This window comes from Synergistaceae bacterium DZ-S4 (assembly GCA_025943965.1).
In the GTDB taxonomy this organism is placed as follows: Bacteria; Synergistota; Synergistia; order Synergistales; family Synergistaceae; genus Caenicola; species Caenicola nitritireducens.
The window spans coordinates 1-57,671 of sequence record JAPCWD010000006.1; the positions used below are offsets into that span (position 1 = coordinate 1).

Below are 57,671 nucleotides of genomic sequence, written 5' to 3' on the forward strand. Positions count from 1 at the left end.
GTTACTCACCCGTCCGCCACTAAAGTATCTCTAAAGCAAGCTTCTTCAATACTCCCGTTCGACTTGCATGTGTTAAGCACGCCGCCAGCGTTCGTCCTGAGCCAGGATCAAACTCTCCGTTTGATTCTGGGTGTGCTTTTCGAATATCTTCCCATTTAAGGTCCAATATCCGTCTCAGTCGCTGACTTCTTTGCTCTTTATCTTCCTCGCCTCTCAAAAAATATCCGAATTAATTCGAATACTCCCTCAAGACTATATACATGATACGTTAACCATATATATCCTTTTGCTTTTCCCTGTATTCAACTGTCATGGTGCGTCCTCGACCGGCCTGCGCCGGAGAGTGCAAGAGGTATTCTATAGATGATTGGTGTGACTGTCAATAAATACAATTAGACTCTTATGTGCGCTAAAGATATCTGAAGGTATTTAAAATCATACTTATAATGTTATATTACAATTATTGTCTTATACGTACCTTACAAATATTTCACATTAAAATAAATCTGGGTGTACCGTTATTCTCGGTACACCCAGATTTATAATGACAGATTATTTTTTCAGTGAATGTACTTAGTAGTCAAGCAAACGGTAATCATTGATACTTTCGTTTATTCGTCCTCCGCAATGTCGAGCTTCAAGACTCCCTCTTCTAGCAGAGCTTCCACGGAATCCTCAACGCTGCCGGGAACGGGTTCATCTTCATCTGCGGCAGGCTCGGTCAGGAGACCTAGGCCCTCTGCTACCTTATGGAGGACATCCTTTGTTATCTCTTCCATAAGTTCCGGATGCTCATCCATATATGCGGCGACTCCCTCTTTGCCCTGTCCAAGGGTCTCGCCTTTGTAGGCAAGCCATGACCCCTTCCTCTTCACGACCTCCCTGTCGATTGCCATGTCAAGGACTGACATTGCCTTGGGAACACCTTTGCCATATATCAGTGTGGTGTGTGCAGTGCGGAAAGGCGGAGCCTGTTTGTTTTTAACGACCTTTATCCAAAGTTCGTGGCCTATAACGTTTTCTCCCTGGGTGACCTGTTTTCCCCTCTTTACCTCGATCCTGACAGAGCTGTAAAACTTCAGTGCGCGTCCTCCGGTGGTAGTTTCGGTGGGTCCCGCGCCGTAGCCTGCGCTTATCTGCGCACGCAGCTGGTTAATAAATATGACTGTCGTGTTGCTCTTTGAGATCGCGGCTGTCAGCCTTCTCAGTGCATAGGACATCAACCTCGCGTGGAGACCCATCTGGTTGCTTCCCTCACCCATCTTGCCGTCTATCTCAGCCTGAGGAGTCAATGCTGCAACGGAGTCGACCACTACGACGTCAAATGCGCCGCTCCTGACCAGGGTGTCGAGTATGTAGAAAGCCTGTTCTCCGCTGTCAGGCTGTGACATGTAAAGGTTTGCCGTGTCCACCCCCACCGAAGCCGCAAGACGCGGGTCAAGGGCATGTTCCGCATCTATAAATGCGGCAAGCCCTCCCTTTCTCTGAGCCTCAGCGAGAACATGAAGAGCTATCGTAGTCTTTCCGCCGCCTTCGGGGCCAAATATCTCGACTACCCTGCCCCTGGGGATCCCGCCTATTCCAAGCGCGACGTCAAGAGAGAGTATGCCGCTGGGGATAACCTCTGCAACACGCTGGACCTCATCGCCCAGTCGCATTATCGCTCCGTCACCGAACTTGCTTCTTATCTCGATCAACGCCTGTTCAAGTATGTCTTCTCTGGTTACCGAATCTTTTCTCTTGGCCATCCGATTGCCTCCCCGTATCTATTTTGCGCTATTTGATTACAAATACATTATATACAGTATGTCATATTTTGAAAAGACCCAGCGGGGTATACCTCGGACCTGTCAGAGAGAGCTCGCTTCTCATCAGTATGATCTCCGTTACTGTCCATGGCTCTGTGAACGGCTGTGTTCTCTGCATCGGGAGCAGTGCCTCTTGAGTAAGTGCCCGGTCTGAATTTCTGCGACCCAGAGTGATATGCGGCGTGTACTTCTTGTTCTCTCCGGGTATGAACGCCCTGTGTGCAGCTTTTTCAACTTCGTTCCTGATATCAGAGAGGGCCTCTGTATCTCCGCTGACGCCGGCCCAGAGCACTTTCGGCCTTATGAGATCGGGAAATCCGCCTATACCCTTGATATTTATTTCGAAGGGCCCCCTGTTCCTGATGTTTTTCAAATTTTCCAGAAACAGGTCAACTGTTTCAGGCGGCCTTTCCCCGCAGAACTTGATGGTAATGTGCATGGTCTCGGGAGAGGCCCATCTGAACTCATGCGAATCGCGCCTTCTTGCTGAGAGCCAGCCTGAAAGGACCTTCAACTGAGGCTTTGGGATCGAGATACAGACAAATGTCCTCAGGAGAACTCCTGAAAAAGAGGGGATTCACCCTGCCATTTTTACTGCATCCTTTCCAAAAGGGAGACAAGTGCTTCTTTTACCGCCGAGTTCCTTATGTCAGCCCTCTTGCCGCTGAATTTTTTCTTAAAGGTATTGGTCGCTTCTTTGGTGGACATGCCGAACCAGACCGTTCCGACCGGCTTTTCTTCGCTGCCGCCGTCAGGTCCTGCTATTCCGGTCACACTTAATGCCACGTCAGACCCGAATATCCTTCTTGCACCCTCTGCCATTTTCTCTGCGCACAGGGCGCTTACCGCGCCATGCTCTGCTATTGTGCCCGCGTCGACTCCAAGTATTTTGATCTTTGCCTCGTTGCTGTATGTCACCGCGGATCCGAGAAATACTCCGGAAGCTCCGGGAATGTCGGTTAACGAAGAAGCTATCATCCCGCCTGTACATGATTCTGCAAGGGAGACTGTCAGTCCTTTTAAAGATGCTTCAGCAACCAGTTTTTCCGCCAGCTGTTTTAAGTTAGCCTTCATTTTCCCACCAGTCCCAGAATAGTTTCCATGCCTCCGCCGAAGAATAACCACGTCATGGCTCTGAGAAGGAGGTTGGCCATTATGCCCCCGGCTATATCATCGGCCATTATTCCGATGCCCCCGGGCAGCCTTTCCATCTCTCTTACAGGAAACGGTTTTGTTATGTCGATTATCCTGAAGAGAAAGAGGCCAACTATCGCATAAGTGGGTTCAAATCCCCAACATGCGATCCAGCATCCTGCGACCTCATCAATTACCACTTCAGGAGGATCTTCCCTTTCCACAGCCTTTTCGTACTTATCGGCAGCTATGGTCCCGATAACGGCAACTGATGCTATGGCCCAGATCGGCAGTCCTCCGAAAGCTATCCAGACTACGCATGCCGCCATCGATCCCAGGGTCCCGGGCATCTTGCTGAACCTGCCCAGCGTTCCAAGCGTGGATATCATCCCGTACCATGTCTTCATTTCAGGTATAAGTATCATTGAATCAACTCTTCTCCGACCATATCGTGGGGCATCGCCTCCGTCATCCTGACTTTGACGATGTCTCCCTCCTTTATTTTATCGCTTATATTCCTTATCTCTACAAGTCCGTCTACTTCAGGAGCCTCCCGGAAACTCCTTCCTTCAGCAAAAGAGGCCTCCCTGTCCACCCTCTCGACTAGGACATCCATCACTCTGCCCACAAACATTTCCTGGCGTTCCGCGGATATCTCTTCCTGGAGTACCATAAGCTTTTTGAGCCGTTTCTGTTTGACACTGTCAGAAACCCGGCCCTCCATCTTTTCGGCTTCTGTACCCTCCTCCGGATAGAAGGCAAAGGCCCCAATCCTGTCAAAGCGCGTTGCGGAGACAAAAGCAAGCAGATTGTCAAAATGACGCTTTTTTTCGCCCGGGAAGCCTACCATGCAGGTGGTCCTGAGGGCAAAGTCGTCATTTATGCTCCTGGCCGTATTAAATATTGAGGTGAGTTCTTCCGGCGATATCTTCCTGTTCATTGCTGAAAGGATCTCAGGATCAGCGTGCTGTATCGGTATATCAAGATAGGGAAGGATCTGTATCCCTGAGGCGACCCGCTCCAGGAGTGCTGTTGTGATCCTGCTTGGATGAAGGTAGAGAAGCCTAAGCCATATATTTTTAGGAAGGGCCCTTTCCAGTTCGTCCAGGAGAACTGTCAGTGACTCGCGTCCATAGATGTCGGCCCCGTAAACAGTGAGGTCCTGGCCAACGACACAAAGTTCCGATGCGCCCTCTTTAACAAGCTGATCAGCTTCGCAGACAAGAGTATCTATGGAGAGGCTTCTGAGCCCTCCCCTTATTCCCGGTATAGCACAGTATGTGCATTTATTGCCGCACCCCTCGCTGATCTTCAGATATCTGGTTATTTTTGACGATGAGGGAAGTCTCCCCCTGCACCTATTCTTCTCAGGAAGGCCGCCCATGCTCCTGATCACGGAAGCCCAGTCTTCGCTCCTTGCCCAGAAGTCCACCGACGGCATCTCTTTGATCAGATCGTCTGAATACCTGTTTACAAGGCATCCGACGACACCGATCTTTTTTAACCTGCCCTCGTTCTTGAGCTGCTCAAGGTCCAGTATCGCGGCTATGCTTTCTTCAGTCGCGGGCTGTATGAATCCACAGGTATTTACTATTCCGACATCGGCAAACCCTATGTCATCGACAAGCACATGTCCGGCACGCTCAAGCTCTCCGGCCAGGCACTCGCTGTCGACCCTGTTTTTTGCGCATCCGAGGCTCAGACAATATACTTTCATTTATAAAGGAGCTGTGAGTCTTCGCTTACAGGCTGATTAAGCATGTATAGGCTAAGTCCCTGTTCGGTAAGTCCCGCAGCTATTCCTAAGGCCATTTTTATCCTCGCCTGGTAAGGGTTCAGCTTTCCTCCTGACATAACTCCCATCTCCAGCAGTTTCATATAGCATCCCTCGAAGTAGTTGGCCTTCGCCACATGTCCCTGAAAACACCTCGACACGATGGCCACCGGTATCCTTTTCCTTAGAATGTTTCTGATGTGAGGGATCCATGAGGGCGGGACATTGCCGGTGCCGAATCCTGCCAGAACAAGCCCCTGTATCTCTTTATTGGAGGCAAGGGACGAGATGATCCTTTCACCGCCCCCAAGCGAGGCATAGACAAGCTCGACTGCAGCAGGTGCCTCGGGCTTTCTTGCAAGGAAACCGGGCCTTCTGACATTGCGTAAAAATTTGACCTCATCGTTCAGCATTTTACCTACCGAACCTTTTTCAGGAGACTGGAATGCGTTGTCAGTACTGGTGGGATCGACCATGACCGCTTCCGATGCCGCGAAGAGTTCGCCGCTTGAGCATATAAGGACACCTTTCTCCCTTGCCTCTTCTGAAAGGGCAGCAAGAACGGAACACCTCAGATTCATCAGGCCCTCTTTGAGCCCGGCACGTCCCTGTACCATAAGGTTGGCAAATATCACCGGCTCAGGATGTTTCCAGAGGAGATCGGTAAGATATGCCATCTCCTCCATGACCCCGCTTCCGGAAATCACGATTATGCCCGTGTATCCGTCTGAGACGAGTGTATCAAACATCTCCTCCATCTCTGCGGTAAGTTTCATAGAGTAATGGTTACTGGGCTGGCAGCTCCATTCGATCAGTTGGCAACAATCGACGATGTCTTCGGGCAAATAGTTTAAAAGCGTGCACGGATCAGCGTTTTCTTCATCTCCGGAAAAATTGCCGGCGATCACCAAAGCAAGCTTCGTATTCTGTTCCAAATCTATTCCTCCATCCGAATGCCGGGAGACATGCCGATCTCCCACGTGCATTTTATCTCAAAGTCATCCGCCTTACAAACGGAATTATATCCTTATGGACGCCTGACCTGCGGGGAAAATTCTTAGCATACAGCTAGTACATAAAATTCCTGTAGACTTTTGATCTTTTTCAGTTTATCTTACTATGAATGCTGCGGAGCAGACAGACACACATAACCGACGGATGAAATGCATCCGTACGCAAGCGGATGCCATGTATGTATTATTCAATTCAATAACGGGAGGAAATGAAATTTGGAAGCTTTATCCGCACTGTCAGCAATGTTTTCTTCACTTGTAAACTGGCTTGTCGATGTCATCGGACACATGGGGTACCCCGGGATCGTCGGTCTGATGTTCCTTGAATCATCATTTTTCCCTTTTCCCAGCGAGGTCGTAGTCCCTCCCGCAGGGTATCTGGCATGGAAAGGCGAGATGAACCTGCTGCTTGTAATACTGGCCGGAATAGCGGGAAGTATCCTTGGGGGCCTTTTCAATTACTGGATAGCCGTCAAATGGGGAAGACCGATATTTGAGAAGTACGGTAAATATTTCTTTGTTACACATGAATCGCTTGATAAAGCTGAGGTCTTCTTCCTTAAACATGGGCACATAAGTACCTTCACCGGAAGGCTTATCCCGGTGATCAGGCAGTACATCTCGCTTCCTGCAGGACTTGCCAGGATGCCTTTGGGGCAATTCTGCCTCTACACCGCGCTGGGCTCGGGAATATGGGTGGTCGTACTCGCACTTACAGGATACTTTCTTGGCAGCAACCAGGACATCATCCACCAGGAGATAAGAAAGATATCCGTACTGCTGATAGCCGCATGCGGCATTTTGACTGCGGCATACATCTGGAGATACAGAAAAAAAGAAGCGGCAAAAAACAACAAGTCAGACTGATCAAATCCTCCCAAGGAGGTAATGCCGTGTATTATTTGATAGGGAAAAAGCTTGTCAGGATCGAAGAAGGAGGAGTCACGGAACCTTTTGTTGCCGTGCTTACCGCCGATGGATTGGAAAAGGACGCGCTGCCACCGGCATTCGACCGCTATGCTATGCCGCACTACCCGCAACCCCACTTCTGCAAGGCTGAAGTACACGAGGAAATGCTCTCGGGAACTCTCTCCGTTCCTGACAAAAAATACTTTGACAAAGAGATGGCCTTCTCTTACTACATAAACAGTTCAGGAATTATCTTTGTTGACGACTCCGGCCTGGCCGCCAGCCTGATCGAAAAAACAGAAAAGAGCGTTTCATGGCGCGAACCCTCAGTCGGACATTTCTTTTATACCTTTATGGAAACACTTGTTGAAAATGACCTTTTGTATCTGGAGGGCATCGAGGACAGACTTGCAAAACTTGAGGCCTCGGTGCTTTCTGACAAACTAGTAGGCTTTATGCGCTCCATAGTCTCGATCAGAAAAGAGATCCTATCAAGCTCTCATTACTATTCACAGCTCTGTGACGTTGCATTGGTGCTTCTGGAAAACGAAAACGATATATTTGAGGAGTCTGCACTGAGGCTGCTCAAACACTTCTCGGACAGAGTGCACAGACTTCGCCAGGAAACACAGATGCTTAGAGAATACTCACTCCAGATCAGTGAAGCATACCAAACCCAGATAGACATCAGGCAGAATATCGTAATGAAGGTCCTGACAGTAGTGACCGCAATATTCCTCCCGCTATCCTTGATAGCCGGCTGGTACGGCATGAATTTTCAGTACATGCCCGAACTTCACTGGCATTACGGATACCTTTACGTCCTCATATTAAGTATGATTGTTGTCATAGGATGCCTTTGGATCTTTAAGAAAAAAAAGTTCCTCAGGTGACCTGACACAAAAAAATGCGGCAGACATCGCCGCATCCTCTGCAATATAGCGGAGGAAAAGCAAGGAGGCGGCCGGAATGAAAAAGATCGTTGCCGTTATACTGCTGACCGTAATGATCCTTTGGGAGCCCTTTGACATAAAAGGGCCGGCTAATGCTGCACAGAAAACCGCATCCGCTTCCAAAACAAATAAGGAGGACGAAAAAATGGAGATGGACTTTAAAGATGAGACATACAAAAAAGAAGACGGGATAGGTGTCATGTACCTGGCCGGAGGCTGTTTCTGGGGGCTGGAAAAACTGATGCAGAACATACCGGGTGTTATAAGGGGCACAAGCGGATACGCCAACGGGGATCCATCGCTAAGGCCCACATATAAGGAAGTCTGCACTGGCAGGACCGGGTACCGCGAGACGGTGCGGGTGGAATACAGTGAGGACAGGATAAGCCTGGATGCGATACTTTTTACTTTCTTCGCTGCAATAGACCCGACCGTGAGAAACAGGCAGGGCAACGACATAGGAAGCCAGTATCAGACGGGAGTATATTATACGGATGAAAGATCGGGAGCGACTGTTGCCCATGTTGCAGGCGTTGAGAGGGCCCGCCATAAAAACTTCGCAGTAGAGACAGAACCTCTGAAGTCATTTTACGATGCTGAAGAGTACCATCAGGACTATCTCGACAAAAATCCGGGGGGATACTGCCACATAACTCCGGCAGAGATAAAAATGGCGGAGAAAATAATAGTAGATCCCGCAAAATACAGAAGGCCCTCTGACGATGAAGTCAGAAAAAAACTGACAAAAGAACAGTATTACGTAGCGGTCGATTCCGGAACGGAACCCTCTTTCAGGAACGAATTCTGGGATCACAAAGAAAAGGGGATTTACGTCGATATCATAACAGGCGAACCGCTTTTCTCTTCAAAGGACAAGTTTGAGAGTCCATGTGGATGGCCGGCTTTTTCAAAGGCTATAGATCCGAACACAATTGTTTATCTGAAGGATGATTCCTTCGGTATGAGAAGGACAGAGGCAAGAAGCAGGGCAGGAAATTCTCATTTGGGACATGTGTTTTACGGTGACCCCGATTCTCCGAACGGAGTCCGATTCTGTATCAACAGCCTATCACTGAGGTTCATACCCTTCGCGGACATGGAAAGAGAGGGATACGGATACCTCAGGGAATACACTGAGTGATCCCCCGGCAAGCGGTCTGAGGTACAAAAAAAAACGGTCCCCGGAAGAAAAGAATATCTCCGGGGACCCGCTTTTATAAGCTTATTTTACAGCATAAGGGAGCAGCTGCTCTGTTTTTCCGGCCATAAACTCCACAAACTGCCTGGCCGCTCTGCCGGAAAAACCGCCGTGCCTGAGTTCCCACTGAGTGGCCCCCAGTATCAGTTCCTCCTCGGAGGCTTCGACCCCATACTCTTTCGCAAGAGTCATAACTATATTCAGATATTCCTCCTGTTCGGGGGAGAAGTACCTTATCAGAAGGCCGAAGCGGTCTACGAGCGACATCCGCTCCTGCATTGTCTCGGACTCGTGCATATCTTCATACTTGTCATCACGGTCCGCCCAGGTCTCCTTCATCAGGTGGCGTCTGTTTGAAGTGGCATATATGAGGATGTTGTCCGGCCTCTTTTCAAGCCCTCCCTCAATGAAAGCCTTGAGGTACTTATATTCGACCTCGAAATGTTCGAAGGAGAGGTCGTCCATAAAGATGACGAACTTATAGTTCCTGCCCTTAACAAGGTCCACGATCGCCGACAGGTCTTCGATCTGGTGCTTGTAGACCTCCACCATTCTCAATCCCTGCGGGGCAAAGCGGTTAAGAAGCGCCTTCACGGTGGATGATTTGCCGGTACCGCTCTCGCCGTAAAGGAGGACGTTATTGGCAGGCCTGCCTTCCAGGAATGCGAGAGTGTTGTCTGCGAGCACGCTCTTCTGCTCCTCATATCCAACAAGACCCTCGAGGGTGATATCCTCGGTGTTGGTGACGGGGATCAGTTCTACCCTCCTGCCGTCCCACCTGAAGGCTTTGTTCAGCGCGTACTGCCCTGAGCCTCTTATGTAATGAAACCTGAGGATCTCTCCGTAAAATGTCTCTGTATCCGGCGCATTTCTCAGCGAATCAACAAATTCCTGGACCACATGGCCGGCATTCCTTTCCAATGCTCCATTTTCCAGCCGAAGCGGCTCATAGTCACCAAACCTGGCGAACGCATCGACCTCAAGGTCCTCGTCTATAAGCTTAAGATCAAAATTGAAGTAGAAGCGTATTGTCTCAAGGTCATCTTTTACAACTCTGGAAAGCGTGCCATCAAGCTCTTTCCTGCGTTCCTGCGCAAGGGAGAAGGGTGTTTCGGTCTTTGCGAAGAGCATTGCCAGCCATGACTGCCACAAGTTGCCACATATACCCATCATCTCGGCAGCCTCAGCCATCTGGCACACTGAATCACAGTACCAGGATACCGCTTCCTGCTTGTATCCGTCGTCTATCTGACCGGCGCTCTTTATCAGGCCGGATATGCAGGCAAAAACCTCGTCTTTTTCGAACTCCCTTAAGGCCATAAGTTCAGCTTTCACTTATTCGTCCTCTTCTGAATCAACTATTCCTGCCTTGGCTCTGGCTTTTTTGCGTTCATCCGCGTTCAGTATCATCTTGCGTATCCTCACGTTCAAAGGGGTAACTTCGACGAGTTCGTCGTCGCTGATCCATTCCAGCGCGGTGTCTATAGTCATGATCCTCGGCACGTCAAGCACTGTCGTCATGTCCTTCGTCGCCGACCTGTGATTGGTCTGCTGTTTTTTCTTACTGGGGTTGCACGGAAGATCTTTGTTGCGCGAACTCTCCCCGACTACCTGTCCGTTATAGACGGGTTCACCGGGCTTCACGAAAAGAGTTCCCCGCTCCTGCAGGTTGTCAAGCGCATAGCTTGTAGTGGTCCCGCTGTCCATGCTGACAAGCGATCCCCTGCTCCTTGAGGCGATATCTCCCACCCATTCGCCGTAACCGACGAATCTTGAGGCGAGAATTCCAAGTCCCCTGGTGTCGGTGAGGAATTCTCCCCTGTATCCGATCAGCCCTCTTGTCGGGATCCGGAAATTAAGCCTCAGAACACCTGTACCGCCATTTTCCATGTTTTTAAGCTCGCCTTTGCGCTGGGCAAGCTTCTGGATCACTATACCCTGATACTCTTCCGGAACGTCTATGATGACTTCCTCCATTGGCTCGAGTTTTTTGCCCCTGGAGTCGTACTGCACTATTACTTCAGGCCTTGAGACACATATTTCGGAGCCCTCCCTGCGCATCTCCTCGATCAGTATGCCCAGATGGAGCTCGCCCCTGCCCGATACCTTTATCCCGTCAGGGCGGCCAAGATCATCCATGCGGAGTGCCGGGTCCGTTTTGGTCTCCCTCTCTATCCTCGTCCTCAGCTGTCTCAGGGTTATGGCGTTTCCGTCCTGACCGGCAAAGGGGCTGGTGTTGACGAGGAAGAACATAGATACGGTCGGCTCTTCTATGTCAAGTGGGTGGAGCACCTCTCCTGAGATCTCCGGAGCGCTTATCGTATCTCCAAGATCGATGTTTTCGGGTCCTGTGAACCAGACGATATCGCCTGCGCCTACTGCATCTGCCTCTGTTTTGACAAGGCCGTTCGTCACATAAAGGTGCGTGCATGTGGAAGTCTCTGTTGAGACTGTCTCCCAGTCCGTCTGATCGTAGTCCTTCCATCTTGTATGGGTCCTTACTATCCTGTCACCCTTGCGAAAAGTCCCCTGAAGGATCCTTCCGCATCCTATCCTTCCCAGATATTCGCTCCAGGAAAGTGTGCAGACCTGCATAAGGAAGGGCTTGTCCATCTCAGCTTCGGGCGCCGGAACTTTATCAATGATCGTCCTGAAAAGATCATCCATGCCTGCTTTCGTATTATCTTCCCTTTTATTTAGATCGTCGACGAACCACCCCTGGAGGCCGGATCCGTAAAGGACTGTAAAGTCGCACTGTTCTTCCGTGGCACCAAGTTCTATAAAAAGGTCGAAAGTCTTGTCAAGTGCGCCGTCTGGGTCGGCATTGGGCCTGTCTACCTTGTTGACTATTACGATAGGCTTCAGTCCGAGCTTAAGAGCGCGCATCAAAACATATCTCGTCTGGGGCATCGGGCCTTCATTTGCGTCAACGAGAAGCAGGACTGAATCGACCATTGAAAGGACCCTTTCGACCTCTCCTGAAAAGTCGGCATGTCCGGGGGTATCGACTATGTTTATCTTGTACCCGCCCCACTCGACCGTGCAGTGTTTCGCCTTTATCGTTATCCCTCGCTCACGTTCGATGGTTCCTGCGTCCATTACACGCTCTTCCACTACCTGATTATCCCTGAAAAGCCTGGCTGCCTTAAAAATGCCGTCTATCAGGGTGGTCTTGCCGTGGTCGATGTGGGCGATTATGGCAATATTCCTTATTTTTGATGAATCCTGCATTATTTTTGTTCCCTTCACCTGCAGATTACCGCAAATACGGCACAGGTTTTTTAAAAAATTAACATCATAACAACATTCGACAAACGGGAATTATATCACTAAAAGGGAGGACAAGTCAAAAAAATTAAGCCGCCCCTGCGGGCGGCTTAGACCATAATGGATCGGGCTATTTCGGGTCCTCTTCTTTCCTGGCTGACCTAAGGTCTGCGTAAAGGGTATAGCGGCTCCTGCCCATCTCTTTTGCCAGGCTTTCGATCGATCCTTTGAGCTTGAAAAAGCCCAGTCCGTCCATGTACCTTATACACTGTTTCCTCTCTTCGCTGTTTAAAAAACTCAGCGGCTTGCCAAATTTCTTTCTCGCCTTTTCTATCAGTGTCTGGTCTCCTCTGACGCCGCTGAACTTCTCAGTCCGAACATTTTCAAAGGAAAGGGGTATCGTTTTCATCATGAAATCACCCATATCCTTCAGCATGCTCGCCTTTGTCATGTCATAGTTGATGCAGAGGAATCCCACGAGTTTGTCGTCCTCATCCTTTATGAGCGCTACACCGGATCGCATCGGCCTGCCATTGCCCGCTTCGGAGGGGTAGTTAGCAATGTAGTTGACCTCAACCGACATTGGATTGGACATCAGGAACTTTCCGAAATCGGTCATTGGGGCATTTATGTCCCTGCCGGTAAGATTTCCGTTGACCAGGGCCACTATGGAGGTATTTCCGTCAGAGACATCATGAAGAACTATCTCATAGTCGCTCCCGAGCATTTTTCCCAAAAGCTCGACGATCGGTATCATGGGCTGAAGTAATGGATGTACTTTTTTTGACATTTCCTCGCCTCGCAAAAAACGACGGGGGATAGGTATAACTCTTCCCCCGTCAGTATGGTTCGTTTGATTAGAGCTTGATAACTGTTCCTACTCCGGCTTCAGTCGCTTTTTTGACTATTTCAGCCGCGGCCACTATGTCTAGCGTTGCAAATCCCACGGTCTTCAAAATGGTTATTTCGTCCTTTGAGCGTCGTCCTTCAACATTGCCAAGTATCAGTTCTCCGAGCTCTCCCGCTATCGAATCTGAAGAGAAGAGGCCCTCTTTCATCGGGATGATGAAATCTCCTGCCTCTGAAAGGACTGCTTCACGGTTGTCGACAAATATCCTGCCGGCCCTCCGTAAGAGTTCCGCTGGAAGTTCCCTCTTCTCCGGAGTGTAGGAACCGACACCGTTGATGTGGCATCCGGGCTTGATATCGTCGTTCGAGAAGACCGGGGTCGCAGAGGTCGTGACAGTTGTTATCACATCCGCATCTGTAACGGCTTTCTTGGAAGAGGCGGCTTCGATAAGTTTTACGCCGAAGCGGTCCGCAAGCTGTTGCTGCTTTTCCACAAAAGCTGCAGCGCGTCCGGGAAGGGCATCGAATATTCTTATTTCTTCAAGCTTCCTGACTGTCATGAGCGCCTCCAGCTGTGCCGCTGCCTGCCCGCCTGTTCCGAAGAGGGCCGCCACTTTGCTGTCGGGATTAGACAGAAGCTCCGTTGCGGCGCCAGATATTGCGGCCGTCCTTATCTGTGTCAGGGTCGTCCCCTCTACGATAGTGGTCACAAGTCCCGTTGTCCCGTCTATGAGGGGAACGGTCGCCGGCACGACCGGTATGCCTTTCTCGGCATTGGCGGGGAAATAAGATACCAGCTTCACTCCGGCCATGTTTAGCTCTCCTCCGACATAGGCCGGCATGAACATGCACTGACCTTCCTTCGACTCTGTCTCTATGTTTATCCGAAGGGGCACTACAGCCTTCCCTTTCGTGTGCAGGACGAAGGCCCTTTTGTCTGCCTCTATGGCGTCTCTCATTGTAAATACCGAAAGAATGTCTTCTCTTGATAACAGTAACATCTGCTGCACTCCTCTCCCGAGCTTTTAAGTCTTTTCGATCCTGATTTTATTATACTTCATTGAAAAGACCGCAAACCGTAAAAAAACCTGCAATTTAATTTTTATCCTTTGTGAACGCGTTCCGGAGCAGATCAAGGCCGGCGATCAGGATGACTGCCGCGACCACCCACTGGAGCATGCTGGTATCTAGGCTCTTGACGATGAATACCGCGGCAAGGACTCCGAGTATACCGAATATACTGCTGAAAAGCGTTATTTTCCGTCCGTACTGTCCAAGCCTTACGAACTCCATCCCTCCGACCGGGACTGAGAATGTGCAGGCACCCATCATGACAGGGAATGCTATCGCCGGGTTGAGTCCGAGGGCATAGACCGTCGCCATCGTGGGAGCATACGACCCTACTCCTACGTTGTTGAGGGCACCGTATATAAGCAGAAGGACCATGCCGAGAACAAGCTTGCCGCCGGTCAGGCCTGTCGCCTCGCCGCCTGAAGGCAAGAGTCCGAATTTGCCTGCAACGACGAAAAACGCCGCGAGTACCAGTCCGACTCCCATGAACATCCTTATGTGTCTGACAGGCATCTTAACGACGAAACGGGGGCCGAAGTAGGCTCCTGTCATCTGGGAGATTATAAGGAGTATCAGGGTCATCTGGTCCACCTGTATCGATGATATGTATGCAAGGGCCATTACAGCTACGGGGATCGCGCACTGCGTATTCAGGGTGCCGGGGAGCTTGGCATCGTCAATAAGTTTCCTGGCCCGGTAAAGGACCGTTGAAAGGGCAAAGTCTGAAATACCGAATGTTGAGAAGAAGAAGCATACCGCTCCCCAGACAGCCAGCAGGACATTATTCCCGGGTTCGGCCCATGCTTCCTTCTTGTGTTTCATGAAATCCGTGAAGAAACGGAATGCGAACAGCCCATTGACCAACACGATCAGCAAGAGCAGAATTTTTACCATACTTACCAGCCTCCAGTTTAATGTGATTTAATTCACTATAGGAATAGTAGCACTCGATACACATTTTTGTCAACTATACAATTTTTTATATTTTCGCTGTTAAAACAAACAGATCACCGCATTTATAATGCCGGCGGTGATCTGTTTGTTTACTTGCCTATCTTCAGGGGCGCTTTTCTATCAAAACACCGGGATTTACAAGGTTAGGAGGTACCCGGCCCTCAAGCGCTTCCACCAGGTTCGTCGCCGCAAGGCGGGCCATCCCTTCCCTGGACCTTTTAGCGGCGCTCCCTATATGAGGCATCATGACGACGTTCTCAAGCTCAAGCAGAGGTTCGTCCATGGGAACGGGCTCCTTTTCATAGACATCGAGGCCGGCTCCGTATATCCACCCCTCAGAACATGCCATGAAGAGCGCTTTCTGGTCAACGACGGCACCCCGTGCCGTGTTGATGAGGACCGCATCATTTTTCATCATCCTGAGTTCACGCTCACCGATGAGGCCCGAAGTCTCATTCGTAAGGGCACAGTTCAGTGATACGAAATCGCTTCTCTTCAGCAGTTCTTCCAATGGAAGGTATTCGGCTCCGAGTTGTTCTTCGTGCTCGATTTTGCGAGATCTGCCGGTGTATATGACTTTCATGCCAAAGGCTGCGGCCCTTTTGGCGACGGCCCGGCCGATGTCACCAAAGCCCACTATTCCGAGAACAGAACCCGAGAGGTCTTTCCCTACAAACTGGTTCGGGGACCAATGTGTCCAGCCGCCCTCCCTCATTATCTTCTCGTTCTCCCTGGCCTTCCGGGCCGTCATAAGCATCAGCATAAGGGCGGTATCAGCCGTCGCGTCCGTAAGTACTCCGGGGGTATTTGTCACCATCACGCCAAATTCGGTCGCTGCCTTTATGTCCACGTTGTCGTAACCGACAGAGTACAGGCTCGCGACCCTTAGTCTCTCCGCCATTTTAAAGAAGCTCCTGTCCATTGCTATTCCCATCGTCATTATCAGGCCGTCTGCATAAGGCAGGTCCCTCATCACAGCCTCCGGATCGGGACGTCCTTCTTCGCTCCAAAGGGTAAGGTCCACCCTGCCTTCAAGGATCGACATTCCAACATCCTGTATCCTCTGGGTCATAAAAACTTTTGGCAAGGACATCAACATCACCTCTCAAGCATACTTATAGAAGCGGCCCCGTAAAGGGCAGCCTCGGTCCCCAGTGCGGACGCCTCTATTCTCAGTTGTTCCCTGAGCGGGAGCGGGAGCCACCTGAGCGTCCTTGCTCTGACTTCCTCCGCCAGTCCCTCGGATTTGCTCATGCCTCCGCTCAATATGATCTTTTCCGGATCCAGCACAACGACCAGCGAGGCTATGCCTCCGGCCAGAGCATCAAGCGCGTTCGAGATGAGCGCATCTGCTCTTTTGTCATCCCTCATATTCCATAGCAGCCTGAAATTCGGAGGAAGTCCCTCTTGCCGGGCACCCCGTTCAATGTAATCCGCGGAAGCGATCGTCTCCAGATGCCCTGCGCTTCCGCATCCGCAGCTCATATCGCTCTTTCCGGATATGGTCATATGGCCGGACTCCCCGGCCATCCCATGGGCACCGGTGAGCAGCCCGCCGTTCACAAATATGCCGGAGCCTATTCCTGTGCCTAGAGTCAAGACGATAAAATCGCGGCATCCCTTTGCCGCACCGCAGAAGGCCTCACCTACGGCAGAGCAGTTCGCGTCATTCTCCATGCCAATCAAAGGAGAGAGCCCGCGTCTATTCAGTGCAGGTGCGAGATGTTCAAGAAAATAGACATTCTCAAGGCCGGAAAAATTGGTGAGTCTGGTTATCTTCCTTCGTGTCTTGTCTAAAAAACCGGGGATCCCTATCCCGACAAAGGAGATCTGCCTCCCCTGCGAGACCTCATCTACCATGCCCGCAATAATTTGAACGACTTCATCAAGCCCCCTGCTCCCGGGAGTCTCCCTGTCGGCCCTTGAGAGCATGCGAGCAGTCTCGCCCTTTCTTTCAACCAGGGCCGCGGATATCGTATGTCCTCCGAGGTCGACTCCTACAGACAGCATCTTCCTAATGTTCCGCCAGTGATGCGCAGTCGATAGATGAAGAGTACCAGCGCCTGACTTCAAAAATGTCATCAGTCGTGAAGACCATGGACCTTCCCGATATCCTTTCACTTCCCGGGACAAGTCCGGCCGCGTCTGCCTGTGCCGTGGTATGGAAGGTGAGCTCTGCCCTGTACGGTGCCTCCATCTTCAGAACCGGGCTCTCTCCTGCCGATGCAGCATCAAGGGCTTTTTTGACTGCTCCCGATATCAGGGACGACGTATCATCGGGGCTCCTGGTAACTGCGGCATTCCTGCCGAGCCCGTCCTTCAGGGCGCATGTGACGAGAGTGCTTCCAAGCAGGCTGGATGCCTCAAAACAAACTGCGGTGTCGCCCGCGACCATTGCGACAGGCACGTCAAGTGCGCCGCAGAAAAGAGCGTTGAGTCCCGTCTCTCCCAGCCTGATGCCGTTCACTTTGAGTCCGTATACGACTTTGGAGTCATAGGTGTGGTCAAGCACGGCCTTTTCTGTCCCGGCCATTGCGTGGTAACCCATGAAGATCGCCGCATCATGCCCTGTTACCCCCTCCACCATCCCAAGTATCTTTGGGCTGCCGCTGATCAGGGAAACACCCCCGGGGAACATTGAGGGATCAAGATTGATCATCCTGTCGTGGGAGTCGTTGACCGTTACGGAGTCAGCCCCCCAGCTGAGAGCGGCTCTCACTGCCGCCAGTGTGTCGTGCAGCTGCATCCTGCATCCGAATGCGTACTCGGGTTTGCCTGAAGTGACCTGTTCTGACGATACTATTCCCGTAGAACCTTCCATATCCGAGCTTATGTATACCTTCAAATCAGCATGACTCCTTCCATCCTGCAAGAAAGCCGGGATCCCTGAGCATCTGCCTCCCAACGCCTACAAGGTCGCATACTCCGTCCCTGAGGATCTTTTCGGCAGTAAAAACATCCCTTATACCCCCGGTACATTCAACAAGGGCCGAGGATCCGACTGATGTCTTTATCCTCTGGGCATAGGGAGCAAAGTAGGCGCTGTCATTACGGTCGATCCCATATCCGCATAGATTCCCCGAGATGCCTATCATGTCGACGCCAAGGTTGACCAGCTCCCGGGCAACAGGCACTGTCTCGTCAAGAGAAAGCCCAACAGGCTTATCACCCGGAAGAAAGTCAGCCGCGCCCAACCGGACGGAGAGCGGGGCATCGTTTAGGGACTGTCTTACAGCATCTGTTATCTCATATAGGAGCCTGGCTCTCTTGCGGTCTGTGCCTCCATATTCATCGTCGCGTCTGTTGGTCAGCGGGCTTAAAAACTGTCCGATCAGGTAGCCGTGGCTGGCATGGATCTGGATCCCGTCATAACCGCCGATCCTGACCATCCGTACGGCTGAGTTTACGAAATCTTCCACGGTACGCCTGATCTCGCCGCGCGTCATCGTTTCCGGCTTACGCCCGCTCTTTTCCCACTGGTCCCCGACAGGTATGCCCGAAGGGGAGAGAGGCCGGTATCCCTCCATATCAAAGACTCCCCGGTCCGCTATCTTAGCCCCTGCGTGGTTGATCTGAGCAAGGCACAGTGCATTTCCACCCTTTAGAATTGCTGAGACCGCAGAATGCTTCTTTGCGGTCACGTCGCTGTCGGCAAGGAACTGTGCCGGCCTTGTCCTCCCTGAAACAGTGACAGCGTGGTGCTCAACAACAAAAAGGGCTGCTCCCGACGAGGCAAAGCGCCTGTAAATTTCCAGGGATCTCTCTGAGGGAGAGCCGTCATCCATTGAGCTTGAAGATGCAAGAGGGGCAGATATGACCCTGTTCTTCAGCAGGCTGCCCTTAAGTTCGATCGGTTCGAAGATCATCTTCCCATCACCTTTAGACGTTGAACCTTATCTCTATGATATCCCCGTCTTTGACAAGATATTCTTTGCCTTCAAGCCTGAGGCATCCGGCCTTCCTGCATTCGTCGAAGGAACTGCCGTGCTTTTTGTAGTCGTCAAAGGCGACCACCTGGGCCCTTATGAATCCCCTGGCAAGGTCGGAATGGATCGCTCCGGCGGCATCTACTGCGTTGTCTCCGTCATGAAGAGTCCATGCCCTCACTTCGTCAGGACCGCATGTGAAAAAGCTGATCAGACCAAGCACCCTGTAGGCTTCCTCTATCAGCCTTTCCCTGCCCGGCTCAGTTATGTCAAGGCCTTCAGTAAAGGCGGCGGCCTCCTCCTCTTCAAGCTCTGCGATATCCATTTCAAGGCTTCCGTACAGGCTACACAGCTTAACTCCCTGTTCATCCGCCCTCTTTTTAAGCTCATCCCACTTAGGTATCTTCGTCTCGTCTGGTTGTGAATCATCGAGGTTGAGAAGTATTATTTCAGGTTTTGATGTGACAAATGAAAATCCCCTCAGCAGACGCCATTCCGCCGGCTTCAGCTCCATGCTGCGCAGCGGTTTTTCCTCCAGCAGACATTCAAAACACATATCCAGGAGCTTCTTTTCAGTCTCCTCTTCCGAAGTAAGTTTCTTTTTTGCCTTAAGCTTCCCAAGTCGGTTTTCTATGACGGCAAGGTCGCGGAAGATCAGTTCGTTCTCAATGATATCCCAGTCCCTTATAGGATCTATGCTTCCCTCCGGATGCTCGACCGTCTTGTTTGCGAAACACCTGATGACCTGTATCAGAGCGTCTGCGTCAGCAACGAACGAGAGGAATGAATTACCAAGTCCCTCTCCCTTTCCGGCTCCCCTTGAGAGTCCGGCAAGATCGACGAATTCGACCTGGGCAGGGGTCACCTTTCTTGGCTTGTGGACCTCGACCAGAAAGTCGAACCTTCTATCTGGAACCTCGACGACAGCCTTGTTGGGGTCTGTCTTGCCTCCAGCATAGGGCTTGACCTCTGCTCCCGCTCTCGTAATAACATTGAATACCGTAGATTTGCCGCTAAGTGGCAGCCCGACTATCCCGCAGTGCAGCATCCCAATACCACTCCATTCTTATCTCTCACGTTGATCGTTTATCATCTCACAAAAGGCCGTAAACTCAAAACCCTGCACCTTCAGCCTCATATCCAACAACAGACATCTATATACATATACTGTCTCTCTAAGTCTACTACAAAGAGCCCGTGCCGAGCAATCGGGGCCCTAAGCATGAACAGCAGGTCAGAGTGCCTTCTTGCCGGTACTTGCGGATATCACCTATTTTATTCGGCCTTTATAGGCGCCATGCAGGGGCAGGATCATGGTAAAAGCCGGCAAAAGCTGATCATAAGCGGATATTCGCCATGATCACAATAAGGAATGTTATGCCTAAAATAGGTCTAATATTTCTTGACAAGGCAATAGTGCCGTAGGATAATCGGTTAGCCATAAGCAACCTTAATTGAAGATGACAATGGAGGACTGTTATAAATGAACCTCTTGCAGGTAAAAGACGAGGAAAGTGCTGTAATTAAGAGCATCCCCGCGGGGGAAGCGGGAGAACGCCTTGAAGCACTGGGACTCAGAGTGGGCAAAAGAATACAGAAAGTATCCGGTATGCCTTTTGGAGGTCCCATAACTCTTCTCCTTGACGGACGCCATTTCGCTGTCGCCCACGCCATCGCGGGAAAGATAGAAGTCGAGGGCGAAGATCGTCCAGAGCGGCCTGCCGTTGAAAAGAGCCGTCTATGGCCTAAGTTCATATGAGCTGCAGAGACTGCAGCCTCTGCAGCAGCGGAGGCAAAAAATGCCCGTCGCTTCCCGGAGACTGTGGACGGGTACTCTTGATGGGGAACCCAAACGTGGGAAAGAGCGTATTCTTCTCAAGGCTCACGGGAACGCATGCCCTCTCTTCGAATTATCCGGGCACTACCGTGGGCTTCACCGAGGGGACGATGAGGTACGGAGGCAAAACTGCCAGGCTTACAGACGTACCGGGAGCATACACACTTGATCCTACAAACGAGGCTGAGGTGATCGCGCGCCGGATACTGGACGACGGAGCTGATGTTATCATCCTGGTCATTGACGCAACTGCGCTTGAGAGGAACCTTGTCATGGCAATGCAGGTCCTTGAGCACGGCATCCCTGTCGTCATTGCGCTCAACATGGTGGATGAAGCAAGACACAGGGGCATTCTTATAGACCTTCCGAAGCTCGAGGAAGAATTGGGCGTACCTGTGATCCCGACAGTTGCGGTCACAGGGCAGGGGCTCAGCGAACTGATATCAAAAATGGACGAGGCCAGGGTCAGTCCGCTTCAGCCGATGACCAAAGAGGCACGATGGCAGGCCATAGGCGAGATAATAGCAAAAGTCCAGACCGTCACACACAGGCACCATACGACAATGGACAGGATAGAGGACGTCTCTGCGCACCCGGTGCTTGGAGGTGTCATGGGTTTCCTTGTCCTGATCCTGGGATTTATGGCGATCAGGTTTGTTGGCGAAGGAATAATAATTTATGTAACAGACCCGATATTTGAGAATTTCTGGATCCCTGTCCTTGAGAAACTAAGCGGGATGCTCGGTGAGGGGCCGCTCAGGAATATCCTGATCGGGACTCTCATCGATGGCGGGATAGACCTGGAACAGAGCCTGGGAGTCCTCTCGACAGGGTTATACGTAGAGTTCGGGATGGTCCTTCCCTACATAATAGCCTTCTACTCGGGGCTGAGCTTCCTTGAGGACTTCGGCTACCTGCCAAGGCTGGCGGTAGTCTTTGATGCGCTGCTGCACAGATTCGGCATACACGGATACGCCATAATCCCCACCTTGCTCGGCTTCGGATGCAATGTTCCGGGTATCCTCGGGACCCGTGTCCTCGAATCGGAGAGGGAGAGGTTTATAGCCGCGACCCTTATCTCAGTCGGCATTCCCTGTGTATCGATACAGGCAATGCTTTCGGCTACACTCGGCGAGTTCGGGATGGGCTATGTGGCCGCCGTTTACGGCATCCTCTTCTGCGTCTGGCTTGTCCTTGGACGAATTATGCACCTCACTCTCAAAGGATACAGCCCCGAACTGATCGTTGAAATACCACCGTACAGGATGCCCTCCATAAAGGCATGGTCAAGCAAACTCTGGTTCAGGATAAAGGATTTCCTCTACGAGGCGACGCCGCTGGTCCTTCTCGGCATTTTCCTCGTCAATATCCTTGACACTCTGGGAGTGATGGAGAAGATAGCCGTCGTACTCTCTCCTATATTCCAGGGATTCCTGGGACTGCCGCCCGAGACTGCGATACCTATAGTGATGGGAGTATTCAGGAAGGACATAGCTATGGGACTTCTCATACCGATCGGCCTTTCCGCATCACAGATGCTCATAGCAGTGGTCGTCCTCGCAATGACATTCCCCTGCATAGCAACTTTCATAATCCTATGGAAGGAGCTCGGCTCAAAAAGGATGCTTATGAGCTCGGGGATAATGATAAGTGCGGCACTGATCACAGGAGGACTTCTTAACCTCTTCTTCAAAGTCATACTATAATAGATTTTATCCGGGTCTTAAAAAAGATCAGGGAGGAGGAGCACTGTGAATAGGACCGTCACTATCTTTATCATCCTGCTTTTTCTTGAGACCTCCCTCTTTGCCGCTGACAGGACCCTGGCCTTCACCGCCCCTTCACAGGCAGACATAGGCCAGCCATTCCTAGTCACGGTCAGGTCCGTTTCGCCTTTGCAGAACGTTTCTGTCTCGTGGCAGGGAAAGGATTCCCTGCTGACCCCGGAGAACGGCGCTTTCAGCGTCCTTTTGGGAACAGACCTGAAAAACGCCAAAGCAGGGACAAGCGAACTTCGCATAAGCTGCATGATCGAAGGCGAGCTACGGGAGATCAAACATAATATAAAATTGTCCACACACAGATACCCCAGGGAAAATCTTAAAGTCGAGGCAGATAAACTGACACCTCCCCAAAGCCTCAGCGAGCGGATAAAGAGAGAGGCCGGGCTCGGCAGGGCAGCCATACAGACCGACACTCCCGGATCTGCTCCGCTTCTTCCGCTCTTCAAACCTGTCACCGGGAGTTATTCTTCGGTTTACGGAAAGAGCAGGTATTTAAACGGCCAGTTCAAAGGAAGGCACGGAGGCGTAGACATGAGAGCCCCGTTGGGGACTCCCGTAAAAGCTGCTGCTTCCGGCAGGGTCATACTGACCGGAGACTTCTGGTTTGCGGGCAAGTGCGTATACATTGACCATGGTGCGGGACTCATATCCTTTTACTGCCATTTGTCAAAGATATCGACATCTTTAGGAAGCAGCGTAGAAAGGGGAGAAGTCATAGGACTCTCGGGAAAGAGCGGTAGGGTCACCGGACCGCACCTTCATTTCAGTCTGTCGTGGCGGGGTGAATTCTTTGACCCGGCTCCCCTTCTTGAGAAGGAGACATAAATGCAGGAGAAGACCAGGAGTCTTATAGAGATACATATCGCAGTAGTCCTTTTCGGCCTTTCCGGGCTTTTTGCCAGATATGTCGGACTGCCCGCAGTCATAATAGCGCTTGGAAGGGTCTTTTTTGCGAGTACTGCCATGTACGCTCTCTTCAGGTACAGGGGCAAAAGCATAAGGCTTGATTCGGGGCGTGACATGGCTGCTCTTGCGGCAGCAGGTTTTTTACTTGCTGTCCACTGGACAACTTTCTTCCTTTCCATCCAGGTCTCAACTGTAGCTATAGGTGTCCTCACATTTTCGACGTTTCCTCTTTTTATTACGTTCCTTGAACCTCTTATCTTCGGAGAACGGATCAAGATCGCCGATGTTCTCTGTGCCTGCGTGATGTTCATAGGGGTAATGATAATAGTACCCGAGTTCCATCTGAGCAACAGCATGACAATGGGGATCATATGGGGCATGACATGCAGCCTTACCTATGCTGCACTGTCACTTATAAACAGAAAATACGTAAAGAAATATCCCGGGAGACTGATCGCCTTTTACGAACAGGGAACAGCCACTCTTGTCCTGCTCCCGGCCTTCTTTTTATATAAGCCTTTACTCACTATCACCAACATTTCTCTTTTGATCCTTTTGGGGGTGCTTTTTACCGCGGCAGCCCATTCGATGTTCATCAATGGGATGAAACACGTGAGGGCACAGACTGCAGGGATGATAGCCAGCCTCGAATCAGTATACGGGATAGTTGCCGCAGCCCTCTTTCTCATAGAAATACCCTCTTTTAACGAGTTCGCGGGAGGAACGCTGATCCTTGCTGCAGCTCTATATTCGACGCTTAAGGCGTCAAAAGCGGCGGGATGACCCGCCGCTTTCTTAGGAGTACCCATTTTCACTGTCGGGTGATTCAGGAGATAAGTCCTGCGTAGAGTTCTTCAGTCCGTTTGGTGATATTTTCCAAAGTCGCGCCGTTTTGGATCGCATACCATACTGATCCTCCCATTCCCACGCCCTCTTTGACGTAACCTTTTTCGTAGTCAGCAAGGCCCGGGAATCTCGACTTAGAAAAGTCGAGGGGGGCCGAGTACCATTCAACGCCTATCCTCTCCGCATATTCGACGAAACAGCTTGTTATGTCATTACATATATATTTGGTCGTGGCCACCATCAGCGGTCTCGTTACCTTCATGTCCCTGAGCAGTGCGGCGACTGCCATCATCTGGGTGCCTCCCGCAAGGACCACTTCGGTATCTTCAGGAAGAGCGGATACGAAGGAAGCTACAGATATCTGCATCGGATCCCCCGCTTCCGCCGCCGCTGCGAGGCCCTTTCCTTTCATACCGCCTGTTCTGATGCCGAGCCTTGAGGCGACCGCATTCCAGATCTCTTCCTTTTTAGGCAGCGGGTTTACGGGGCCCGCAGATGAGACTGTCCCGTCGTATCCGAGGGACCTCAGGAGTAGAAGGGCCGTTGTTGTCCCTCCGGGAATTGATTCGGCAAGCACAAATCTTTTAATGCCGGACCCGGCAAGATCTTTGGCTGCCTCAGCAGCCTCTTCGGAGATCTTCAGGAAGTCCGGCACTGCGGGCCCTACCCTGGGATCCCTTCCGGGGACCGCTCCAAGATCCCTGAACGGAGCAGCGGGGGCTACCGAGGTCCCGGCCCTAATGTTCATGACGGGAAGTTTTCCTTCCATTACGGCCGCTTTAGTCACAAGAGCCGGCGTCGGGTGGCCGAACGGATCCAGAGGTATACAGTCGATCACCTTTGGCCTGTCGTAGTAGAGCATATCCGCATCCGCGGGAGCGGTATAGGGAAGCGCTTCGACGTTCGCCCCAGCGGCCGAGAGCCCTTTCTCTTTTGACAGATCTGTCTCGCTGATGAATAATATGAACATAGGCTTATATTTACCCCCTGTACTAACTCAGATATAAGAGTTAAAATCGATTTCGTGGTCTCTGTTTCCGGCAGAGTTTGTTGTTTTTTGGAGCCTGCCCTGTGCCATGTATGGAATTTTAGCACGTTTTTGCGGAACAGACTCGGCATTGATGATTTTTATCTGATACCCTGATCTGGCAATGGAGGATCTTATGGCTACAAAACTGGCCCCTACAAGAGGAAACCTCGTCAAACTCACCCGTTCGATGAAGATGGCGCAGTCGGGACATGACCTGCTCGATCAGAAACGGCAGGTGCTGATGATGGAGCTCGTCAGATATATCGATTCGGCAAAAACAATACAGAGAGATGTCGAGCGTGTTTTCAAAGAAGCATACGAAGCGCTTCAGAAAGCAAACGTCTCTCTTGGGATAGATACTGTGGAAGACATATCTGAAGCCGTTCCCCTGACTTCTGATATTACTGTCCGTCTGCGTTCTGTAATGGGAGTGGAGATCCCTGATGTTGACCCGTTGTCGGACAAGACCGTACCCAGTTATTCTTTTTACGGATCTTCCGGGGCGATGGATGCGGCATACTCTAAATTCAGGAAGGTAATGGTGCTGCTCGCTCGGCTTGCAGAAGTCGAGACAAGCGTATACAGGCTTGCAGTACAGATAAGAAAGACGCACAGACGTGTCAATGCTCTTGAAAAAGTGGTCATCCCATCAAACAAGGCGGACATAAGGTTCATATCCGACGTCCTTGAAGAGGGCGAACGTGAAGACTTCACAAGAATGAAGATGGCTCAGAAAAAGGCAAAGTAGTCTAATTCCGGAGGTAATGACGATGGGTACATTGCAGGAAGTGCTTGCAGTTCTGCTCGGAGCGGAATCAGAGGCAAAGAGGATCGTTGAGGATTCAAAAAGCGAATCAGATGGGTTCCTGCGTTCTGCGCAGGAAAAGTTTGCCATGGAGCGCACCAATCAGATGGCCTCCGCCAGAGAGCAGGCCAAGGGGATAATGGAGACCGCCCTCAATTCGGCGAGGACTGAGGCGGAACAGATAGCTGATCTCGGAAAAGAGGAACGGGTCCGTATGCAGAAACGTTTCGAAGAAAACGTGGATCCTGTTATCGACTCTATGATCTCAGAGACAGCAGAAAGATTCATATCGAAAACCAGAAGGGGTAATTAAGTTTGCTATCAACTTCCAAGGGGCAGGCAACAGCTATAGGTGTGAAATCACACGTGCTCTTCAGCAGGCTTCTGACCTCCGAAGAGTACTGGGCTTTGCTTAACCTGGGCTCTACCGCGGAGATAACTGATTTCCTCAAACAGACAGAAGGGTACGGCAGCCACCTCGAGACGATCCCGCCCGCAAAAGTCCACCGTGTGGACCTTGAGAATGCCGTCAGGTCTGCTATCCTCTCTGAAGCTACAGCCTTTCTCTCATATCTGGCCGGCCCACAACGGGAGCTCTTCGTTGACTGGCTCGGGTGGTACGAGGCAGAGCACCTCAAGAGCATTTTCAGATGGATAAGGGTCAAAAGACTGGACAGGGACGAGATGAGAAAACGCCTATTCGTGGTGCCGGGCTCGAAATTGTCGTACGGCCTTTTGCTGAACAGCAGGGATTACGGTGAAGCCCTTGACGCCCTGAAGGATACAAAATATTACAAAGCCGTCGCGGAACCGGTCAGACACCTCATAAACGGAGAAGAGTCCCTCTTTTCGCTTGAACTCGCAATAGACAACCTGGTCGAATCTTCCCTGTATAACGACCTTAAAAATCTGCCGGAAAAAGAGCAGAAACTGCTTGAGCCCTTATTCGGCAGCAGGATAGACCTGTTGAACCTGTATCACTTCCACAGGTGCACATGGTACTACCAGATGACGATGGAAGAGACCCTGAGCAGGATGCTCCCTGTTAAATACAAGGTAAAGACGCACCATCTCAGGGATATGGCAAGAGGCGCGACATGGGAGGAGAGGCTTGACAGACTTGAGCTGTCTTTCCCCGTCTACGCAAAAATATTCAGGGATGCGCTTGAAAAGGAAGACAGGGAACTTGCCCTTGAAATGTCCATCAAGCGGTACAACTATTTAAAAGCCCTTGCGATATTTGAGAAGGGGCCGCCGGGATTCCACACAGCCATAAGCTATTTCATACTGAAATCCCATGAACTGGACGACATCATACGTGTTATTGAAGACGTAAGGTATGACTATGACCGCAGCCAAGCGGCGACTTACCTTATCAGGCCTATAATCAGCGGGGGTGAACCCAAATGGCAGTAATGAAAATGGTCGCGTTGACCATGATAGGTCCGGATTCGGAGATGGAGCCTGTAGCCCGTCAGATGGTGCTGACAGGAGGCTTCCAGCCCCTGCCCCTCGACCTTCTTGTAAACGACAGGTCCCTCAGGTCCAAGGTCACGACCGAGACAGAAAACCCGTACGACGAACTCCTTAACAAGGTCTCCACCGTATGGAAGATAGCTGGAGAGATGATCCCCGAGCCCTCCCCTGTGACCCTGACCAGAGAGTTTACGCTTACGGCCGCCCGCCGCAAGGTGGACCAGACTTCCAGACGGCTGGAGGTATGGGAAAAGCGAAGGCTTGTGATGACAGAGGAAGAAGAACTGCTCACGGCCACCAAGCTCTTCGTCGAAGTGCTTAAGGGTACCGAGTTCGGTCCGGAAGAACTCGCGGGTGGCAAATTCCTGATACCCTTCTTCGGAAGGCTGTCCAACGAAAACTATCAGAGACTGACAGAGAGCAGCGAGGAATCTCCCATCACGGTCAGCGAACTGAATGTGGTGGGCGGAAACACATGGGCTCTCGTACTGACTGTAAAGGGATACGAAGAGTCGACAAGGAAACTGCTCGAAGCGGTCTATTTCAAAGAGTTTTCATTAAAATCGATAGCTGAGCAGCTAAAGGGAAAAGATCCGCTGAGCCAGGTCAACAAGCGCATCGCCAACCACCAGCGGGCCATCAAGGGGCTTGCAAAGGCCGCTAAGGACATGCTTAGGGAGCAACGCGCCGAATACGAGCTTCTGTATTCGCAGCTCTACACGATGCAGAGGGTTTATGACGTCTGCAAGGGCCGCGGAGAGGTAAGCGGCATGTATGTTCTCTCAGGATGGATACCTGCCGATACCCTTGCGGAGATCAGGAAGACGGTGGAAGAGGAAGCCCCTATGACAACGGTCATGGTGGAGGAGACAAAGGACATAACCTATTCAGGCATAAGGGTACCCACACTCCTTCAGAACAACCCCTTCTTCAGGGCCTTCCAGGATATAGTGTCGATGTACAGCCTTCCCTCCTACGGAGAGATCGACCCTTCCCCGATCGTGGCAATATCCTTCATACTCTTTTTCGGTTTCATGTTCGGAGACATAGGACACGGGCTGATGATATTCCTGGCCTCCTCCGTCCTTGTAAAAAAAGGGATGATGAAGCGTTCCTTCGGCCAGGTAATGAAATACGCAGCGGCAAGTTCCATCGTTTTCGGAGGGCTGTACGGAAGCATCTTCGGGCTGGAGAACGTTATCCCGGCGCTGTGGCTCTCTCCGATGCATGACACCAATAAGCTGCTCATAGTGGCCATCTGCATGGGAGTCTTCATGATAAGCCTCGGACTTGTACTGAACATGATCACACAGTACAGGGCAAAGGATTTTGGCCGGCTTCTTTTTGACGGACAGGGTATGGCAGGACTTATGCTCTACTGGACAATGGCCGCCCTGGCTGCCATATACATGACCGGAACGAAGATACCCGAAGTAGCTGCCGACATCATGTGGGCCGGGATCGGAGTCCTGATGCTGCTGATGATATTCCGTGATGTGCTTGCGCGCTATCTGCTCCATCAGAAGGACGAGGGAGAATCTGTCGTTCTAAACATTTTTGAGATAATGCACAACCTGATGTCATTCGTCTCTAACACAGCTTCTTTTGTAAGGCTCGCCGCATTCGCCCTCAACCACGTCGGGCTGTCACTGGCGGTGATCATGCTCTCAGAGATGGTCCACTCACTGCCCGGCGGGATAGTAATGAAGGGAATAATACTCGTGATAGGAAATATCGTGATCGTATGCCTGGAAGGCCTCATCGTATTTATCCAGACTCTGCGACTCGAATACTACGAGTTCTTCGGTAAATTTTACAAGGGAGGGGGAAGCGCTTTCAAACCTGTCGGCTGGAAAAAGGACGGTTCCAAGTACGTTTCCGCGGCCGAACAGAAATAACAATATATTGACAGGACAACTACAACGATAAAAACAGTGAATTGATAATTTTTTACAATTACAGAAAAGGAGAGGGTTTTGAATGTTTGGACTTGCAGTTTGCTGCGGCACTGTCGCAACGATGATAGGCCTGGGGTATTTTATGCAGCGCAGGGGATTCAAAGGAGGACGGGTATTCTATCTTTCCGGACTCGGGATATCGTCTCTTCTGATCTTCACAGGCGCAGCGCTTTCTCTCACGATGCACCCCGCATTCGCTCAGGCGGCCGCAGCCCCTCTTGGAACAGGCGCGGGCATGGGCTTTATAGCCGCAGCAGTTTCAACCGGACTCGCATGCCTCGGAGCGGGGCTTGCCGTTGCGAGCGTCGGATCCGCAGCGCTCGGACTGGTAGGGGAAAAACCTGAAATGCTGGGGACGACCCTTATCTATCTCGGCCTTTCAGAGGGTATCGCCATATACGGAGTCATCGTCTCCCTTCTGATACTGGGGCGGATATAAGGGTATAACAACAGAAATGAAAGCTTTCATTGTGAGCGACAACCATGATTCCCTGGTAGGCATGAGGCTTGCCGGCATCCAGGGTTGTCTCGTTCACACTGCGGATGAAGCTTTTGCCGCAATTGACAGAGCGCTTAAGATACCGGACCTTGCCATTCTCGCAGTTACAGAAAAAGTTGCGGAAATGGCTCCGGATGTTATTCAGCAGCTGCGGGAGCGCGGAGATCTGCCTCTTGTGGTTGAGATACCTGACAGATTCGGTACAAAACGGGGTCCAGATTTCCTGACCCGTTATGTACAGGAAGCCATTGGGGTGAAAATGTAATGAAAGAAGTATCCAATGAAAAAATTGGGACACTCAGGGACATAATCCTTGACAGAGCAGACGCGCAAAAAAAGGATCTGACGACGGCAGCGAGACGTGAAGCCGAGGAATGGATGCTGAAGGAGACAGAGAAACTGCAGAACGAAACAAACATAATCCTTCAGGATGCGAGAAAAAGGGCCGAGGATATCAGGCGCAGACAGATACTCTCTGCAGAGAGAGAAAAATCTACTGAAACGCTCAGGCTTCAGAACAGGATACTTTCAGAAGCGCTCGGGAGGCTCCAGGACAAGTTGGTCTATCTCAGGGACCGTGAAGATTATGCCGATATACTGGCAGGCATCTGTGTAGACGCGGTCAATTCGCTGAGGGAAAAAGAGGGCCTGAAGTTCAGGCTTTCGGCTGTCGACCTCGGCCTTGCCGACAAAGTGATATCCAAGGTAAGCGAGGTACTTCCGGGAACAGAACTGGTATTCGATCCGGAACCGGCCCCCATATTGGGGGGATGCTGGGTCTCAACCAAAGATAACCGCAGACAAGTCAACTCCGACTGGCAAAGTCTGACACAGGAAATGGCCGATACGCTGGCCGAACGGCTTCTGCCGCTGCTATAGGAGGAATGGGTTTTGGAGGCTAAGACAAATTTCGCCCCAAATAATAAGGAAGGTATCGTTACCTTCGTTAATGGTCCTGTAATCAAGGCCTCTAATATGCGTGATTTTGCAATGCGTGAAGTTGTCAACGTCGGACCCAAAAAGCTTATGGGAGAGATCATAAGCATGGACGGCGATGATGCAACTATTCAGGTCTACGAGGACACTGACGGACTTAAAATTTTTGAGACCGTCACAGGTTCCGGGGAATCCCTCTCAATTGAGGTAGGCCCCGGACTTATAGGAAGTTTCTTTGACGGCATCGGCCGCCCGCTGGACTCCCTTCTTGAATCAGAGGGGATGTACATTTCTCCCGGGACATCCGTCAATATGCTTAACAGGGACAAGACATGGGAGGTCACTCCTGTTGCAAAGCCGGGCGACCTGGTAACAGGGGGCACTGTGATAGCTACGGTACAGGAGACTCCTCTGCTTCTCCATAGGATCATGGCCCCCCCCGGCATGGAAGGAGAGATCACCTGGGTGATATCCGGAGGATTTCACAAAGGCGGCGAGATGGTCGCAAAGATCAAGGATGCCTTCGGCCGTGAAGTTGCGATTCCGATGATCCAGAGATGGCCTGTGAGAACTCCGCGTCCCTACCGCGAAAGGCTGCTTCCGAATGAGCCTTTTGTCACAGGACAAAGAGTCATCGACGGACTTTTCCCGATAGCAAAGGGAGGCACTGCCTGTATTCCTGGAGGATTCGGGACAGGGAAAACGGTAACGCAGCACCAGCTGGCCAAATGGGGCGACGCTCAGGTCGTCATTTACATCGGATGCGGCGAGAGGGGAAATGAAATGACGGACGTCCTCGAGCAGTTTCCTGTGCTTGAAGACCCCCGCTCAGGCAGGCCTCTTATGGAAAGGACGATCCTTATAGCGAACACCTCCAACATGCCTGTTGCAGCACGTGAAGCTTCGATATACACCGGTATCACTATTGCTGAATATTTCCGGGACATGGGATACGACGTCGCAATAATGGCAGACTCGACATCAAGGTGGGCGGAAGCCCTCCGCGAGCTTTCCGGCCGCCTCGAAGAGATACCCGCGGAAGAAGGGTTCCCCGCCTATCTGCCCAGCAGGCTGGCTGAATTTTACGAGAGGGCAGGAAGAGTCGTGACACTGAACGGTGAAAACGGCAGCATAAGCGTTATCGGGGCTGTATCTCCTCCCGGAGGAGATTTCACTGAACCTGTTACAAGACATACAAAGCGCTTTATAAGATGTTTCTGGGGACTTGACAAAAACCTTGCAAACGCGAGGCACTATCCTGCGATCTCATGGATAGACTCCTACAGCGAATACGCTGAAGAGGTCAACGGGTGGTTCTGTTCCAACGTAGACCCAAGGTGGGGAAATACCAGGGACAAAGTCCGCCAGATCCTCGCTGAGGACAACAAGGTCCAGCAGGTCATAAAGCTAGTCGGTGAGGACGTTCTGCCTGACGATCAGAGACTTATTGCATTTACGGCCTTCCTGATAAAGAACGGATATCTCCAGCAGAATTCGTTCGGATCGGATTCATACTCCCCCCCCTCAAAGGGGTTTGAGATCCTGGACGTGATAATCGATTTCTATAATAAGGCTCTTAACCTGGTACGCAAGGGCATCCCGATCTCCCTTATCAAGGAGGACGAATCTGTCGACTCGATAACCCACCTGAGGGAACTCGCACCGGACGACGCCGAAGGTTTTGCCCTTGTCAGAAAGAGGATAAATGCTCACCTCGAAAGGGTAGCTGCGGAAAGAACAAGAAAGCTCGGAGGTGAGTAGCTTATGGCGAATGCTGAATATATTGGTGTAAAGGATATCGAAGGTCCGTTCGTCCTGGTCGAGAACGTAAGCGGCGTAGGCTACGGAGAGCTCGTCCATATACGTGACAGCAGGGGGCAGATGCGACACGGGCAGGTCAAGTCGCTCAGCGAGAAGGCCACGCTCGTGCAGGTGTTCACAGGTACAGAAGACCTCATCCCAAACACAACAAAACTCCGTTTTCTCGGAAAACCCCTTGAGATCAGGCTCTCAAAGCACATGCTGGGCAGGACTTTCAACGGTCTGGGAGAACCTAGAGACGGATGCGGCGAGACCTACGGAGGCAAACGGGTAAATATTAACGGGCTCCCGCTCAACCCAATGGCGCGCCAGTATCCGAAGGATTTCATAAACACGGGCATATCGGCTATAGATACGCTTACCACACTCATCAGGGGCCAGAAGCTCCCTATATTCTCAGGGAACGGACTGCCTCACAACCAGCTTGCTGTCCAGATCGCAACACAGGCTAAGATCATGGGGTCGGATGATTTTGCCGTTGTCTTTGCGGGGATAGGGATCAAACACGATGACGCGGCATATTTCACGCAGGAACTCTCCAGCAGAGGGCACAGCAACAATATCGTGACTTTCCTCAACCTTGCTGACGATCCTGTTATCGAACGCATAGCCACCCCAAGGATGGCGCTCTCAACCGCAGAGTATCTGGCATATGAACTTGGTCTGCATGTCCTTGTAATAATCACGGATATGACAAGCTACTGTGAGGCCCTGCGTGAGATCGGAGTCGCGGCGGGAGAGGTCCCCAGCAGAAAAGGATACCCGGCCTATCTATACAGCGACCTCGCTTCCCTTTATGAGAGAGCCGGCGTCGTAAGGGGCGTCAGTGGCAGCGTAACGCAGATCCCGATCCTGACGATGCCGAACGACGACATTACCCACCCTATACCCGACCTTACAGGATTTATTACCGAGGGACAGATAGTGCTTTCAAGAGAGCTTGACTCAAAGAACATCTACCCTCCGATAGACATCCTGACAAGCCTTTCCAGACTTATGAAAGACGGTATAGGTAAAGGATACACCAGGGAAGACCACCCCAGCGTCTCAAGCCAGCTCTTCGCCTCTTACAGCAGGGTCCAGGAGGTCCGCTCCCTGGCCGGTGTCGTCGGAGAGGATGAACTTTCAAAGAATGACAAGATGTCTCTGGAATTTGGAAAACTCTTTGAGGAAAAGTTCCTTAAACAGGGCAAAGAAGAGGAAAGGGAGATAGGCTACTCGCTCGACATGGCGTGGGAAATACTGAGCAATCTTCCAAGAAGCGAACTTACCAGGGTCTCGCTGGCTGATATCCGTGAACACATAAGAGTGGCCGGCGACTGATATCTTGAATGAGCAGAAAAGAGGCCCGGGAAGATCCCGGACCTCTTTTTCATTCTATGACCGCCGCATCGCCCTTTTTGACCTTTCCTCCCGCAACTACCACGCAGAAGAGTCCTTCTGAAGGAAGCAGGCTGACTCCGAATGTCCTGCTGACTATGCTTGGATGGTCCTCCTTGCCTACCTGAGTGACCTCCAGCATGACATCTTCACCAAGCCTTATCCTGCTCCCGGGCACTAGTGATGAGAGGTCAAGCCCTTCGGTCAGTACGTTTTCCGCGAAATCGCCCGGCCCCATCTTCAGCCCTTTCTCCGCGTTGGCCTTACGGAGGCTTTCGAAGCTGAGGCATGTCACCTGACGGCCCCAGTCTCCTGCATGTCCGTCGTTTTCTATGCCCCTGCCCGCGATGAATATGGCTTCCGGGACCTCTTTTTTCAGCTGTCCCCTCTGAGGACTTACAGCTATTGAGTAGACCCTTCCGCTTTTTTTCATACTTTCTTCCCTCCTGTCCATCAATGACGGAAAATAATCACCTTCCCCCAAATTATAATTCAGGACAGGGCGGGCGGTCTACAACTGTGATGTGCAGTGCGGGCACCTTGTGGCGTTGTCGTCTATATCCGAGTAACAGAAGGGGCATTTGCGCGACGGGGCAGGAGCCGGGGGAGGCGGCATAAGTTTGTTGGCAAAACGTATCACCAAGAATATCGCCCATGCCTGGATTAGGAAATTGATGACAGCATTGATAAAAAGACCGTAAGCGATCACTGGCAGACCAGCCTTTGTCGCCTCTGCAAGCGTTGCTGCAGGAGTTTCTGAAAGATTGACGAAGAGGTTTGAAAAATCAACCCCGCCCATCAGCAGTCCGATAGGAGGCATTAGGATATCAGTTACCAACGACGCTATTATCTTTCCAAAAGCCGCACCGATAACGACACCTACTGCCATGTCCAAAACGTTTCCGCGCATTGCAAACTTCTTGAAATCCTGCATTACTGACATGCAAAACACCTCCGTGGATTATTGATGAAATCATACACCAAATCCAAAAATAATATCACATAAAAATTAAGAAAGAAATTTAAATATTTGGCGGACCGATGGATAATACCGTTCTCAGGCGGTGATTTTCCCGAAACTGGGAACGGAATTGATAAGTTTTATTGTATAGGGGTCATCCGGGGCATTAAGGATCTTATCTGAGGGTCCCTCCTCACAGAGGAAACCCTCTTTCATCACCATTATCCTCTCTGCAGCCCTTCCTGCAAGGACCAGGTCATGTGTCACAAATATCATTGCCGTTCCGTCAGCCACATGCTTTGCAAGGACTTCAATGACCTCTCCGCGCGTCGAAGCATCCTGCATTGAGGTCGGTTCGTCGCAGAGAAGTATCCCAGGTGAGAGCATGAGCGCCCTTGCTATCTGAACCCTTTGCCTCTGTCCTCCGGAAAGGCCTGCCGCCCGGGAACCCAATATCCTCTCTCCCTTAAGGCCAAGTTCTGCAAGCAGGCTGACTGCCTTCTCCCTTATCTCTTCTCTTCCGGTCCTGACACCTGCTATGACAGCAGGTTCGCAGACAGCCTCCAGCGCAGTCAGGCCGGGCGGTATGGCTCCGTAAGGGTCCTGCTGGACATATCCGCATCTCTGTCTCACCTCTGCAAGCCCGTCTTTCCCAAGCTGTGAAAGATACTTCCCATAAAGTATCACGTGTCCCGCATTGGGTCTAACGAGCCCTATAAGAGCACGGAGCAAGCTAGTCTTGCCGCTTCCGGATCCGCCTACCACAGCAAGCGTCTCCCCCCGAGAGAGGGAGAGTGATATGTCGTTCACAGCCTTATGGATGTCTCCCCTTTTCGACCTGAAGCTTACAGTAACTTTTGATGTCTCGACAACTTTTCTGTCCATCATTTTTTATCCCTCTGCCCGAACATCTCCCTGACGAGGTCTTTCGTGTGGGGATGTTTCGGGTCTCTCACTATCTCTGACGGTGTGCCTGTCTCCGCGATGATACCGTCCTTCATCACGACGAGCCTGTCGCATACCGTTGCAGCGAGGGGAAGGTCATGCGTGACGAGGAGTATCGAAAGGCCCTTGGTCTTTCTCAGATTTGAAAGAAGCTCAAGTATCTCCGCCTGGACGATGACATCAAGGGCGGTCGTCGGTTCATCGGCAAGGAGGAGAGAGGGAGAGCAGGCAAGCGCAAGGGCGATCGATGCCCGCTGTTTCTGTCCGCCCGAGAGTTCGTGAGGATACCTCTCTTTTATTCCGGGATCCAGACCCACTTCGCTTAGGAGCCTGGCGGTCTCTCTTTCGGCCTCGTCGCCAGGCATTTTTAGGTGAACGCAAAGCACCTCACTGATATGGCTTTTGATCTTCATCACAGGGGTGAATGAATTCTGTGCCCCCTGAGGTACGAGAGCGATCTCTTTCCACCTCATATCCCTTATCTCCCTGTCCGACATCCTGAGTATGTCGGTCCCGTTGAAAAGTATCTTTCCTTTGACCTCGGTACGGGGCGGCAGAAGTCCGAGGAGGGCCATCATCAGGGTACTCTTGCCGCTTCCGGACTCCCCCACAAGGCCCGTGAAGCTGCCTTTTTCTACGCTGAGCGATATGCCGTTGACAGCATCTGTCACTCTGCCCATCGAGTTGTATCTTACCGTGAGATCTTTGATATCAAGCATTTTTACCGCTCCCAAGCCTTGGGTCTATCTTCTCTTCAAGATATCGTCCTATATCCATGAAGATGAGGCATAGGGCCACTATACCGAGACCGGGCGGGATCAGCAGCCACCATGCTCCCTCTGTGAAGGCCCCGAAAGAGTGGGCCTCATGAAGCATCCTGCCCCATGATATGAGCCTCGGATCGGACAGTCCAAGAAATGCGAGCCCCGCTTCCGCAAGGATGGCTCCGGGAACGCCAAGGGCCACATTGGCGAGCAGTATGGGGGCAGCCTCGGGAACAAGGTGCCGCCGGAGGATGTATCCCCGGCCGGCACCAAGGGCCCTGAGACCCTCGACCCACGGACTCTCCCTTACCGTAAGCACGAGAGCCCTTACTGAACGGGCTGTTCCCATCCACGAAAATATCGACAGTATAAGGACAAGCTGCCACAGTCCCTTTCCCCACAGCCCGGCCAGCACCATCATTATCGGGAGGGTAGGTATCGAGAGAAGGACATCGACTGTCCTCATTACGGCCGAGTCAAACCATCCGCCTATATATCCAGTCGCAAGACCCAGCCCGAGCCCAAGAAGGCTTGCTATCAAAGTTGCGCTTATGCCGACCGTCAGAGAGGTCCTGATCCCGTATACCAGCAGGGTCAGTATGTCACGCCCCCTCTGGTCGGTACCGAGCAGTCCCTGTCTGCCTCCGGGAAGAGAGAGACTCAGTTCCGTCTCACGGGCACCTTCAGTCCGGATCTCATATCTTCCCTTTGAAGGGAAGAGGTATTCTGCGCTTTTGCCTATGAGGGGCAGTCCCAGTTCTTGCTTGAATATCATGTCCCTTCCGTCCATGTTTATCCAATATATGCCGCTTCCTTCAAGCGTACCCAAAAGCATATCGCCCTCAGGGGTCGACCATATTATCCTGACCTCGCTTCCGGGATCTGCCGTTATCTTCCCGTTCAGGGCAAAAATTTCGGGAGGGAGCTTTTCCCAGTCGATAACGGCACCGTCATTCCCCACAGCGTATTCCGAAGAGAGCGGAAGTTCCCTGTTCCACCAGACAGGCCTTGCGAAAGGTGCGCCCGCCACGTCAGAGTGGTGTCTCCCCATAAGCGCGGGACCTATGAGGCCGGTAAGGAATATGCATATTAGCAGTATGACGCTCTTACGTCTCAGGATATCCGTCATTGGTCTCCGCCTCCCACCCGCACCCTGGGATCTACCATCCCGTATACTATGTCGGCAAGCATGTTTGAGATAACGGTTATAAGGGCAAGCATGTAGAAGGATGCTCCGGCAGAGGGATAATCATGTCCTGAGACAGCCTCAAGAAGAAAGGTCCCCACTCCGTGGAGTGAAAATACCGATTCCGTTATTACCGCGCCGGAAACCAGTCCCGGCACGGACATCAGGAGGATCGTAAGTATCGGCGGCAGGATCGTGCGGAAGGCGTGTCCATAGACCACTCTGTTTTCTGATAGTCCTCTGGCCCTGGCCATCAGCACGAAGTCTTCACCGAGAGCCTTTACCATAAGGTTTCGGACGTAGAGCGCCCATCCTCCGAAACCCATCAGGGTCAGGGACAGGACAGGCAGTGCCATGTGCCACAGATAGTCCAGAGTAACTGAGACAGCTCCCGTGGGCTGAGGGATCGATACGCTTCCCCTGAGCGGGAATAACGGGAATGTCCTCGCAAGCAGCATTATAAGGACAAGCTGGACAAAGAACCCCGGAAAAGATGCCGTGATCGCACCTGCCCTGAGTACTATCCGCTCGGCAAGCCTGCCTCTGTTCAGCGCGGCCTTGATCCCTAACCATATGCCTATTACTGCCGAGAACGCCATCGAAGAGGCCATCAGAAAGAGAGTGCCGGGAAGGCGGGAAAGCAGTTCGTCCCATACCGGCTTTCTGCTTAGGAATGAGAGGCCGAAACTGAAGGTGAGCATCTGCTTGATGTATATGAAAAACTGTTCAAGAAGCGGCTTGTCCAGTCCGTAGAGCTCCCTCAATCTATCCTTCGCCTCAGGTGAAAAATTGGGGTCTATAATCGTTCCGACGGCATCCCCCGGCATTATCCTGAAGAGGATGAAATTCAGGACAAGCACCGCGGCCAGGACTCCTATCGAGGATAATATTCTCCCCCAGAACCATCTCCTGTTCATTGAGTCTTCACGCTCTTCTTTTCAAGCATACGGTAATGGCCGTTCCTCTTCATCATTACAAACTCACCAGGCCTGTACTCATCAAACATGAACGGCCCGGATCCTATAAGGCCGTATGGCCCTGATTTTTCCTCAGGGTCCAGGGGGTTCCAGTTCTGCCAGTCTTTGACGGCATGCAGCACCTTTGCGGGCATGCAGGGCAGACCTCCGACATTGTCAAGGTACCAGTAACTGGTGCCCTCCATCTCAACTTCAAGCTCATGGCTGCCGGTCACATTGACTGATCTTATGTTCTTTACCGAGTCAAAAAACCTTGGGATCCTGTTCTTTCTGATAAAATCAAAAGTCGCCTTTACATCCGCGGCAGTGATCGGAGTCCCATCGTTCCATTTCAGGTCATTTTTGAGCCTGAAGAGCAGTCTGGTATGTTCATTGCCCACTTTTCCCGCAGTATCAACTGACCAGGAAGCAGCAAGGGAAGGCATGTCATCCAGTGTGAAAGGGTCAGTTCCGATGAGGCTTTCGTAGATCATCCCGAGGACCTGCCATGAATATGCGCTGCTTGCGACGAACGGGTTAAGGTTCCTCGGCTCTTCCGCAAGCAACATGTTAAGTGGCCTCATCTTGCCGTCAGCAGGTTCTGCCATGAGAAGCGTCCATATGTTGTCAGCAGTCATCTTTTCGTTAGAGAAGACGTTTTTCCATTTTTTTGAGACCGCTGAGACCGAAAATCTGCTGTATACAGGTATGGAGGGCATAAGTCCGGAAAGAAGCTTCTGCGACCTGACTGAAACCTCCTCGGCCTCATGTCTGTTTTTCGCGTATCTCAGGCTGAAGAGGGCCTTGTCCAGTGCCGGATCGGAAGTTGAAGTCATGTTGTAACCGCCGGGGATGTCCATAGAGCTGTGGTAGAAAGAGTAGAGCGAATCGGGGTTCCTGCCCATGCTCCAGGCTATGACACCGAGGGAGTACTCCTTTCTGTCAAGTTTGCCTACCATCGCTGAAAAATCCATCGGCTCCACGTCGACAGGAAAACCGACCGACCTAAGCGAATCGGCTATCTGTTCAGCCAGCTCTGCAGTCGTCGGGGCTACCCTCGCCAGAGGGGTCAGGAGCTTCATCTTTCCTACCGCGGTACCATCAGGGTAAATCAGTTCCCCGGCAAGACTCCATTTGTATCCTCTGTCGCTCAGCCTCTTTTTCGCTGATGCCCTGTCGAAGATGTTCCTTGTGCTCTCAGGCATCGACCAAGGCGAGACAGGAGGGAGCCAGCCGTTTATCGGCTCGCAGTATCCGGAGTATATGGTTCGCACCATATTGTTCCTGTCAATAGCTTCAGCAGCCGCATGTCTTGCCTCAGGGTCGTTCCACGGTCTGCTCTTATTGTTGAGCAGCAGAAAAAAGGCATGAGAACCTCTTGCAAGGGACATCGAGAGCCCTGGATGGCGGCTCAGCCTGTCTATGTCGGAAGGCCTTGTGATATCGCTGACGATATCCAGTTCTCCCTTCTCGGCTGCCAGAACCTGGGAGTCCGAGTTAGTGATTATTACCATACAGAGTTTTTCTATCCTGGGGCCGTATACGTCCCCAGGATCAAAAATTGTTTCCGCATAAAGGGGAAATGCAAAGGTGAGCGTTATCATGAATAATAATACAAAAGATGCCCTACGCGGAAAGCATTTCGATGCAATGTTCATATAGTTTCCCCGCTGCTGCATTTTATCAGTATTTCGCGCGAAGGCACAGGCTTGCCTGTGATGATGTTAAGCATCAGCCTTCCGGCAAGCGCACCGGTCTCAAAGGTCGGGTCACCGCACTCCTTGTCCAGGACAACGGAGTATGCGCCATCTTTTTTGAAACCTACTGTGACTATCGGGGCCGAGGATGCTCCGGGAAAATTGTCCGGATCGCACCAGATGATGCCCTCAACGCTCCTGTCGGTAAGTTTGCCGTACTCCCTGGCCGACCTGAGCGGGTTGCCCTCGGTAGACTTGACTACGATCTCAAATTCCGAATTTGTGACAGTCCTGTCAAGTCCTGCCAAAAAGAGAGGAAACCAGGCTGACGAAAAGTTGCGTACTACCAGGCCTATCAGTCCGCTCCTGTTCATGGAAAGGTTGCGGGCGTTTTTGTCCAGACGGTAATTGAGCGCCCTCACCGCCTCCATCACCCTTATCCTAGTCTTTTCTGAAATACGGTGGTCCCCTTTGAGGACGCGGCTCACCGTCGCCTTGTCCACCCCGGCCTCAACCGCTACATCCTGCATCGTGACCTTCATCCGAACACCCCATAGTGCAACCGTTTGTACCGCTTATCATATTATAACGAGTCAAACAATGAGGGGCAACCGCTTAGGCCTCTGCAGACAGGGACCTGCAATAAAGGCCCGCCCCTAAGCGGGGCAGGCCCTAGGCAGATATATTTCACGCTGCGTTCAATATTGGGATAAACTCCGCCGGATCAACCGGAGCATTTCTTCAGAAGTCTCTCCCACTCCCGGTCAACATCGGCCTGTCCCTGCGCTATTAGGTCAGTTCTCTCTTTTCCCTTTTTAAAGAGGTGGGAATATCGTCCCTGCATCATAAGGAAATCATCAACCGGGACCGGGGTCTTGGGGTCGTACGAGAGTACATGCCTGCCCTCAATGACCTCATAGACCGGCCAGAAACGGCTGTCTGCGGCGAGCTTGCATACCTTGACCTGGTCGGCAGGATCGATCTTCCAGAAGAGCGGGCATGGAACAAGTATGTTTACAAACGCCGGGCCCGGCGTCTCGATCGCCCTTTTGACCTTTGCGATGACATCTATCGGGTCGTGCAGGGTCGTCTGCGCGACATAAGGTATGTCATGCGCGGCAACTATTTCAGTAAGATTCTTTGCCCTCTGGAGCTTACCGGGAATAACGCTTCCGGCAGGCGATGTAGTGGCGCTCGCGCTGACAGGAGTCGCGCTGCTTCTCTGTGCTCCGGTGTTCATGTAGCCCTGGTTGTTGTAGCAGATGTAGGTGAAGTCATGTCCTCTCTCAAGCGCTCCCGAAAGGGACTGAAGCCCTATGTCATATGTGCCTCCGTCGCCTCCTACAGCTACGAACTTGATATTTTCCTTCACTGTGCCCTTTCTGCTCAGCACCCTGTGAGCCGCCTCAACGCCGGAAACTCCGGCACCGGCATTTTCAAAAGCGATGTGCATGAACGGTACCCTCCACGCGCTGTAGGGGTATACCGTCGTAGACACTTCAAAACATCCGGTGGCACCCACTATCACGACAGGAGCCTCGACAGCCATTAGACCCTGCCTTACCGCAGTCGGGGCTCCACATCCGGGGCACATCCTGTGCCCCTCTGTGAGGGGGCTCTCCCTCTTCGTAAGTTCCTTAAGGTTAATTCCCGCCATTTTTTTCATCCTTTTCAAGCAGACCGATATACCTAACGATATCGCTGAAGTCTTTGTCCATAAGCCTTGAGAAAACCTTTTCTGCATCCCTGGGATAGAGATCCCTGCCGCCGAGCCCGAAGAGGTACTCCTGCAGCGGCACCCTTTCGCTCAGTCCGTAGAGGGCCGACTTGACCTCGGCTGCCAGCGGGGCCGTACCGCCTATACTCGCACTTCTGTCGAGGACCGCGATCCCCTTCTTGCCCTTTGCCAGCTCCCTGATCCCTTTCGAAGGGAAGGGGCGGAAGAAGCGCACCCTCAGACATCCGGCCTTAACGCCCTTTTCCCGCATCTCATCGACGACATCCTTTACAACGCCGGTCGCGGAGGACATGATTACGATGAGGTAGTCGGCATCGTCGGCACGGTAGGCGTCTATCGCCGGATATTCTCTGCCCGTGTATTCCGCGAGCTCTTTAGTAAGCTCCCTGTAAACTTCAGGGACCCTGTTCATCCCCTCGATCTGGTTCCTCTTGATCTCAAAATAATACTCCGACATCGTAAATGAGCCGTATGATACGGGGTTGTCAACGTCAAGGAGCGGGTATTTGGCTTTCCTCTCGCCTACGAACATTTTGACAGCCTCGTCAGAAAGCATTTCGACAGGCTCAAAGCAATGACTTGTAATAAAGCCGTCCTGGCATACGAATACAGGGGTGAGAACATCCTCGTGTTCCGCGAGTCTTACCGCCAGAAGGACCGAATCGTATACCTCCTGCGCATCTTCACAGTAGATCTGTATCCATCCCGAATCGCGCTCGGGCATGCTGTCTGAATGGTCACAGTGGATGTTTACGGGTGCTCCGAGGCTCCTGTTTACGAGTCCGAAGACTATCGGAGCACGGAATGCTGCCGCTATCGGAAAAATCTCGTGCATCAGCGCCACTCCGTTGGCGCTTGAGGCTGTCATGACCCTCGCACCGGATATTGATGCGCCGACGCATGCCGTTATCGCCGAATGCTCACTCTCGACCGCGACATACTCCGAATCGACCTTGCCGTTAGCCACGAACTCAGCGAACTTCACCGGGATCTCTGTCGAGGGTGTGATCGGATATGCTGCTACCACATCGGGGTTCACCTGTCTCATAGCTTCCGCAAAGGCAAGATTGCCGGAAGTCATCTCTTTTCTCTTATTTAACATGGTCTGCCACTCTCCCCGGATCTTCCCCGTGTTCCCTGCACTCGTTGCTGAAATCTGCTTCCTGATGCATTGATATTGCTCCTACGGGGCATACCTGGGCACATACCCCGCACCCCTTGCAGAAAAACATGTTTATTCCGTTCACTTTTCCTTCTCCGTTCGTCTCTATCGAGGCATCGGGACACTGCAGCCAGCATTTCAGGCATGATATGCACTTGTTCCGGTCAAGGACGGGGCGCATGCTCCTCCACAAACCTGTCTCGACATCCCTGGCTGACGCGCCCCATGATATCGTTCCGGGGGGGACGTCCTGCCAGCACTTCGGCTTGCTCATGCCAATACTGCCTCCTCGCGGCCGCGGAGGATAGCTCTGCGGTTGGCTTCAAGCACAGGGGCGGGAAGCTGCTTCATTTTTCTTGTAAAGTGGTCGGCAAAAGTTTCTGCTGAAACGTCTGTGAAGAGGTGTGAGAGTGCTCCGAGAAGAGGCGCGTTCGGTCTGTTCTGTCCCAGCTCCTCAAGCGTTATCTTCGTTGCGTCGACAACAAGGACCCTGGCATCCGACGAAAGGTTCATCCTACTGCGGAGCACCTGAGCGTCCTCCGGTGTGTTTACGACATAGACGGCATCGGACACACAGCCCTCGCACGGGTTCGAGCTCACCACCATAGTGGGGTCGACTATGACGACTATGTTTGGATTTTCTACGCTGCAGCGGCGGCGGATGGGAGTATCCGACACCCTGTTGTACGCTCTCATCGGAGCGCCCTGACGTTCTGCACCGTACTCAGGAAACGCCTGAACATGCTTGCCCTCTTCAAAAAGGACCTCTGCGAGTATTGCCGACGCGCTCTTTGCGCCCTGTCCGCCGCGTCCATGCCATCTAACCTCAAGTGTTCTCTTCTTTCTGTTTTCCATAATTACTCCTCCATCCATTCTATGTTTAAAGATTTGTATTCCTCAAATCCTCTCGGAAGAAAAAAAATGGAGCCCTTCAAAATGAAGGGCTCCATCCGTTCGCTTGGTAATACAGCGCTAAGCGCCGTTCCTGCGAGGAGGAGCCGCGTTGATAATTATAATAATGATGTTCTGCATCATTTTATTCGACAACATCAAACTTCCTCCCTTTCGTGCAGATTGCTGGGTATATTAACATCATTTTATAAACATGTCAAACATTTTCTTTTTCCGGTCTCAAAAAGTAAGTAAAGTAAGTAAAGAGAGTTAAGTAAAGTTAAATACATCTGATGATACTGCTCTTGACAATTTTTAATCATCGTTCATAATAGCTTGGTTGTAGAAATCTTCTACATATGGGGCAACAAAAAGGGAGGCCCTTAAGGGAGCCTCACTTTTTTTGCCGATATCACAAGGCTTGGAAAAGCCATTTGCTGTTGCACGAAAACCTTTCCGCTATCGCGGCCTGTTCCGCTGGGGAGTTTTATGATCGCCTTACCTGAGTTGTGCCACACGTAGGGATTTCATGCAATGGCGCAGCAGAGCATCCTTTCTGGATGCAACATGGGAGGTAATCATATAATGACACAGGAAACAAAAAAATTCGCAGATTTCGATCTGCGGCCGGAACTTCTGCGCGCTCTGGAACGTAAGGGCTTCGAAACACCGATGCCGGTCCAGGTCTGCGTACTGGAAGACGAGACGCTCATCGACAGCGACATAATCGTCCAGGCAAAGACGGGTTCGGGAAAGACCCTTGCCTTCGCACTTCCCCTGATCAATTCGATGGACCCAAAGACCAGGGAGCCGCAGATAATAGTCCTCTCGCCCACCCGTGAACTCGCACAGCAGACGGCCCGTGAATTTGCATGGCTCGGATCGGAGTGCGGAGTAAGGGTGGCGACACTTGTCGGCGGCCTTGACATGGAGAGACAGATCCGCTCGCTCAGGGACGGGGCCAACGTGGTAGTCGGAACACCCGGCAGGGTGCTCGACCATGTACGCAGGGGAACATTCAAGACATCATCGATCCACAGCATAGTGCTTGACGAGGGAGATCATATGCTTGACATGGGCTTCCACGACGAAATGGAGGCTATCCTCCAGTCAATGGACAATGTCGAAAGGACATGGCTCTTCTCCGCGACGATGCCGCCCGAGGTGATGAGCCTCGCAAGACAGTACCTGAACGCACCAAAGAAGATCTCGCTCGTCACCGACATAACGTCCCACGAGGACATCAGCCAGAAAGCCTACATAATCCCCTCCCGGAGGAGGTTTGAAGGGCTTACCAACGTCCTGATATGGGAAGCTCCGAGCAGAGCGCTTCTCTTCTGCGGCACCAGGGCGGAGACTCAGGACATCGCGGACAAACTTTGCGACATAGGCTTCAAAGCCACACCCATCCACGGTGATATGAGCCAGCGGGAGAGAAACTCGGCTCTTGGAGCTCTTCGAGGAGGCCGTGTCAATATTCTCGTAGCAACTGACGTAGCTGCAAGGGGCCTCGACATCGATGCCGTAAGCCACGTCATCCAGTTCGGTCTGCCCCAGAACCTTGAGTCCTTTGTTCACAGGAGCGGAAGGACGGGGCGGGCCGGACATGAGGGAAGCAATATGCTCCTGCTCACAGCACGCGAGGCAAAACAGTTCAGATTCATGGCTTCCAATGCCGGATCGAAAATGAAGATGGAATGGATACCGGCACCTGACGCTCTCGAGATAGAGGGACAGGCCAGGATCCGTTTTGAGAAGACACTCCTCGAACATGCCCTCGAATCGGACGAATTCCAGTCATGGGCTGAGGAACTCCTTACCCGTGACGAAGCCATGATGCTCGTCTCAGGGCTGCTTGCCAAGGCATACGGGGACCAACCTGCCGGATATTCGATCAGGACTGACGTAGAGGCTGAGATGAACAGGGAAAAGTCAAGGAACGACAAAGGCCGCCAGGGAACAAGCGCCTCATCCGGCAGAACTTCGGACGGCAGGAAAGACAGGAGCGCAAGGCCCGTTATGGGAGGAGGACTTATGGTACAGTTCTCTGAAGGCCGCGACGACGGATGGGAAGTAGGAGCACTTCTCGGACTCATGTGCCGCTGCATAGGGGTCGGAAGGGAAGACGTAGGCAACATTAAGCTGCGCGACAACAGTGCATCGATCGAACTTTCAGCAAAAGGCGCCGCTCTTTTTGAAGCAAGGAAGGAGCGGCTCGAGAGGGAAGGGCTCAACGTTACTTCTGTCAGGAAGATAGAGCCCCGTCCCCATGATCAGCCCGACCACAGGGACGGCGGCAAGGGCAGGCCAGAAAGCAGGGCACCCCACCGCGACCGCAGGCCTTCCGGCACCAGGGAAAGAGATACCGACCGTCCTAAGAGAAGGCGCATAGTCAAATAAAAGTGATCTGCCAATAGGATCAAAAGTTGCCCGCCCAAAACCCTCAACGAGTATTCGGCGGGCAATTTTATTTTTTATATGCTATACTTTCACATCATCAAATATATTTTAAATGACTTGTATTTGTAAGTATAGAGGAGGTATTTCGATGATACACAACATAGCGTTGGCAGGATGCGGCAACGTAGGGACCGCGCTCCTTGAGATCCTGCGTGAAAAACGTACAGAACTGTCGGAAAAATATGGATTTAATTTCAGAGTTACGCTGATAACCGACCTCATGAAGGGTACTGTCCTCGACCCCGAAGGGCTTGACCTGGAAAAAGTCGTCGGAAGCCTTAAGGAGGGGAAGGGACTCGCTTCATTCCCAAAAGGACAGGGCACTTTCGGAGAACTGCTCGAGAAGTCGCGCGCAACAATGCTGGCGGAAGCCACCCCGACAGATCTGAAGACAGGAGAGCCCGGTCTGTCCCACATCAGGGCAGCCCTCTCAAGAGGAATACATGTCACGACCACCAACAAGGGCCCAGTGTCGGTAGCTTTTGATGAACTCAGCACACTCGCAAAGAGCTGCGGTGCAAAATTCAGGTACGAGGGGGTCGTGATGAGCGGAACACCGCTCCTCCAGATGCTCCGTTCGGGAATGGCCGGATGTACCGTTTTGAAACTCGAAGGAATATTAAACGGGACTACCAACTTTATACTGACGAAAATGAGCGACGAAGGTTCATCATACGCTGAAGCCCTTGAGGAGGCAACTTCCCTGGGCTATGCCGAATCTGATCCCTCAGGTGACGTACAGGGCTGGGACGCAGCCGGCAAGGTCTCCATCCTTGCAAAGATCATCTTCGGCAAGGACATCCCTGTATCAGAGGTGGAAAGGCAGGGAATAACCTGCGTCACCCCGGAAAAGATCAAAGAGGCATTTGACAGCGGCTACGCAGTAAAACTGATCGCCGGACTGAACTGGGTAAACGGGATGCTTTACGCATATGTGACACCAAAGGAGATCCCGTTTTCACATCCTCTTGCTTCCATCAAGGGAGCAACGAACGCCGTTTCGATCACTAGCGACAACCTGGGAGAGGTGACCCTCATCGGGCCGGGTGCGGGAAGGCGTGAGACCGGACAGGCGCTTCTCGTCGACCTGATCGCGATGTGCAGGGACTGAGCAGGACACACAAGCGTACCAGAGCATAAAAAGTATGGAATAAAAGAGAGGGCCCGTATGAGGAGCCCTCTCTTTCTATTGTTCTGATGATAATTATTGAAACGTTACTTCCTAAGTTCACCCGATTTGATCTTTGCGTCAAAATCGGCAGTGAGCCGTCTCAGCTCCTTCGTGAGCAGAAGGAGTCCGATAAGGTTGGGGATGGCCATAAGTCCGTTGAGCGTATCAGAGAGATCCCACAGGTTTGTGAGTATCCCTGCTCCGCCCCATCCGCCGAGAACTACGAGGACTATCCAGGCAATTTTAAACGGCTTGATCATTCCGGGACCGCACAGATAGACAAGCGCGGTCTCTCCGTACCAGTACCATCCGAGTATCGTTGAGAAGGCAAACAGAGAGAGCCCCAGCGAAAGTATAACCGTGCCAGCTCCTCCGAGGGTAATTGAGAAAGCGGAGAGGGAGAGCTGGGCTCCGGTCAGTTCGGGCTGACTGGTCAGAACGCCCGTCGTAAGTATCGATGTCGCTGTAAGTGTGCATATAACTATAGTATCCATGAAAACTTCGAAGAGACCGTAGAGTCCCTGGCGCACGGGATGGTCTACTTTAGCAGTGCAGTGGACCATAGGAGCAGAGCCAAGGCCTGCCTCATTTGAAAAGACTCCGCGTGCTATACCGCGTGTGATCGCCGTCTTGACTGCCCAACCGGATATCGCTCCCGGGAGAGCCATCGGGTCTCCGAAAGCTCCCTGGAAAGCCATTGATATTGCTGCGGGGATCGCATCCATATGTTGGAAAATAACGGCAAATGCGCCGATTATGTAGAAGATGGCCATGAAGGGAACGAGGTAGACCGTAACAGTCGCGATACTTGTAAGTCCGCCCCATACGACAAGGCCGGTGAGTATTGCCAGGGCGATCGCAGTGTATATATGCGGGATGCCGAATGCCATAGAAATTCCTTCGGCTGTCGAGTTGGCCTGGACCATGTTTCCTATGCCGAAGGAGGCAAGGAACGCGAAGAGGGCGAAGAGTACTGCAAGCCACTTCATTCCAAGTCCCTTCTCAAGGATGTACATCGTGCCGCCCCTGAACTGTCCCTCTTCATCCTTTTCACGGAACCTGACCGCCAGCGTAACTTCACAGAATTTCGTCGTCATGCCGAATATAGCGGATATAAGCATCCATACAAGAGCTCCGGGGCCTCCGAGGTGGAGCGCCGTAGCGACGCCTGCGATGTTACCGGTCCCCACTGTTGCGGCAAGTGCGGTAGCCATTGCGGCAAAAGATGAGATGCTTCCTTCCTCAGAGCTCTTTTCCCTGAGCCTGCCGAAGACTTCTCTGATCATGAGACCAAAATATCTTACCTGGGGAAAACCAAGAACCAAAGTGAACCAGACGCCCGTACCTACCAAGAGGGTGAGCATCCATGGGCCCCAGACGATCCCATTGATCACACCGTTGATTTTCCATATAGCTTCCACAAAAAATTCCCCCTTAAAATTAAAATAATAAAGCGATAAAATGGAGACACCGCCCCATGCTCCTTTCACAGATTATCACGCTGCATTATATTTGTCTACGATTTTATATAATCTTAATCAATTGTTAATGCAGCCTGAAGCACTGAAAAAGAGAGTCCGCCTATCCTAAGTTTAAGCAGGTTCCAGTTTTGCTTTCATTTTGATCTTTATCCTCCGGCCACTCACCTCCTAATATCGTTCTCTTAATTGTTCGGCAATATTGACAGAAACAACATACCGAATTTTCTAAATTTTACAAATAAACATTCAATAAGACAAGATGTTAATTTTCATTTTTAACAAAATGTACGGACATGTTTTTAAAATGCGGCTGAGCAATGGCTGAGCATCGCGAGCGGTTGCTGAGCAGTCGTAAGTGCAGGCGGAAACTGCATCGCGGAGAATTTGTCCGAAGACCTATCGGGCGGAGAATTTGCGGCGTTTAACGCCGCGGAGAATTTGCTCGCTTCGCATCGCGGAGAATTTGCCTGACTCCGTCAGGCGGAGAATTCAAGATTTATGGTTTGAGGGCAAATTCACCGCTGAATGGTTCATTCAGCAAATTCTCCAGCGATGGACTACGCGAATTCTCCGCAGCCGAAGGCTGTAAATTCTCCGGCGGACGACTCAGCCGCCAGCCTTCCAAGCTAGCGCTACGAGATGCCGCAATTGGAGCAGATCGGAGATGATAGCGACGCAGGTTTTAAGGTTTTAGCGGTTGTTTACACCAAACGCAATTGAGATTTAGAGCGAGTGATAACGACGCAACATGAAAAAATTCAAACTAAGACGTATATGAATACGTCGACGTGAAGGATTTTGAGTGTTGCTAAGTTAGCGCCGCTATAAATCCCAATTGCCCCAATTGCCAATTTTTTGGGCAATATAGAAGACATACCCATAAAATTGCTTGTATTTTGAGTAGAGCTCTGCCTCTCTTCTCAGGAATTCGACCATATTCTCTGCGGTCTTATTCCCGGGGTGTTTTTTCAGGAATTCCTCCTGCCTTGCTTTTTGCGGGATAAAATAATTGTCTGTCCAGCAGGTTTCAGGCAGTACGAATGCGGCGACCGGAATATAGCCTGTCTTTTGCATGATGGAAATATTGTGTGCTATGGTGCTGATCTCAGGGACTGCTTCTGTCCACCATTTCTCGATCTCCGCGGGGCGATCGTCTGTGAACCATGACTCGTACGTCACGGCAACGTAACCATCTTTTTTGAGGAAGCGCTTCCAGTGAGCCAACCCTTTTTCAAAACCGATATTGCCAATCGCACCCTCAGACCATATGATGTCGAATTCTTCATCGCCGAACTGCAGATCATCCATTGAGCCGACAATGCCCTTGACCCGGTCCTGCAAACCGTGCCTTTCGGCTTTTGCGTTGAGTTTGTCGATCGAACCGGCGAAAAGGTCGAGGGCTGTGATCGTCGCTTCTGTGTTCTGTGCCAGCACCATTGTCTGAAAGCCTGTGCCGCAGCCCAGATCGGCAATTTTCGTTTTGTTTGAAATATTTCCGATAAAACTTAACGCCCTGACAGTCTCTTCTGCACTGCCGGGTCCCTGTCGTTCAAGCTCCGTGAAAAATTCATTGATGAGAGCAAAATCAATTTCGTGGATCGTTATTTCTTCCATTGTCATACTCCTTATTTTCATATTGTGATTCACATGGCCGTTTGACCATATTTCAACATGCTGTGACTCTGCCCCGAACGACCCGGGCAGATAAACGATCATTAGATCAAGCTTGATCAACTATTGTGCTGATCTAATTTTGACCGTATATTTCTTTTCTTATCTCCGCAGCCCTTGCGTGAGCAATAAGCCCTTCGCCGCGGGCCATATTTGAAACAAGACTGCTTATTTCGAGCATAGCCTGTTTTGTCATACTCTGATGAGTACAAACTTTGAGGAATGTGCCGACCCATACTCCGCCGGTATAACGGGCTGCTTTCAGCGTCGGCAGTGTATGGTTCGTTCCCGATGCATAATCGCCGAACACCTCGGCAGTATATTGACCTATGAAAAGCGAACCGTAATTGGTCAGACTGAGGACTGCTTCTTTGGGTTCATTAACGATGACCTCTAAATGTTCAGGAGCATAACTGTTGGTAATGTCTATTGCCTCGCAAAGACTGTCTGCAAGCAACACCTCTCCATAATCCTCCCACGATCTTGATGCTATGTTTGCTGTAGGAAGTGCTGCCAACTGTTTTTCAACTGATGAAATAACTGCTTTTCCAAGTGCTTCGTCAGTGGTCACAAGTATTCCCTTTGCCAGAGGGTCATGTTCTGCCTGTGCCAACAAATCAGCTGCGACTATGCGCGGATCCGCACCTGCGCCTTCTTCAGCCATTACAAGAACTTCGCTTGGTCCTGCCACAAAATCTATCCCGATCTTGCCGTAACACTGGCGTTTGGCTTCTGTTACATATTGATTTCCGGGACCGACTACCAGGCTTACGGGAGCGATCTGTCCTGTGCCATATGTGAATGCAGCTATTGCCTGGGCACCGCCTACTGCATATATTTCGTCCGCGCCTCCGATATCCATTGCAACCAGTGTTTTTGGATCAATACTTTCACTTTCTTTAACTGAGGGGGAACATGCAGCTATTCGCCTGACCCCGGCGACTTTAGCCGGGATGGTCAGCATAAGGGCGGTCGAATAGAGCGGATAACTCCCGCCTGGGACATAACAACAGCACGAATCGACCGGAATGATCCTATGTCCAAGATAAATCCCCGGATTTGTCTCAAAACACTCCAGTTCGCGCATTGTGGCTTTCTGCGCTTCTGCAAATGCTTTGATATGTTCCGCGGCTTTCCTCATATCGGCTAATTCCTGTTCACTTATCAGATTATAGGCAGCCTCGATCTCTGCACGGCTAATTCTTAAGTTACGTCGCTGATTCTGGTCGAATCGAATATTATATTCAACCAATGCCTTATCACCATTGAGCCTTACATTTTTTATAATAGCCGACACATTATCTATAAGCTGCTGATTATCTTCATTGGTACGCGGTTTTGCTTTCTTGATGACTTTCATCGTTATTGCCCCCAGACGTTATACTTTTTAAATTTTATTTAAGAAAAAGAGGAACTATTGCTTTCTTATCTGGCACAGAAAACGGTATAAATTCCAATCTATACCCGTCTGCTGCAAAAAGTTTTTTCGGCCGATCCAATTTACTGCCCGGCAAGTCAGACCTATCCACCCTCTGACTTGCCGGTAAAATGCAATTATGACTTATAGCTGTCCGGTTTTTCTAAGGGTTTTGTCGGATACGGGGCAATTTCGATGTGAAGGATAGGCGTTTCATCCATAATGATTTCAGCCTCTTTTAAAGTTAGATCAAGCACATGTCCGCCTTTTTGGCAGTCGTCTGAAAGAAAGTGCAAATGGTAGCCTGCAGCATTTGTATTGCCCATGTATGCGGGCATCCAAAACCCCACCAGCCTTCCGGATATTCCGTGGTATTCAAATACGCTCTGTTCCTTCAGCGCATCGGAAAGAAGTGGGAACGGCAGCTGATATGGGCCGACACTGCGTACTTTTATTGATCGAAATTTCCCTTTGGTAACGACCGCATACGGTAAATCATCCCTTTTTCGAAGTTCATCCAGTTTTGTTCTCAATTGATCAAGGCCCATTCTGCAAGGTTCAATTTTCTTAGTTATATCTGCCTCAAAAGACGTAACTGTGTAAAACGGACTTTGTACATTGTCGTTTTCGACAGTTACTTTTCCTGTCTTAGCAGCCTTATATACCACACCATCCAGTATGATCATCTCTCCGTCAAGTCCGGTAAATGTCCCCAGGCCAACGTCTCCCTGAGATTTTATTTTTTCAACAGAAGCGACGCCCTCATAATTCCCGGCTAAAAGCGCTTCTATTGTTGACCCCTGATAAAGAACCTCATTGTCAGGCTTTGGGTCCGCTGATGCAGCAAACTGAGATGCAGCTATGAGCAGAACAGAGCATGATATCAATACAATTTTTTTCATATTTTTTACTTCCTTTCTCGGATAAATGCTATTTCAATGTAACAGTATATATAGCAGTTACACGAGAATGATACAATCTTTCTAAGTATGCACTGTCCTATTATAGCGAGAGGGTGTGTTAAAAGATGAAAAAAATATTGATTATTCTTCTGATATTTTTGGCTGCCGCTTGCCGGGTTTTCGCAGCGCAGAATGAAAATGCAAATACATATAATTCCTTCAGTGCCTATTGTAAAACTGAAATGGCAAAGGTCCTTGATACTTATAAGGGCGAGCAATACTCCGTTGTTTATATGAAAGCAGGCAAAAAACCCGAACACTGGAAGAAGACTTCAGAGAGAGTGGACCCTGTTTACGATATAAAGATCCAAAAAGCAACAGAACCGGGGGAACCGGATCCTGCAGTACTTATCGTAAAACACTTAACTGCATTTTATGCCGATAATTTTGAATCTGAACAAGGGGCAAGAGCTGAAACCAAGGTAGTTGACAGTGGGCAAAGAGTTTATAAGTTTTTTATGTCATATGAAAACGATGAGTGGGTTTTGAAAAAAGTAATCAGATACACCCACTGGCATAATAAGAAATGGCAAACAATGTCGCCAACAAGTGTTTTTGAGATACTACAGAGCAGAAATGAGATAAAAAAATAGTGCGGCGTAAATAAGCCGCGTGAAGCGGCGATTTTTATCGCCGTGAAGCAATGGCAGAACGAATGTATGGGATCACACCGGCGACATATTTAGCGCAATTAAAAGGATAGTGTCAATTTTATACAATACAGATCCTTAATATTTGTTAACTTTGACGCAGCTGAATTACTAGGAGTGAGCTTATGAACAGGATCAAATTAGTTCTTGTTATGGTCTTATGGGGCAGCTTGGGAGTTTTTACAAGATCCATTCCATTGTCTGCTCTGAGCCTGGCTTTCCTGAGGGCATTGATCGCACTGCCGGTCCTTTTTGCGGCATTGAAAATGAAAAATACTGAAAAGGTGGAATGGCGGCTGTTAAAGCCTTACATCATTTCCGGCTCGATACTTGGCTTTGGCTGGCTGACTTTATTCTATGGATATAAACATACAAGTATCTCATCAACTGTGATCCTCTATAACATGTGTCCGGTCTATGTGATGATAGCCGCCCCCCTTTTACTGAAAGAGGCCATTTCAAAGATCCAGATCGCTGTGGTTTTCTTCTCATTTCTGGGGCTGGTTTTGATCGTCGGACAAAACCTGTCGGAGGGATACGGGTACCTGGGAATGGCACTCAGTGCAGTTTCAGGAATGCTCTATGCAACAATTATCCTTATTAACCGGAGCATAAAGTCCAGGGTAGATAATCAAACCGGGACTTTCGTACAAATATCTGCGGCGATGATCGTTTTACTGCCATTTGTTCTGGCAGAAGGGGATATATCAACGATCCGGGACCTGGACGCTGCGGCGGTCATTTATACCATTCTGTTAGGCGTATTGCATACCGGTATCGTCTATACCATATTCTTCTCCCTGACCACTCAGATGAGATCTGTTGAAATAGTTCTCTACAGTTATCTGGAACCCTTATTCGGCATCTTATTCAGCGTGATCTTCATCGGAGAGAAACTGACCGTCCTTCAAATCATCGGCGGGACCCTTATTTTAGGTTCAACTTTCATTGGGGAAATACTTAAAAACAAGAAAAAACCGGCCCTGCCCTCCGCCATGCAGACATGGCCGTCATAGTCACCCTTGCGTCTCAGCAGTCGTAAAGATAGGCAGAAACAGCATCCTCCGGGAGTGGATCAGAGTCGGTTGCAAATCTGTTGCGGATCGGTCTGATAGAACATAAGAATATTGACCACGATATTTTCGCAAAAAAAAGGGTCCTTAAGCCGAAGCTCAAGCGGACCCTGTCGACGAGATCCGTTACGGAAAACCGCAACTGTCTCAAGGCTATATATTATACTTGACTTCTCTTTTTTCATCAAGCGGACAACTGTGGCATCTCGCGGCGCTGACTTAGCAACACTTGCGGCTTCAGAAGCCGCGGAGAATTGCGACCAAAGGCCGCAGAGGTCCAAAATCCCCGTCGTTCCCGGACACTACTTGACGGGAATCCAGCGTCTTTTGTTTGAGTTCCAAAAAGCTAGTCATAGACTAGATTCGAAGCCGCTGGATCCCCGATACAGGCATTCGGGGACGACGTGAGTGGATGCAAGGTTTAATTCACCGCGACGCCTTATGTCGCAAATTCTCCGCCGGATAAACCACCCGGCAAATTCACCGCAGCGTTTCTCAGCTGCAAATTCTCCGTGGTTTTAGCCACAGCCCTTGAATTCCCCGGCGGATGCTTTCTCCGCCAGCCTCTATAGCTTCTTTATCGCCTCATCCTCATCCAGCGGCCGTGCTGCAAGATAGCCTTGGATCTTTTCACATCCGTTCTTCAGCAGATACTCCTTCTGCTCTTCATGCTCTACGCCTTCTGCAATGACATAGTGCCCCATTTTGTGGGCTATTGATATTATTTCTGCAGTAATAGCTTTGTCTGAGTCTACTTCTAAGAGCTTGTCGATAAAATATTTATCGATCTTGAGGCAGTCGACATTAAGTTCCTGCTCTCTTGCAAACGAAGAATAACCGGTTCCGAAGTCATCGATCGCTATGATCATCCCTTTTTCTCTAAGTTCGCCAAGTATGCAGTTGATCACACTGTAATCTGAGGTGAAGACTGACTCCGTTATCTCGATCCCGAGGTTCTTAGGGCTGACATTCATTTCGTCGATCATCTTAAACAGGTCTTCTTTGAAATCATTTGCCAGTACCTGAATAGCAGAGACATTTACCGAAACGGTCAAGTCTGCGCGGCCTGCCGCCTTAAGCCGGCCAATGAATCCGAGGGCCTGAAGAATGATTTTTTTGCCGATCGGTATGATTAGTTTTGTCTTTTCCGCGATCGGTATGAATTCGAGCGGAGGAACAAACCCGAGTTTGTCGCTTTTTAACCTTGCAAGTGCCTCAAAACCTGATATGCGGCCTGACTTGAGATCAAGTATCGGCTGATATTGCAGGTATAGACCTCCGTCGGTCTCATTGTCGGCGATTGAGGCAAGCTCGCGTTTTATGTTCTGCTCCCGGACAATTTCCTTTTCTGTATCAGCATCGTAGATATAGACGTTAAAGTCATTTCCCGGTATGCTGAGGGCCTTCTCAGATGAGATCAGGAGTTTTTTCAAAAGCTGGTCAGTGTCGGGGCCACTGTTCCGGTCTACTTCAACAATACCTATTCCTGCTCCGGCTCTTTCCGGCGAAAGGAATTTTTCCAGCATATCAATAACTGCATCGCTTAGTTCAAGCAGTTCATCTTTATCACTGTAGTCTTTGATGAAGAAGACAAAGCGGTTCTCATGGGCATGGAAGAGCATACGCTTTTCCGTGCATAATTTTTTGAGGGATCCGGATATCTTTTTGATCAGTTCCTGAGTGTAGTTGAATCCGTAAGCTGTGGTCAAAGAGTGGACCGCAGAGAGATTTACGCACATAAGAGCTTTTTTCCGGTCTGTATGCATTATTTCATCGTCTTTAAGCGTCCTCTCCAAATAATTTCTGTTGTAGAGGCCGGTCCATTTGTTATGGTCGTTGTTATACCTGAGGGTATTCTCAATTTCTTTCCGATCGGATATATCGATGATAATACCTTCAAGAGCCTCCACTTCGTCATTCCGGTCGAATATGCCTTCCGCCAGTTCAAGGACCCATTTGCGTTTTCCACTGAGGGTCGTGATCTCATATTCGTACTTAAACGGCAGCCGCTCGGAAAGGATACGTTTCCACTCCTTGAACAGGGGATCGCGATATTCCGGCGTTATGATATCGTTGAAGGAGAGATCTCTGTTGTTGATAAGGCTTTCCGGAGGATATCCGGTCAGTTCCACACAGCCGTCGGAGGCATACCGCATCGTCCAGTCCGGATCGTAATTGCACCTGTATGCCATTCCGGGAATATGGGAAAGAAGAACTGCCTTGCTGCGTTCACTCTCCGTCAGTGACTCTTCTGCAGCCTTGCGCATGGATATGTCCTCAAGAAGACAGAGATGCATGGGCTGCATTTCCGGACCGCCCAGAAAGTGGGATATCTTCATGTTTGTCCATACA

The 57,671-nt window shown here is 50.9% G+C and carries 54 protein-coding genes and 1 rRNA gene (1 of these 55 running past the window's edge); 20 read left to right on the forward strand and 35 right to left on the reverse strand.

The window, feature by feature from the left end:
* The 7 genes from OLM33_04930 to OLM33_04960 all read right to left on the reverse strand — a co-directional run.
* A 16S ribosomal RNA gene (locus OLM33_04930) occupies positions 1–123 on the reverse strand; the annotation flags it as partial.
* 488 nt (positions 124–611) lie between these two features.
* A complete protein-coding gene (gene recA, locus OLM33_04935) occupies positions 612–1,748 on the reverse strand; it encodes a recombinase RecA (GenBank protein MCW1713019.1) in 1,137 nt (378 codons plus the stop codon).
* Positions 1,749–1,809: 61 nt separating this feature from the next.
* Entirely contained in the window at positions 1,810–2,361 is a 552-nt protein-coding gene (gene thpR, locus OLM33_04940) for an RNA 2',3'-cyclic phosphodiesterase (GenBank protein MCW1713020.1), read from the reverse strand.
* A 38-nt stretch (positions 2,362–2,399) separates the two neighbouring features.
* Positions 2,400–2,882, reverse strand: a complete 483-nt coding sequence (locus OLM33_04945; protein MCW1713021.1) for a CinA family protein — start codon at positions 2,880–2,882, stop codon at positions 2,400–2,402.
* Positions 2,879–3,367 carry a phosphatidylglycerophosphatase A gene (locus tag OLM33_04950; GenBank protein MCW1713022.1) on the reverse strand — a complete coding sequence of 163 codons (489 nt, stop codon included), beginning with the start codon at positions 3,365–3,367 and terminating at the stop codon, positions 2,879–2,881. Before OLM33_04950 ends, OLM33_04945 begins: the two co-directional genes overlap by 4 nt.
* Positions 3,364–4,659, reverse strand: a complete 1,296-nt coding sequence (gene rimO / locus OLM33_04955; protein MCW1713023.1) for a 30S ribosomal protein S12 methylthiotransferase RimO — start codon at positions 4,657–4,659, stop codon at positions 3,364–3,366. The genes OLM33_04950 and rimO overlap by 4 nt, the downstream gene beginning before the upstream one ends.
* Complete coding sequence (locus OLM33_04960; protein ID MCW1713024.1) at positions 4,656–5,651, reverse strand: asparaginase domain-containing protein; 996 nt, start codon at positions 5,649–5,651, stop codon at positions 4,656–4,658. Before OLM33_04960 ends, rimO begins: the two co-directional genes overlap by 4 nt.
* Positions 5,652–5,972: 321 nt before the next feature.
* On the opposite strand from OLM33_04960, the gene OLM33_04965 reads away from it, so the two are divergent.
* The 3 genes from OLM33_04965 to msrB all read left to right on the forward strand — a co-directional run bounded on the left by OLM33_04965 (position 5,973) and on the right by msrB (position 8,732).
* Positions 5,973–6,596, forward strand: coding sequence for a DedA family protein (locus OLM33_04965; protein MCW1713025.1), 624 nt, complete (start codon positions 5,973–5,975; stop codon positions 6,594–6,596).
* A 26-nt stretch (positions 6,597–6,622) separates the two neighbouring features.
* The gene (locus tag OLM33_04970) at positions 6,623–7,531 is read left to right on the forward strand and encodes a hypothetical protein (GenBank protein MCW1713026.1); all 909 of its coding nucleotides are present in this window, start codon (positions 6,623–6,625) and stop codon (positions 7,529–7,531) included.
* Between the two features lie 76 nt (positions 7,532–7,607).
* Entirely contained in the window at positions 7,608–8,732 is a 1,125-nt protein-coding gene (gene msrB, locus OLM33_04975) for a peptide-methionine (R)-S-oxide reductase MsrB (GenBank protein MCW1713027.1), read from the forward strand.
* A gap of 81 nt (positions 8,733–8,813) precedes the next feature.
* Here the strand turns inward: msrB and OLM33_04980 are convergent, their stop codons facing one another.
* The 10 genes from OLM33_04980 to ychF all read right to left on the reverse strand — a co-directional run bounded on the left by OLM33_04980 (position 8,814) and on the right by ychF (position 19,904).
* Complete coding sequence (locus OLM33_04980; protein ID MCW1713028.1) at positions 8,814–10,124, reverse strand: ATP-binding protein; 1,311 nt, start codon at positions 10,122–10,124, stop codon at positions 8,814–8,816.
* Positions 10,125–12,020 (reverse strand): translational GTPase TypA, encoded by a 1,896-nt coding sequence (typA, locus tag OLM33_04985; GenBank protein ID MCW1713029.1) that lies wholly within the window; start codon positions 12,018–12,020, stop codon positions 10,125–10,127.
* 166 nt (positions 12,021–12,186) lie between these two features.
* Entirely contained in the window at positions 12,187–12,846 is a 660-nt protein-coding gene (locus OLM33_04990) for a helix-turn-helix transcriptional regulator (protein ID MCW1713030.1), read from the reverse strand.
* Between the two features lie 67 nt (positions 12,847–12,913).
* A complete protein-coding gene (locus OLM33_04995) occupies positions 12,914–13,906 on the reverse strand; it encodes an ornithine cyclodeaminase family protein (protein MCW1713031.1) in 993 nt (330 codons plus the stop codon).
* A gap of 94 nt (positions 13,907–14,000) precedes the next feature.
* The gene (locus OLM33_05000; protein MCW1713032.1) at positions 14,001–14,870 is read right to left on the reverse strand and encodes a sulfite exporter TauE/SafE family protein; all 870 of its coding nucleotides are present in this window, start codon (positions 14,868–14,870) and stop codon (positions 14,001–14,003) included.
* Between the two features lie 163 nt (positions 14,871–15,033).
* Positions 15,034–16,023: a D-glycerate dehydrogenase gene (locus OLM33_05005; protein MCW1713033.1), complete on the reverse strand. Its 990-nt coding sequence runs from the start codon at positions 16,021–16,023 to the stop codon at positions 15,034–15,036.
* A gap of 5 nt (positions 16,024–16,028) precedes the next feature.
* Positions 16,029–16,940, reverse strand: a complete 912-nt coding sequence (locus OLM33_05010) for an ROK family protein (protein ID MCW1713034.1) — start codon at positions 16,938–16,940, stop codon at positions 16,029–16,031.
* Between the two features lie 4 nt (positions 16,941–16,944).
* A complete protein-coding gene (locus tag OLM33_05015) occupies positions 16,945–17,775 on the reverse strand; it encodes a M55 family metallopeptidase (GenBank protein MCW1713035.1) in 831 nt (276 codons plus the stop codon).
* 1 nt (position 17,776) lies between these two features.
* Complete coding sequence (locus OLM33_05020) at positions 17,777–18,796, reverse strand: NADH:flavin oxidoreductase (protein ID MCW1713036.1); 1,020 nt, start codon at positions 18,794–18,796, stop codon at positions 17,777–17,779.
* 13 nt (positions 18,797–18,809) lie between these two features.
* Positions 18,810–19,904, reverse strand: a complete 1,095-nt coding sequence (ychF, locus tag OLM33_05025) for a redox-regulated ATPase YchF (GenBank protein ID MCW1713037.1) — start codon at positions 19,902–19,904, stop codon at positions 18,810–18,812.
* Positions 19,905–20,339: 435 nt separating this feature from the next.
* Here ychF and OLM33_05030 point away from each other — a divergent pair, with 435 nt between their 5' ends.
* From OLM33_05030 to OLM33_05045, 4 genes are read left to right on the forward strand one after another with little or no spacing between them, the layout of a single operon-like run.
* On the forward strand, positions 20,340–20,615 hold the full coding sequence (locus tag OLM33_05030) for a ferrous iron transport protein A (protein ID MCW1713038.1): 276 nt from the start codon (positions 20,340–20,342) through the stop codon (positions 20,613–20,615).
* Positions 20,612–22,399 (forward strand): ferrous iron transporter B, encoded by a 1,788-nt coding sequence (locus tag OLM33_05035; GenBank protein MCW1713039.1) that lies wholly within the window; start codon positions 20,612–20,614, stop codon positions 22,397–22,399. The genes OLM33_05030 and OLM33_05035 overlap by 4 nt, the downstream gene beginning before the upstream one ends.
* A 45-nt stretch (positions 22,400–22,444) precedes the next feature.
* On the forward strand, positions 22,445–23,302 hold the full coding sequence (locus OLM33_05040) for a M23 family metallopeptidase (protein ID MCW1713040.1): 858 nt from the start codon (positions 22,445–22,447) through the stop codon (positions 23,300–23,302).
* On the forward strand, positions 23,303–24,166 hold the full coding sequence (locus OLM33_05045; GenBank protein ID MCW1713041.1) for a DMT family transporter: 864 nt from the start codon (positions 23,303–23,305) through the stop codon (positions 24,164–24,166).
* Positions 24,167–24,209: 43 nt separating this feature from the next.
* Here the strand turns inward: OLM33_05045 and OLM33_05050 are convergent, their stop codons facing one another.
* Positions 24,210–25,199, reverse strand: a complete 990-nt coding sequence (locus tag OLM33_05050; protein MCW1713042.1) for a TIGR00303 family protein — start codon at positions 25,197–25,199, stop codon at positions 24,210–24,212.
* 193 nt (positions 25,200–25,392) lie between these two features.
* On the opposite strand from OLM33_05050, the gene OLM33_05055 reads away from it, so the two are divergent.
* The 9 genes from OLM33_05055 to OLM33_05095 all read left to right on the forward strand — a co-directional run bounded on the left by OLM33_05055 (position 25,393) and on the right by OLM33_05095 (position 34,077).
* Positions 25,393–26,007: a V-type ATP synthase subunit D gene (locus OLM33_05055; protein ID MCW1713043.1), complete on the forward strand. Its 615-nt coding sequence runs from the start codon at positions 25,393–25,395 to the stop codon at positions 26,005–26,007.
* Between the two features lie 22 nt (positions 26,008–26,029).
* Positions 26,030–26,377: a hypothetical protein gene (locus OLM33_05060; GenBank protein ID MCW1713044.1), complete on the forward strand. Its 348-nt coding sequence runs from the start codon at positions 26,030–26,032 to the stop codon at positions 26,375–26,377.
* A 41-nt stretch (positions 26,378–26,418) separates the two neighbouring features.
* A complete protein-coding gene (locus OLM33_05065; protein MCW1713045.1) occupies positions 26,419–27,480 on the forward strand; it encodes a V-type ATPase subunit in 1,062 nt (353 codons plus the stop codon).
* Positions 27,471–29,438: an ATPase gene (locus OLM33_05070; GenBank protein ID MCW1713046.1), complete on the forward strand. Its 1,968-nt coding sequence runs from the start codon at positions 27,471–27,473 to the stop codon at positions 29,436–29,438. The genes OLM33_05065 and OLM33_05070 overlap by 10 nt, the downstream gene beginning before the upstream one ends.
* 82 nt (positions 29,439–29,520) lie before the next feature.
* Entirely contained in the window at positions 29,521–29,937 is a 417-nt protein-coding gene (locus tag OLM33_05075; protein ID MCW1713047.1) for an ATP synthase subunit C, read from the forward strand.
* Positions 29,938–29,953: 16 nt separating this feature from the next.
* A complete protein-coding gene (locus OLM33_05080) occupies positions 29,954–30,262 on the forward strand; it encodes a V-type ATP synthase subunit F (GenBank protein MCW1713048.1) in 309 nt (102 codons plus the stop codon).
* Entirely contained in the window at positions 30,262–30,876 is a 615-nt protein-coding gene (locus tag OLM33_05085; GenBank protein ID MCW1713049.1) for a V-type ATP synthase subunit E family protein, read from the forward strand. Before OLM33_05080 ends, OLM33_05085 begins: the two co-directional genes overlap by 1 nt.
* A gap of 12 nt (positions 30,877–30,888) precedes the next feature.
* Positions 30,889–32,694, forward strand: a complete 1,806-nt coding sequence (locus OLM33_05090) for a V-type ATP synthase subunit A (protein ID MCW1713050.1) — start codon at positions 30,889–30,891, stop codon at positions 32,692–32,694.
* A 3-nt stretch (positions 32,695–32,697) separates the two neighbouring features.
* The gene (locus OLM33_05095; protein ID MCW1713051.1) at positions 32,698–34,077 is read left to right on the forward strand and encodes a V-type ATP synthase subunit B; all 1,380 of its coding nucleotides are present in this window, start codon (positions 32,698–32,700) and stop codon (positions 34,075–34,077) included.
* 49 nt (positions 34,078–34,126) lie between these two features.
* Here the strand turns inward: OLM33_05095 and OLM33_05100 are convergent, their stop codons facing one another.
* The 12 genes from OLM33_05100 to OLM33_05155 all read right to left on the reverse strand — a co-directional run bounded on the left by OLM33_05100 (position 34,127) and on the right by OLM33_05155 (position 44,398).
* Positions 34,127–34,567: an MOSC domain-containing protein gene (locus OLM33_05100; GenBank protein MCW1713052.1), complete on the reverse strand. Its 441-nt coding sequence runs from the start codon at positions 34,565–34,567 to the stop codon at positions 34,127–34,129.
* Positions 34,568–34,645: 78 nt separating this feature from the next.
* On the reverse strand, positions 34,646–35,077 hold the full coding sequence (gene mscL / locus OLM33_05105; protein MCW1713053.1) for a large conductance mechanosensitive channel protein MscL: 432 nt from the start codon (positions 35,075–35,077) through the stop codon (positions 34,646–34,648).
* A 114-nt stretch (positions 35,078–35,191) separates the two neighbouring features.
* A complete protein-coding gene (locus OLM33_05110; protein ID MCW1713054.1) occupies positions 35,192–35,983 on the reverse strand; it encodes an ATP-binding cassette domain-containing protein in 792 nt (263 codons plus the stop codon).
* Positions 35,980–36,759 carry an ABC transporter ATP-binding protein gene (locus tag OLM33_05115; GenBank protein MCW1713055.1) on the reverse strand — a complete coding sequence of 260 codons (780 nt, stop codon included), beginning with the start codon at positions 36,757–36,759 and terminating at the stop codon, positions 35,980–35,982. The genes OLM33_05110 and OLM33_05115 overlap by 4 nt, the downstream gene beginning before the upstream one ends.
* Positions 36,752–37,933, reverse strand: coding sequence for an ABC transporter permease (locus OLM33_05120; GenBank protein MCW1713056.1), 1,182 nt, complete (start codon positions 37,931–37,933; stop codon positions 36,752–36,754). Before OLM33_05120 ends, OLM33_05115 begins: the two co-directional genes overlap by 8 nt.
* On the reverse strand, positions 37,930–38,907 hold the full coding sequence (locus OLM33_05125) for an ABC transporter permease (protein MCW1713057.1): 978 nt from the start codon (positions 38,905–38,907) through the stop codon (positions 37,930–37,932). The genes OLM33_05120 and OLM33_05125 overlap by 4 nt, the downstream gene beginning before the upstream one ends.
* Positions 38,904–40,550 (reverse strand): ABC transporter substrate-binding protein, encoded by a 1,647-nt coding sequence (locus OLM33_05130; GenBank protein ID MCW1713058.1) that lies wholly within the window; start codon positions 40,548–40,550, stop codon positions 38,904–38,906. Before OLM33_05130 ends, OLM33_05125 begins: the two co-directional genes overlap by 4 nt.
* Before the next feature lie 50 nt (positions 40,551–40,600).
* Positions 40,601–41,185 (reverse strand): LacI family transcriptional regulator, encoded by a 585-nt coding sequence (locus tag OLM33_05135; protein MCW1713059.1) that lies wholly within the window; start codon positions 41,183–41,185, stop codon positions 40,601–40,603.
* Between the two features lie 182 nt (positions 41,186–41,367).
* The gene (locus OLM33_05140) at positions 41,368–42,300 is read right to left on the reverse strand and encodes a thiamine pyrophosphate-dependent enzyme (GenBank protein ID MCW1713060.1); all 933 of its coding nucleotides are present in this window, start codon (positions 42,298–42,300) and stop codon (positions 41,368–41,370) included.
* Positions 42,287–43,483, reverse strand: a complete 1,197-nt coding sequence (gene porA, locus OLM33_05145; GenBank protein ID MCW1713061.1) for a pyruvate ferredoxin oxidoreductase — start codon at positions 43,481–43,483, stop codon at positions 42,287–42,289. The genes OLM33_05140 and porA overlap by 14 nt, the downstream gene beginning before the upstream one ends.
* Positions 43,473–43,817 carry a 4Fe-4S binding protein gene (locus OLM33_05150; protein ID MCW1713062.1) on the reverse strand — a complete coding sequence of 115 codons (345 nt, stop codon included), beginning with the start codon at positions 43,815–43,817 and terminating at the stop codon, positions 43,473–43,475. Before OLM33_05150 ends, porA begins: the two co-directional genes overlap by 11 nt.
* Positions 43,814–44,398: a 2-oxoacid:acceptor oxidoreductase family protein gene (locus tag OLM33_05155; protein ID MCW1713063.1), complete on the reverse strand. Its 585-nt coding sequence runs from the start codon at positions 44,396–44,398 to the stop codon at positions 43,814–43,816. Before OLM33_05155 ends, OLM33_05150 begins: the two co-directional genes overlap by 4 nt.
* Before the next feature lie 621 nt (positions 44,399–45,019).
* On the opposite strand from OLM33_05155, the gene OLM33_05160 reads away from it, so the two are divergent.
* Together OLM33_05160 and OLM33_05165 are read left to right on the forward strand one after the other, a co-directional pair.
* Positions 45,020–46,834 carry a DEAD/DEAH box helicase gene (locus OLM33_05160; GenBank protein ID MCW1713064.1) on the forward strand — a complete coding sequence of 605 codons (1,815 nt, stop codon included), beginning with the start codon at positions 45,020–45,022 and terminating at the stop codon, positions 46,832–46,834.
* Between the two features lie 148 nt (positions 46,835–46,982).
* Positions 46,983–48,005, forward strand: a complete 1,023-nt coding sequence (locus OLM33_05165; GenBank protein ID MCW1713065.1) for a homoserine dehydrogenase — start codon at positions 46,983–46,985, stop codon at positions 48,003–48,005.
* A gap of 104 nt (positions 48,006–48,109) precedes the next feature.
* Here the strand turns inward: OLM33_05165 and OLM33_05170 are convergent, their stop codons facing one another.
* From OLM33_05170 to budA, 4 genes are all read right to left on the reverse strand, one after another.
* Positions 48,110–49,486 carry a sodium:alanine symporter family protein gene (locus tag OLM33_05170; protein ID MCW1713066.1) on the reverse strand — a complete coding sequence of 459 codons (1,377 nt, stop codon included), beginning with the start codon at positions 49,484–49,486 and terminating at the stop codon, positions 48,110–48,112.
* 882 nt (positions 49,487–50,368) lie between these two features.
* Complete coding sequence (locus tag OLM33_05175) at positions 50,369–51,166, reverse strand: class I SAM-dependent methyltransferase (GenBank protein MCW1713067.1); 798 nt, start codon at positions 51,164–51,166, stop codon at positions 50,369–50,371.
* 127 nt (positions 51,167–51,293) lie between these two features.
* Positions 51,294–52,577: a histidinol dehydrogenase gene (gene hisD, locus OLM33_05180; GenBank protein ID MCW1713068.1), complete on the reverse strand. Its 1,284-nt coding sequence runs from the start codon at positions 52,575–52,577 to the stop codon at positions 51,294–51,296.
* A 194-nt stretch (positions 52,578–52,771) separates the two neighbouring features.
* On the reverse strand, positions 52,772–53,536 hold the full coding sequence (gene budA / locus OLM33_05185) for an acetolactate decarboxylase (GenBank protein MCW1713069.1): 765 nt from the start codon (positions 53,534–53,536) through the stop codon (positions 52,772–52,774).
* A gap of 125 nt (positions 53,537–53,661) precedes the next feature.
* Between budA and OLM33_05190 the strand changes: the two genes are divergently transcribed.
* Both OLM33_05190 and OLM33_05195 read left to right on the forward strand, forming a co-directional pair.
* Positions 53,662–54,189 (forward strand): hypothetical protein, encoded by a 528-nt coding sequence (locus OLM33_05190; protein MCW1713070.1) that lies wholly within the window; start codon positions 53,662–53,664, stop codon positions 54,187–54,189.
* 182 nt (positions 54,190–54,371) lie between these two features.
* A complete protein-coding gene (locus OLM33_05195) occupies positions 54,372–55,262 on the forward strand; it encodes a DMT family transporter (protein MCW1713071.1) in 891 nt (296 codons plus the stop codon).
* 623 nt (positions 55,263–55,885) lie between these two features.
* Here OLM33_05195 and OLM33_05200 read toward each other — a convergent pair.
* On the reverse strand, positions 55,886–57,671 hold the 3' portion of the coding sequence (locus OLM33_05200) for an EAL domain-containing protein (protein ID MCW1713072.1). 971 nt of this gene lie beyond the right edge of the window; only the last 1,786 of its 2,757 coding nucleotides appear in the window; the start codon falls outside the window, past its right edge; its stop codon occupies positions 55,886–55,888.

Bases quoted from the DNA above. Each gene is read 5' to 3' on its own strand.
- OLM33_05160 (MCW1713064.1), top strand. From the start codon at position 45,020: ATGACACAGGAAACAAAAAAATTCGCAGATTTCGATCTGCGGCCGGAA.
- OLM33_05075 (MCW1713047.1), top strand. From the start codon at position 29,521: ATGTTTGGACTTGCAGTTTGCTGCGGCACTGTCGCAACGATGATAGGC.
- budA (MCW1713069.1), bottom strand. From the start codon at position 53,536: ATGAAAAAAATTGTATTGATATCATGCTCTGTTCTGCTCATAGCTGCA.
- OLM33_05005 (MCW1713033.1), bottom strand. From the start codon at position 16,023: ATGTCCTTGCCAAAAGTTTTTATGACCCAGAGGATACAGGATGTTGGA.
- OLM33_05030 (MCW1713038.1), top strand. From the start codon at position 20,340: ATGAACCTCTTGCAGGTAAAAGACGAGGAAAGTGCTGTAATTAAGAGC.
- OLM33_05195 (MCW1713071.1), top strand. From the start codon at position 54,372: ATGAACAGGATCAAATTAGTTCTTGTTATGGTCTTATGGGGCAGCTTG.
- recA (MCW1713019.1), bottom strand. From the start codon at position 1,748: ATGGCCAAGAGAAAAGATTCGGTAACCAGAGAAGACATACTTGAACAG.
- OLM33_04965 (MCW1713025.1), top strand. From the start codon at position 5,973: ATGTTTTCTTCACTTGTAAACTGGCTTGTCGATGTCATCGGACACATG.
- OLM33_05085 (MCW1713049.1), top strand. From the start codon at position 30,262: ATGAAAGAAGTATCCAATGAAAAAATTGGGACACTCAGGGACATAATC.
- OLM33_05000 (MCW1713032.1), bottom strand. From the start codon at position 14,870: ATGGTAAAAATTCTGCTCTTGCTGATCGTGTTGGTCAATGGGCTGTTC.
- typA (MCW1713029.1), bottom strand. From the start codon at position 12,020: ATGCAGGATTCATCAAAAATAAGGAATATTGCCATAATCGCCCACATC.
- OLM33_05120 (MCW1713056.1), bottom strand. From the start codon at position 37,933: ATGACGGATATCCTGAGACGTAAGAGCGTCATACTGCTAATATGCATA.
- ychF (MCW1713037.1), bottom strand. From the start codon at position 19,904: ATGCTGCACTGCGGGATAGTCGGGCTGCCACTTAGCGGCAAATCTACG.
- OLM33_05060 (MCW1713044.1), top strand. From the start codon at position 26,030: ATGGGTACATTGCAGGAAGTGCTTGCAGTTCTGCTCGGAGCGGAATCA.
- OLM33_05020 (MCW1713036.1), bottom strand. From the start codon at position 18,796: ATGATCTTCGAACCGATCGAACTTAAGGGCAGCCTGCTGAAGAACAGG.
- OLM33_05110 (MCW1713054.1), bottom strand. From the start codon at position 35,983: ATGATGGACAGAAAAGTTGTCGAGACATCAAAAGTTACTGTAAGCTTC.
- OLM33_05130 (MCW1713058.1), bottom strand. From the start codon at position 40,550: ATGATAACGCTCACCTTTGCATTTCCCCTTTATGCGGAAACAATTTTT.
- OLM33_05095 (MCW1713051.1), top strand. From the start codon at position 32,698: ATGGCGAATGCTGAATATATTGGTGTAAAGGATATCGAAGGTCCGTTC.
- OLM33_05135 (MCW1713059.1), bottom strand. From the start codon at position 41,185: ATGAAGGTCACGATGCAGGATGTAGCGGTTGAGGCCGGGGTGGACAAG.
- rimO (MCW1713023.1), bottom strand. From the start codon at position 4,659: ATGAAAGTATATTGTCTGAGCCTCGGATGCGCAAAAAACAGGGTCGAC.
- mscL (MCW1713053.1), bottom strand. From the start codon at position 35,077: ATGTCAGTAATGCAGGATTTCAAGAAGTTTGCAATGCGCGGAAACGTT.
- OLM33_04945 (MCW1713021.1), bottom strand. From the start codon at position 2,882: ATGAAGGCTAACTTAAAACAGCTGGCGGAAAAACTGGTTGCTGAAGCA.
- OLM33_04950 (MCW1713022.1), bottom strand. From the start codon at position 3,367: ATGATACTTATACCTGAAATGAAGACATGGTACGGGATGATATCCACG.
- OLM33_05055 (MCW1713043.1), top strand. From the start codon at position 25,393: ATGGCTACAAAACTGGCCCCTACAAGAGGAAACCTCGTCAAACTCACC.
- OLM33_05140 (MCW1713060.1), bottom strand. From the start codon at position 42,300: ATGGCGGGAATTAACCTTAAGGAACTTACGAAGAGGGAGAGCCCCCTC.
- OLM33_05045 (MCW1713041.1), top strand. From the start codon at position 23,303: ATGCAGGAGAAGACCAGGAGTCTTATAGAGATACATATCGCAGTAGTC.
- OLM33_05070 (MCW1713046.1), top strand. From the start codon at position 27,471: ATGGCAGTAATGAAAATGGTCGCGTTGACCATGATAGGTCCGGATTCG.
- OLM33_05155 (MCW1713063.1), bottom strand. From the start codon at position 44,398: ATGGAAAACAGAAAGAAGAGAACACTTGAGGTTAGATGGCATGGACGC.
- OLM33_04995 (MCW1713031.1), bottom strand. From the start codon at position 13,906: ATGTTACTGTTATCAAGAGAAGACATTCTTTCGGTATTTACAATGAGA.
- OLM33_05190 (MCW1713070.1), top strand. From the start codon at position 53,662: ATGAAAAAAATATTGATTATTCTTCTGATATTTTTGGCTGCCGCTTGC.
- OLM33_05080 (MCW1713048.1), top strand. From the start codon at position 29,954: ATGAAAGCTTTCATTGTGAGCGACAACCATGATTCCCTGGTAGGCATG.
- OLM33_05175 (MCW1713067.1), bottom strand. From the start codon at position 51,166: ATGACAATGGAAGAAATAACGATCCACGAAATTGATTTTGCTCTCATC.
- OLM33_05115 (MCW1713055.1), bottom strand. From the start codon at position 36,759: ATGCTTGATATCAAAGATCTCACGGTAAGATACAACTCGATGGGCAGA.
- OLM33_05100 (MCW1713052.1), bottom strand. From the start codon at position 34,567: ATGAAAAAAAGCGGAAGGGTCTACTCAATAGCTGTAAGTCCTCAGAGG.
- OLM33_05165 (MCW1713065.1), top strand. From the start codon at position 46,983: ATGATACACAACATAGCGTTGGCAGGATGCGGCAACGTAGGGACCGCG.
- OLM33_05150 (MCW1713062.1), bottom strand. From the start codon at position 43,817: ATGAGCAAGCCGAAGTGCTGGCAGGACGTCCCCCCCGGAACGATATCA.
- OLM33_05035 (MCW1713039.1), top strand. From the start codon at position 20,612: ATGAGCTGCAGAGACTGCAGCCTCTGCAGCAGCGGAGGCAAAAAATGC.
- OLM33_05010 (MCW1713034.1), bottom strand. From the start codon at position 16,940: ATGCTGTCTGTAGGAGTCGACCTCGGAGGACATACGATATCCGCGGCC.
- OLM33_05125 (MCW1713057.1), bottom strand. From the start codon at position 38,907: ATGAACAGGAGATGGTTCTGGGGGAGAATATTATCCTCGATAGGAGTC.
- OLM33_05050 (MCW1713042.1), bottom strand. From the start codon at position 25,199: ATGTTCATATTATTCATCAGCGAGACAGATCTGTCAAAAGAGAAAGGG.
- porA (MCW1713061.1), bottom strand. From the start codon at position 43,483: ATGTTAAATAAGAGAAAAGAGATGACTTCCGGCAATCTTGCCTTTGCG.
- msrB (MCW1713027.1), top strand. From the start codon at position 7,608: ATGAAAAAGATCGTTGCCGTTATACTGCTGACCGTAATGATCCTTTGG.
- hisD (MCW1713068.1), bottom strand. From the start codon at position 52,577: ATGAAAGTCATCAAGAAAGCAAAACCGCGTACCAATGAAGATAATCAG.
- OLM33_04990 (MCW1713030.1), bottom strand. From the start codon at position 12,846: ATGTCAAAAAAAGTACATCCATTACTTCAGCCCATGATACCGATCGTC.